This is a genomic window from Microbacterium telephonicum, assembly GCF_003651225.1.
Lineage (GTDB): Bacteria > Actinomycetota > Actinomycetes > Actinomycetales > Microbacteriaceae > Microbacterium > Microbacterium telephonicum.
On record NZ_RCDB01000005.1, the window covers coordinates 1 to 48,989 of the forward strand.

At 65.5% G+C, this 48,989-nt stretch carries 47 protein-coding genes and 1 pseudogene; 35 read left to right on the forward strand and 13 right to left on the reverse strand.

All coding sequences use genetic code 11. The features are described 5' to 3' along the window. The 12 genes from C7474_RS14605 to C7474_RS14660 form a co-directional block, all read left to right on the forward strand. The coding region (locus C7474_RS14605; RefSeq protein WP_147436730.1) for an FHA domain-containing protein at positions 1-512 on the forward strand (512 nt) is incomplete at its 5' end. Between the two features lie 80 nt (positions 513-592). Next, the gene (locus C7474_RS14610; RefSeq protein ID WP_121061248.1) at positions 593-1,024 is read left to right on the forward strand and encodes a helix-turn-helix domain-containing protein; all 432 of its coding nucleotides are present in this window, start codon (positions 593-595) and stop codon (positions 1,022-1,024) included. Positions 1,025-1,083: 59 nt separating this feature from the next. Continuing rightward, positions 1,084-1,326, forward strand: a complete 243-nt coding sequence (locus C7474_RS14615; RefSeq protein ID WP_121061251.1) for a hypothetical protein — start codon at positions 1,084-1,086, stop codon at positions 1,324-1,326. 194 nt (positions 1,327-1,520) lie between these two features. Continuing rightward, positions 1,521-3,467 (forward strand): hypothetical protein, encoded by a 1,947-nt coding sequence (locus C7474_RS14620; RefSeq protein ID WP_121061253.1) that lies wholly within the window; start codon positions 1,521-1,523, stop codon positions 3,465-3,467. 250 nt (positions 3,468-3,717) lie between these two features. After that, entirely contained in the window at positions 3,718-5,094 is a 1,377-nt protein-coding gene (locus tag C7474_RS14625; protein WP_121061255.1) for a ParB/RepB/Spo0J family partition protein, read from the forward strand. Positions 5,095-5,146: 52 nt separating this feature from the next. Then, the gene (locus tag C7474_RS14630; protein ID WP_121061258.1) at positions 5,147-5,356 is read left to right on the forward strand and encodes a hypothetical protein; all 210 of its coding nucleotides are present in this window, start codon (positions 5,147-5,149) and stop codon (positions 5,354-5,356) included. 263 nt (positions 5,357-5,619) lie between these two features. Then, positions 5,620-6,582 carry a DUF3560 domain-containing protein gene (locus C7474_RS14635; protein WP_121061260.1) on the forward strand — a complete coding sequence of 321 codons (963 nt, stop codon included), beginning with the start codon at positions 5,620-5,622 and terminating at the stop codon, positions 6,580-6,582. Further along, complete coding sequence (locus C7474_RS14640) at positions 6,579-6,779, forward strand: hypothetical protein (protein WP_121061262.1); 201 nt, start codon at positions 6,579-6,581, stop codon at positions 6,777-6,779. The genes C7474_RS14635 and C7474_RS14640 overlap by 4 nt, the downstream gene beginning before the upstream one ends. A gap of 240 nt (positions 6,780-7,019) precedes the next feature. Beyond that, complete coding sequence (locus tag C7474_RS14645) at positions 7,020-7,652, forward strand: AAA family ATPase (protein WP_121061264.1); 633 nt, start codon at positions 7,020-7,022, stop codon at positions 7,650-7,652. After that, positions 7,652-7,975 carry a hypothetical protein gene (locus C7474_RS14650; protein ID WP_121061266.1) on the forward strand — a complete coding sequence of 108 codons (324 nt, stop codon included), beginning with the start codon at positions 7,652-7,654 and terminating at the stop codon, positions 7,973-7,975. Before C7474_RS14645 ends, C7474_RS14650 begins: the two co-directional genes overlap by 1 nt. Before the next feature lie 314 nt (positions 7,976-8,289). Further along, positions 8,290-8,532, forward strand: coding sequence for a glutaredoxin domain-containing protein (locus tag C7474_RS14655; protein ID WP_121061268.1), 243 nt, complete (start codon positions 8,290-8,292; stop codon positions 8,530-8,532). A gap of 14 nt (positions 8,533-8,546) precedes the next feature. After that, positions 8,547-8,912 (forward strand): single-stranded DNA-binding protein, encoded by a 366-nt coding sequence (locus C7474_RS14660; protein ID WP_121061270.1) that lies wholly within the window; start codon positions 8,547-8,549, stop codon positions 8,910-8,912. Positions 8,913-9,314: 402 nt separating this feature from the next. On the opposite strand, the gene C7474_RS14665 is transcribed toward C7474_RS14660, so the two are convergent. Both C7474_RS14665 and C7474_RS14670 read right to left on the reverse strand, forming a co-directional pair. Then, positions 9,315-9,638 carry a hypothetical protein gene (locus C7474_RS14665; protein ID WP_121061272.1) on the reverse strand — a complete coding sequence of 108 codons (324 nt, stop codon included), beginning with the start codon at positions 9,636-9,638 and terminating at the stop codon, positions 9,315-9,317. Between the two features lie 47 nt (positions 9,639-9,685). Further along, positions 9,686-11,146 carry an ATP-binding protein gene (locus C7474_RS14670; RefSeq protein WP_121061274.1) on the reverse strand — a complete coding sequence of 487 codons (1,461 nt, stop codon included), beginning with the start codon at positions 11,144-11,146 and terminating at the stop codon, positions 9,686-9,688. Between the two features lie 247 nt (positions 11,147-11,393). Between C7474_RS14670 and C7474_RS14675 the strand changes: the two genes are divergently transcribed. From C7474_RS14675 to C7474_RS14945, 3 genes are all read left to right on the forward strand, one after another. Next, positions 11,394-12,008, forward strand: coding sequence for a recombinase family protein (locus tag C7474_RS14675; RefSeq protein ID WP_121061276.1), 615 nt, complete (start codon positions 11,394-11,396; stop codon positions 12,006-12,008). Positions 12,009-12,028: 20 nt separating this feature from the next. Beyond that, the gene (locus tag C7474_RS14680) at positions 12,029-12,271 is read left to right on the forward strand and encodes a hypothetical protein (RefSeq protein WP_158597358.1); all 243 of its coding nucleotides are present in this window, start codon (positions 12,029-12,031) and stop codon (positions 12,269-12,271) included. A gap of 278 nt (positions 12,272-12,549) precedes the next feature. Beyond that, positions 12,550-13,353: a hypothetical protein gene (locus C7474_RS14945; RefSeq protein ID WP_147436731.1), complete on the forward strand. Its 804-nt coding sequence runs from the start codon at positions 12,550-12,552 to the stop codon at positions 13,351-13,353. Here C7474_RS14945 and C7474_RS15525 read toward each other — a convergent pair. From C7474_RS15525 to C7474_RS14700, 3 genes are all read right to left on the reverse strand, one after another. Continuing rightward, a complete protein-coding gene (locus C7474_RS15525; protein WP_121061282.1) occupies positions 13,350-13,547 on the reverse strand; it encodes a helix-turn-helix domain-containing protein in 198 nt (65 codons plus the stop codon). The genes C7474_RS14945 and C7474_RS15525 overlap by 4 nt on opposite strands. Beyond that, a complete protein-coding gene (gene nrdH, locus C7474_RS14695; RefSeq protein ID WP_121061284.1) occupies positions 13,544-13,792 on the reverse strand; it encodes a glutaredoxin-like protein NrdH in 249 nt (82 codons plus the stop codon). Before nrdH ends, C7474_RS15525 begins: the two co-directional genes overlap by 4 nt. A 251-nt stretch (positions 13,793-14,043) precedes the next feature. Beyond that, positions 14,044-14,349, reverse strand: coding sequence for a hypothetical protein (locus tag C7474_RS14700; RefSeq protein ID WP_121061286.1), 306 nt, complete (start codon positions 14,347-14,349; stop codon positions 14,044-14,046). Between the two features lie 224 nt (positions 14,350-14,573). Here C7474_RS14700 and C7474_RS14705 point away from each other — a divergent pair, with 224 nt between their 5' ends. The 17 genes from C7474_RS14705 (at position 14,574) to C7474_RS14795 (ending at position 37,975) form a co-directional block, all read left to right on the forward strand. Further along, entirely contained in the window at positions 14,574-14,969 is a 396-nt protein-coding gene (locus C7474_RS14705; protein ID WP_147436732.1) for a MobC family plasmid mobilization relaxosome protein, read from the forward strand. A gap of 38 nt (positions 14,970-15,007) precedes the next feature. Continuing rightward, complete coding sequence (locus C7474_RS14710; RefSeq protein ID WP_241965294.1) at positions 15,008-16,633, forward strand: relaxase/mobilization nuclease domain-containing protein; 1,626 nt, start codon at positions 15,008-15,010, stop codon at positions 16,631-16,633. Next, positions 16,623-17,447: a hypothetical protein gene (locus C7474_RS14715; protein ID WP_121061291.1), complete on the forward strand. Its 825-nt coding sequence runs from the start codon at positions 16,623-16,625 to the stop codon at positions 17,445-17,447. Before C7474_RS14710 ends, C7474_RS14715 begins: the two co-directional genes overlap by 11 nt. 102 nt (positions 17,448-17,549) lie before the next feature. Next, positions 17,550-18,155, forward strand: a complete 606-nt coding sequence (locus tag C7474_RS14720; RefSeq protein WP_121061293.1) for a hypothetical protein — start codon at positions 17,550-17,552, stop codon at positions 18,153-18,155. Positions 18,156-18,160: 5 nt separating this feature from the next. Then, a complete protein-coding gene (locus C7474_RS14725) occupies positions 18,161-19,360 on the forward strand; it encodes an XRE family transcriptional regulator (protein ID WP_121061295.1) in 1,200 nt (399 codons plus the stop codon). Between the two features lie 57 nt (positions 19,361-19,417). After that, positions 19,418-20,008, forward strand: a complete 591-nt coding sequence (locus C7474_RS14730) for a hypothetical protein (RefSeq protein ID WP_121061297.1) — start codon at positions 19,418-19,420, stop codon at positions 20,006-20,008. A gap of 367 nt (positions 20,009-20,375) precedes the next feature. After that, on the forward strand, positions 20,376-21,143 hold the full coding sequence (locus C7474_RS14735) for a hypothetical protein (protein ID WP_147436733.1): 768 nt from the start codon (positions 20,376-20,378) through the stop codon (positions 21,141-21,143). A 934-nt stretch (positions 21,144-22,077) separates the two neighbouring features. Further along, complete coding sequence (locus tag C7474_RS14740; RefSeq protein WP_121061301.1) at positions 22,078-23,124, forward strand: LacI family DNA-binding transcriptional regulator; 1,047 nt, start codon at positions 22,078-22,080, stop codon at positions 23,122-23,124. Between the two features lie 123 nt (positions 23,125-23,247). Then, complete coding sequence (locus C7474_RS14745) at positions 23,248-25,479, forward strand: alpha-galactosidase (protein WP_241965295.1); 2,232 nt, start codon at positions 23,248-23,250, stop codon at positions 25,477-25,479. Positions 25,480-25,632: 153 nt separating this feature from the next. Then, positions 25,633-27,318 (forward strand): ABC transporter substrate-binding protein, encoded by a 1,686-nt coding sequence (locus C7474_RS14750; RefSeq protein ID WP_121061335.1) that lies wholly within the window; start codon positions 25,633-25,635, stop codon positions 27,316-27,318. A gap of 37 nt (positions 27,319-27,355) precedes the next feature. Then, positions 27,356-28,345: an ABC transporter permease gene (locus tag C7474_RS14755; protein WP_121061302.1), complete on the forward strand. Its 990-nt coding sequence runs from the start codon at positions 27,356-27,358 to the stop codon at positions 28,343-28,345. A gap of 18 nt (positions 28,346-28,363) precedes the next feature. Further along, the gene (locus C7474_RS14760) at positions 28,364-29,407 is read left to right on the forward strand and encodes an ABC transporter permease (RefSeq protein WP_121061304.1); all 1,044 of its coding nucleotides are present in this window, start codon (positions 28,364-28,366) and stop codon (positions 29,405-29,407) included. Continuing rightward, a complete protein-coding gene (locus C7474_RS14765; RefSeq protein ID WP_121061306.1) occupies positions 29,404-30,342 on the forward strand; it encodes an ABC transporter ATP-binding protein in 939 nt (312 codons plus the stop codon). Before C7474_RS14760 ends, C7474_RS14765 begins: the two co-directional genes overlap by 4 nt. Next, a complete protein-coding gene (locus tag C7474_RS14770; RefSeq protein WP_121061308.1) occupies positions 30,339-31,247 on the forward strand; it encodes an ABC transporter ATP-binding protein in 909 nt (302 codons plus the stop codon). The genes C7474_RS14765 and C7474_RS14770 overlap by 4 nt, the downstream gene beginning before the upstream one ends. A 26-nt stretch (positions 31,248-31,273) precedes the next feature. Beyond that, positions 31,274-33,892 carry a glycoside hydrolase family 2 protein gene (locus C7474_RS15100; RefSeq protein WP_158597359.1) on the forward strand — a complete coding sequence of 873 codons (2,619 nt, stop codon included), beginning with the start codon at positions 31,274-31,276 and terminating at the stop codon, positions 33,890-33,892. Next, positions 33,889-36,777 carry a glycosyl hydrolase gene (locus C7474_RS14790; protein ID WP_121061316.1) on the forward strand — a complete coding sequence of 963 codons (2,889 nt, stop codon included), beginning with the start codon at positions 33,889-33,891 and terminating at the stop codon, positions 36,775-36,777. Before C7474_RS15100 ends, C7474_RS14790 begins: the two co-directional genes overlap by 4 nt. Positions 36,778-37,036: 259 nt before the next feature. Continuing rightward, positions 37,037-37,975: an N-acetylglucosamine kinase gene (locus C7474_RS14795; RefSeq protein ID WP_121061318.1), complete on the forward strand. Its 939-nt coding sequence runs from the start codon at positions 37,037-37,039 to the stop codon at positions 37,973-37,975. 184 nt (positions 37,976-38,159) lie between these two features. Here C7474_RS14795 and C7474_RS14800 read toward each other — a convergent pair whose 3' ends face one another. Genes C7474_RS14800 through C7474_RS14950 form a run of 8 tightly spaced genes read right to left on the reverse strand, consistent with a single transcriptional unit; the run spans position 38,160 to position 46,800 of the window. Then, complete coding sequence (locus tag C7474_RS14800; protein ID WP_121061320.1) at positions 38,160-38,570, reverse strand: DUF4913 domain-containing protein; 411 nt, start codon at positions 38,568-38,570, stop codon at positions 38,160-38,162. After that, positions 38,563-40,341 (reverse strand): type IV secretory system conjugative DNA transfer family protein, encoded by a 1,779-nt coding sequence (locus C7474_RS14805; protein ID WP_121061322.1) that lies wholly within the window; start codon positions 40,339-40,341, stop codon positions 38,563-38,565. The genes C7474_RS14800 and C7474_RS14805 overlap by 8 nt, the downstream gene beginning before the upstream one ends. After that, positions 40,338-41,984, reverse strand: coding sequence for an ATP/GTP-binding protein (locus C7474_RS14810; RefSeq protein ID WP_241965296.1), 1,647 nt, complete (start codon positions 41,982-41,984; stop codon positions 40,338-40,340). The genes C7474_RS14805 and C7474_RS14810 overlap by 4 nt, the downstream gene beginning before the upstream one ends. Further along, the gene (locus C7474_RS14815) at positions 41,984-43,492 is read right to left on the reverse strand and encodes an SCO6880 family protein (protein ID WP_199692486.1); all 1,509 of its coding nucleotides are present in this window, start codon (positions 43,490-43,492) and stop codon (positions 41,984-41,986) included. Before C7474_RS14815 ends, C7474_RS14810 begins: the two co-directional genes overlap by 1 nt. A 21-nt stretch (positions 43,493-43,513) precedes the next feature. Next, positions 43,514-45,142, reverse strand: a complete 1,629-nt coding sequence (locus C7474_RS14820) for a hypothetical protein (protein ID WP_147436734.1) — start codon at positions 45,140-45,142, stop codon at positions 43,514-43,516. Next, complete coding sequence (locus C7474_RS14825; RefSeq protein WP_121061326.1) at positions 45,139-45,864, reverse strand: DUF8175 domain-containg protein; 726 nt, start codon at positions 45,862-45,864, stop codon at positions 45,139-45,141. Before C7474_RS14825 ends, C7474_RS14820 begins: the two co-directional genes overlap by 4 nt. Positions 45,865-45,885: 21 nt before the next feature. Beyond that, complete coding sequence (locus tag C7474_RS14830; protein WP_121061328.1) at positions 45,886-46,176, reverse strand: TrbC/VirB2 family protein; 291 nt, start codon at positions 46,174-46,176, stop codon at positions 45,886-45,888. A gap of 9 nt (positions 46,177-46,185) precedes the next feature. Next, positions 46,186-46,800 (reverse strand): DUF6668 family protein, encoded by a 615-nt coding sequence (locus tag C7474_RS14950; RefSeq protein ID WP_147436735.1) that lies wholly within the window; start codon positions 46,798-46,800, stop codon positions 46,186-46,188. A gap of 143 nt (positions 46,801-46,943) precedes the next feature. On the opposite strand from C7474_RS14950, the gene C7474_RS14835 reads away from it, so the two are divergent. From C7474_RS14835 to C7474_RS14845, 3 genes and pseudogenes are all read left to right on the forward strand, one after another. Further along, positions 46,944-47,489 carry a hypothetical protein gene (locus C7474_RS14835; RefSeq protein WP_147436736.1) on the forward strand — a complete coding sequence of 182 codons (546 nt, stop codon included), beginning with the start codon at positions 46,944-46,946 and terminating at the stop codon, positions 47,487-47,489. Between the two features lies 1 nt (position 47,490). Next, positions 47,491-48,603 carry a M23 family metallopeptidase gene (locus C7474_RS14840; RefSeq protein WP_121061332.1) on the forward strand — a complete coding sequence of 371 codons (1,113 nt, stop codon included), beginning with the start codon at positions 47,491-47,493 and terminating at the stop codon, positions 48,601-48,603. After that, positions 48,603-48,989, forward strand: a pseudogene (locus C7474_RS14845) (hypothetical protein); the annotation flags it as partial. The gene C7474_RS14840 and the pseudogene C7474_RS14845, both read left to right, overlap by 1 nt.

A 48,989-nucleotide genomic window follows, 5' to 3' on the forward strand; every position in this document is an offset into this window, starting at 1 on the left:
CCGCGGCAACACCGACGCAGCAGATCCCGCGAGGACCGGTGCCACCAACCCCGCCTGCGGAGCCGGTGGCATCCGCGTGGGCGGCGCCGAAGGCACCGGACGAATACGACGAGCCGGACCCCTACACGCGACTCTCGGAGCGCAAGCGCCCCGCCGTCCCGACCGCACGCATCCACACCAGCACAGGCGAGTCCGGGGCCTTCACGACCACGGCGCTCATCGGCCGGCGGCCTGCCCCTCAGCCCGGTGAGGCCGTCGAGCTTCTACTCACCACCGACGACGGCACCCGCCAGGTCTCCCGCACTCATCTGCGCCTCGAATGGGATGAGGGCGCACTCTGGGCGACCGACCAGGCAGCCGCGAACGGCACGCTCATCGAACGCACCGGAGCCGTGACCGTGGAGCTCACACCGTGGAAGCCGTACCGGCTGCAGAGCGGCGACGTCGCCGTTCTCGGTGACGTCCGGCTGACGATCACGCTCTCAGGCGCCGAGGACGGAAACCTCGCATGAACGTCGCCGCTTGGAATACTGGTCCCTCAACAGCTCCACCTTCCGAACCCGATCGGAACAACTATGAGGACCACACCCCGTTGAGTGAAGAGGACTACTGGGCGCAGTTCCCCGACACCCTCACCACTGCGGACGTCGCCAAGATCATCCGCACTGGCGCTCCCGCCGTGCGCGCACGCCTGCGCGACGGCATCATCCCCGGCCACCGGATCGCTGATTCGTGGGTCATGTTCAAGGCCGAGATCCGCGCATGGCTGGCCGCGACGAGCAACCGACCCATCCCGGCCGGCGAACCCGTCGACGTCCTGGCGGACTATCCCGACGAGCTCAGCTACCGCGACCTGATGCAGCTGTTCCGCGTCAAGTACAAGGGCACCATCTACATCTGGCTCGAGCAGGGGCACATCCCCGGCTCCTTCGTTGGAAACCGCTGGATCGTGCACAAGTGGCGCCTGCGCGAACTCCTCGACGAGACGAGCAATCAGCGCCCCAGCGGTGAGGACGCCGAATGACTCCGACACGCCGCCCCGCCTCACATTTCGTTAACGCAAACGCGGTTAGCGTTCGAGGCATGGCACGCAACGGCATTGGCCGCCCCAGCAAGGGCGAGCGCGACGCGATCCTGGCGAAGCCTCCCGTCACCTTCGGCGCGATTCTCAAAGAGAACGCCGACAAGGAGGGGCTGAGCTACGGCGACTACCTGCTTCTTCTCGCCGCCGAACAGCTCAACATGCCGCAGTACGCCCCCAAGCCCCCGCGCAACCGCGCGGCCGAACTCGATATCCCCCGGGAGGCCAGTTCCGCCGCCGCATAAACGAAAGAGCCCGCCGTTTCCGGCGGGCCCCTCAAGGATTCGTTGCTCTGAGTCCAGGTCGCCAAACTCACGACTCGAGAGCTTCCACATTCCAAGTCCGGTGAAGCCGGAGGCTTCGTCGTTCCCAGAAGGAGTTGGGGCTGACTATACCAAGCGCGCGCCTCGGCGCCAGCGTTTCCCTCGCACACACTCGCGTGTCGGAGCCTGATCGGGCCTCCGCGTGGGCGACTACCCGCGCCCTCACGCTGCGCGACGTCGTGCGCGCAGCAGCGCAGGACGCCAGCGGCGAGATCCTGAACGACTACAGCCGCGACTGGTCCGTGAACGCGATGCCCCCACGGACCACCTGGGCCATGTACCTCTCGGCCGACAGCCGCACGTACAAGTACCTCTGCTTCGACCTCGACAGTAGCCGCGGAAACGCGCCCTACGACGCCGGCAGACTCTCCCTCTGGCTCGATGAGCTCAATGTCCCGCACCTCGTCTGCGAATCCGGCCCCACCGGCGGCCGTCACGTCTGGGTCGGCCTCGCAGCGGCCGTCGACGGCGCAGCTGTCCGCGACCTCGCCCTGCTCGCCACACAGCTGCTCCCCTCCCTCGACCCCACCCCCCTGCTCAACCCCGCCACAGGATGCGTGCGGCCGCCCGGAGCCCCCCACCGCCTCGGCGGTGTATCCGTGGCCCTAGGGCCGCTCGCACCGTTCACCACGCAGCCCGTCCCGCCCGAAGCGGTCACCGACCTCGCCGCATTCCTCGTCGACGCCGGCGCCGAACTCCCCACCGTGGAGCTCGCAGCCCTGCACGGCATGGCCGTCGACCAGGACGGCCACCCCTACATCGCGGGCCCCAAGCGGGCCCTCAGCCCGCGAGTGGCCGCACTCATCGACGAGACCCCCGCCGCGGATGCGTCCTACACACTGGCATCCGTCCTCGCCGGCTGCGCGCACTCCCGCTGGCGGTACGCCGACGTCCTCGAGCTGGTCGACTCCCCCGCGTTCGAGCACGTCCGCACCATGCGAACCAAGCGAGGCCAGGAACGCACGCCACGCACCGCGACAGGCCGCGCCCGCACGCTCACGAACGCATGGAACAACGCCGTCCGCTACGTCGCCTCACACCCCCTCAACGGTGCCGGCGACGACGCCGACTACCTCGCCCGCTCCAACCGTGCCGTCGCGGCCGTAGAACGCGCCCAGGAGCGCGCAGACGCCATGCCGGGGCTCTGGGGCGCGGACCGCGCCTCATCGGCGGCACGACGCCACACCGGGACGCACAGCACCCGCGCCGTCCTCGACGCCCTCTGCCTCTACATCGCGCAGTCCGCGCAGCTGACCGTCGAGACGGACGTCCGGCGCCTCTCCGCCGACACCGGCTACGGGCGCACCACCGTGCACACCGCCCTGCAGCGGCTCTCACAGCCCGTCACAGACGACCCCGAGTCAGCGTGGATCGTCCGCGTCGGAGATCCCGAAGGACCGCACGGACAGCGCTACCGCCTCTCCCAGAAGTTCTCCACAGAGAACTACCCTCACGACCGGACACAAGTGCCTGCACGCCCCGCCGGTCCCCCTGCCCAACCCACACGCGCCTATTGGCTGAGCCACCTCCACAACCGACTGCGCCCCCTACGCCACGACACCTTCGCTGCACCCCGCAGCCTCGGCCGCACCGCAGGGATCATCTACGCTGCACTGCACCCTGACGCGATCGCCACCGTCGACGAGCTCCGCACGACCACCGGCCTCGACGCCCAGCGGATCAGGAAAGCTCTCGACCGCCTCACCTCTCACGGACTGGCCCACCGTGGACCGGCCGGATGGATTCGAGGCGATCACGATTCCCTCGACCAGGCCGCCGACGCCCTCGACGTCGCCGGCTACCTCGAGCGGCGACGCGCCGCCTACGGCAACGAGCGAGCCCGGTGGGAATGGTGGAACGCCGAACTCACGTGGATGAGGAAACCCAACAAGAAGCGCCGAGGCCGTCGAGCGGCCACCGGTGTCGCATTGTTCGCGCAGAACGATCGTCCCGACTACGCACGGTACCCACGAGGCCCTGACGGTCGAGGCGACCACAAACAGGCCCTCCAGCTCGTGCGAGCCGGCATCCTCTCCCCCGCGGCCACGCTCGACGCGGCCTGACCCTCACCGAGGCGCCCGGAGCTGCGCTCCGAACGGTCGAGCCGCGCCGCGGCCGGTTCTCTCGTTGTCCGTCTGCCTGGCCGCCGAATCGTAGTTCGCTCCCACGGCTGCCGTGCGGGGCTTTCGCGGCATATCCTCCCTCGCTGCGCTCAGTCCGGTATTCCACGACCCCGCACTCTCGCCGCTCCGCTCTCAAACGATCCTCTTGCCAGACAGGCGAACAAAACAGTTGATCGGGAGAGAGAAGATCATGGCTGAGACCACCGCCCACACCGGGACTATCGAGCACATCGACCCGCAGAGCCTCGTCATCGAGGCCAACGTGCGCCCCAGCGCACCCATCACCGCCCCCTTCGTGCAGAGCATCCGGGAGAACGGCGTCCTCACCCCCGTCCTCGCCCGACGCGACGACCACGGCAACGTCCTGGTCCGCGCCGGTCAGCGACGCACCCTCGCCGCCCGCGAGGCGGGACTGAGCACGATCCCCGTCTACGTCGTCGAGGCAGCAGAAGCCACCGCCGAGCGGATCATTCAGCAGATGGTCGAGAACGACCAGCGCGAAGCACTCACCGAAGGCGACCGAGCCGCCGCGTTCCAGCAACTCGCATTCGAGGGCATGAGCGTCACCGCAATCGCCAAGCGCACCGGCACCAAGGCCAAAGAGGTCAAGACTGCCCTCACCGTCGCGGAGAACCCCGTCGCGACAGCGGCGATCACCGAGCACCCGCTCACCCTCGACCAGGCCGCCGTACTCATCGAGTTCGACGACGACGCCGACGCCCGCGCCTCACTGATCGAGGTCGCCACCACCAACCCCAGCCAGTTCGAGCACGCCGTACAGCGCGCCCGCGACGAGCGCGAACGCGCCCAGATCAAGGCCACCGCCGAAGCCGACCTGACCGCACGCGGCTACACCGTGCTCCCCCAGGAACCCGGCTACTACGACACCGAATACACCGCGATCCGCGACCTCGTCACCAGCGACGGCGACCGCGTCACCGCCGAGCACATCGAGAACCTTGAAGAGCGGTTCGCATCCGTGCGCGTCTACTACGGCGGGGAGCCGTCCACGACCTATTACCTCCGCGACTACAAGAGCGCCGGATTCCGCAAGGACAGCGGCGCAGGAGCCAACAGCGGCCCCATGACCGACGAGCAGAAAGCCGAACGCCGGACCCTGATCGCCAACAACAAGGCATGGGCATCCGCCGAAACCGTGCGGCGCGAGTGGCTGACCACATTCCTCGCACGAAAGACGCTCCCCAAGGACACCGCCGCCGTCATCGCCCGAGGACTCACCATCCACCGGAACGCCGTCAGCACCGGCACGCGCGACGGGAACCGGCTCGCACACGAACTCCTCGGCCTGGAACCCTCCGGCTACTTCGAGGCCGACAAACTCGCCACCCTCGTCGAGCAGAACCCCGCCAAGGCCACCCACGTCGCCCTCGCGATCATCCTCGGAGCCGTAGAAAGCATCACCAGCAAGCAGACCTGGCGCTCACCGTCCCACACCGACCGCGACTACTTCACCCAACTCGCCGCATGGGGATACGGGCTCAGCGACGTCGAGCAGATCGTCACCCACGATCCCGCAGACCTCACCGAGACCGACGACCAGGACTGAACCGCGCGGGGGCCGCACAGCGGCCCCCGCCACTCCCCCAGGAGGACGAACCATGCTCACCCTCACTACCGAGACCGGCCACACCCTCACCGCCGATACCGACGTCGAGCTCGCAGCCCTATGGGCCGATCACGACAACGGCGAAGGATGGGACGACGACCTCAGCCCGTTTGATGAGCACACCATCATGGGCGGATACATCGACGCGGTCTACGACGCGAAGGCCGGCGCGATCGCAGGGTGCAGAGTCAGCGAGGGGTGATCCCCTCGCGCTCCCCGATATCTCAGTGATATCAATCGGACCGGCCAAGGCCGGCCTGTGCCCGACCCCTACGGGATCGTTTTTTTGCCGTGAAGCCTTCGGCAGCATCCGGTCGGCCGCCCTCCGCGCAAGTGCTTTCGCGGCATATCCTCCCTCGCTGCGCTCAGTCCGGTATTCCACGGTCACTTGCACTCCGGTTGGCGCTCCCTCGCGGCGACAAGTCGCCTTCACGGCAAAAAAACGAGAGGGAGAGAGAACCCAACATGCTCACGATCACGCACACACACGAGGCCGGAACCATCATCGAAGGAACCGCCAAGGGCGACGGCACGGCCGAAATCCTCAAGGCCAACTGCTGGCGCTGGGGCCGAAGCATCGGCGCGTGGTACGTCCCCAACAGCCGCGACCGGCTCCCCCAGGACCACATCATCACCCGCACCGCCGCCGCGCTCGAGGCGGCAGGATTCCCCCTCGCCCCGCTGCAGATCGACCGCACCAGCCGGAGCACTGCCGAGGTCGAGGCCGGCAAGATCGCACGCCAGGCGGACCGCGTCGACGCGCTCGACGCCAAGGCCGACCGCAAGACAGCCACCGCCGAAACCCTCTGGGACGCGCACATGCGCGACGTGGCACGCCTTCCCGAAGGCGGCGAGCCGATCAAGGTAGGCCACCACTCCGAGCGCCGCCACCGGCACGCGATCGACAAGGCGCACAGCAGCGCCCGACGCGGCATCGACGCCCACCACGAGGCCGAGGAAGCAGTCAGACGCGCCAACGCGGCCGCCGTGACGACCGACGCGCGCTACAACCCCGTGACCGTCGCCAACCGCATCGAGAAGATCGCCGCCGATATCCGGCGCGTCGAGCGGCGCATCGAAGACGACGTCTACGACGCAGAAACCGGATACCGCCCGGCAACCGCGGAGCAGAAGGCGAAGCGAGCAGCGCACTACGCGCCGCAGCTCGACGAGCTGCGCGACCAGCTCGCCTACTGGGAACAGGTACGAGCCGACCAGATCGCAACCGGTAAGGCCACCGGCTACTCCCCCGCCACCGTCCACAAGGGCGACGCCGTGAAGATCCGCGGCCACTGGCGGCGCGTGGCCCGCGTGAACACCAAGACCGTCAGCGTCGAAACCGGCTACAGCTGGACCGACCGCGTCGCCTACGCCGAGATTCAGGACCACCGAACCGCGCACGCTACGGCCGAGGAGGTCGCACGATGAGTCAGCGAATCGTCGTCATCGAGAACCGCGTCAGCAAGACCAGCGACGTCGTCGCGCAGGGACGACAGGTCAGCTACCGCGCCCAGGAGCTCGACTACTACGCCCAGCGCGGCTACACGCTCGCGCACACAGCCACCGTCGACGGCCCCGATCACGTGACCTTCGTGGACACCCTTACGGCCGACGACCCCCAGTGACAGGCGGAGGGGCGACCTCGGTCGCCCCTCCCCACCCAGCTCGCGCCGGCCTCCCTCCGGTCGGCCGGCCTGCGAGGGGCGACCCCCTCGCGCTCCCCCAGTGATATCACTCTGAAAGCGACTTGATAGCGCTTATGTTTGATGCCATAGTGATATCACTAAGGTTTCATTATGAAACCGATAGCACATCGACACCACTTCAATACCGGTGCGATATCAGAGTGAAAGTAGAGTGAAACCATGATCATCCTCATCGGGAGTCAGAAGGGTGGCCCTGGCAAAACGACCATCGCCGTCAATCTCGCCGTCGAGTTCGCCCGACAGGGCAAGGACGTGTGCCTCGTCGACGCCGACCCGCAGCGCTCCGCCGCTCGCTGGCACGCCGACCGCGAGGAACAGCGGCACGCGCCCGCGATCGCGTGCGTCGAGAAGCTCGGCAACATCAATCAGACCCTGCAGGACCTCGCCGGCCGCTACGACGTCGTCGTTGTCGACGTCGCCGGCAAGGACAGTAGGGAGATGCGCACCGGCATGGTCGCCGCAGACACACTCGTCGTCGTCGTCCGCCCCAGCCAGCTCGACCTCGACACCCTCGGCCACATGAGCGAAGTGATCGACCAGGCCGTTGACCTCAACCCGAGCCTCGACGTGCGAGGGCTCATCACGCAGGCGCCGTCGAACCCGAGCATCACCGAACGCCACGACGCGGGGGAGTACCTGGCCGACTACCCGCGCATCCGTCCCCTCGACACCGTCATCTACGAGCGCAAGGCATACCGCGACGTGATCGGGGAAGGTCTCGGCGTCGTCGAGTGGAACAACCCCAAAGCCAAGAACGAGATCCAGGCCCTCGCAGCAGAGTTGGTGTCCTAATGGCGATCAAGAAGCGCACCCCCGTCGATCCCGCCAAGATCGAAGCGTTCGGCGCAGCCGCCGACGCGCCCACACAGGAGGTTGAGGCGCCGGCACCTGCACCCAAGGCGCAGCCGGCATCCCGGCCTGCGCCGCGGGCGACCAGCGCGGGGGAATGGCCCGAGGGCACGTCCAAGACCTTCCTGCTCCGATGGAGCAAGAACCCCGAGCTTCCCGCCCTGCTCGCAGAAGTCGCAGAGCTCGAGGACCGCACCCAGCAGAAGACCGCGCTCCGCGCGCTGCAGCGCGGCCTCGAGGTCATACGGGCCGAGCACAAAGGCTGACGCTCGCCGTGGCTCGCTTTCAGAGTGATATCACCGTGAAAGCACGCCGCCCTGCGGGCTGTTCCCGCCGGCACGGAGACCGACGCTCAAGAGGCGCCGCTACGCGGCCCGCACCATATCCCGCAGTCTTTGACCTGTCCGGCTGTCGAGGATACGTCGGCTCCACGTCGGGCCAACGGCTTTCGCGGCATATCCTCCCTCGCTGCGCTCACTCCGGTATTCCACGTCCGTTGCTCCCTCCCGCTCCGCTCGCCGTAAATCCCTCGATTGCCGGCAGGCAAAGAAAAACGGTTGGTTGAGGGAAGGGCAGAGCAATGGCTGAGCGGATCACGGTCTACACCACAGGCCCCAGCTGCGCACGCTGCACGCTGACCAAGAACGTGCTCACCAGCAAGGGAATCGAGTACGACGAGGTGAACATCCGAGACAACGAGGATGCCCGCGCCTACGTCGTCGATGACCTCGGCTACACCGAAGCACCCGTGGTCGTCGTCACCGACGAGGATCACTGGTCCGGGTTCCGCCCCGACCACATCAACCGCATCGCAACCCACTGAGAAGGAGAACGACCATGTCTATCCGCACCATCACCGGAAACCTGGCAGCCGATCCCGAAGTTGTGCAGGCGGGAACCATCCAGATCACCAAGCTCCGCGTCATCGAGAACACGGGGGAGTACCGACAGGGCAAGTACCAGCCCCACGACACCCCTACCACCCACTTCGTCGAAGCACGGTTCGAGCTCGGACAGAACGCCGCCGCCTCACTCCACCGAGGGGATGCCGTCATCGTCATCGGACGCGAGCACACCACCAGCTGGGGCGACGAGGGCAACAAGCAGTACGGCCGCGTCATCGACGCTGACAGCATCGGCGCCGACCTCACCCGCGCCACCGCCGCGATCACCCGCAACGCGCGCAACGACCAGCAGCCCTAACCCGCTGCGCAGCACGCCCCCGGCCGACCTCTCTCCCCGGCCGGGGGCATCGCTGTGCCGGGAGAATGGACACATGCTGGGAACTCGCACACCGCCCCCGCGACGTCGATGAGGCCACGCGCGTGGAGCTCGAGGCGCCGTCCTCCGGCGTCGCGATCGAGCAGCTGCGATCGAGGATCCCAGCAGAAGAAGTCATCCTCTTCGTGCGCCAGATCGGCTAGAACACGCGCACCAAGCCGCAATCCGGGCAACGCCAGACCGGGGGAGTCGGCGGGTTCCACGACGGCTGCAGCTGCACCAGGCAGCGCTCACACGTGGGGGAGAAGCCCGGCCACTCGTCGTCATCCACGACGCCAGGAAACCAGGATGCCGGCGGCGACGCAGAAACCATCCATAGGGCGCTCAGCGCCCGCCAGGAGAGGCCGGCGTGACCGCCGAGGCCCACACCCACGCCTTCATTTCCGTCTCGCCCACGCGGAACCTGATCGCGCAGGCATCCGCCGTCCACCGGCAGACCTCCGCGTCGACGAGCGCCGGCGTCGCGCCGAACCGCACCCACGCCTTCGCCGGCTTCGGCCGCGGGTCGATCGTCACCGGTTCCATGTCTAACCGCAGTTCAGCGCTCGAGAGCGACTGCAGGGGGCCGGCCTCCGCAGCGATCCGCTCGAGGATGCGCGTATCCATCTGATGATCGACCGCCGCGGCGTACCGCTTGTTCGTGCCCACGGCGAACCCCCTCGAGCCGCCAGGATACCTAGGTTAGAAGCTTTGTTCTAACTTTCGAGATCCTCTTCGGGATCCTCCGGGGCCTCGGGATGCACCTCTTCCGCTAGCCGCACGGACACTTCCTTGTCCGTGTCACTCACGACCAGACCGTTCGCCCAGAACTCGTCCTCGGCGCTCGCGTCCAGGTCAAAGCGCAGGAGAGCGTACGAGTGATAGAGCGGACGGTCATATCGGAACGTGCCCGTGGAGGTCTTGCGGACGAGTGCGGAACGCTCCGGTGTCTGCAGCTTGCGAAGGTAGGTCGTCAGGTTTCCCGGCGGATACAGCGGATGGTCCTTCTTGATCTGAGCGAGGATCGCAGCGTGCGTTGCACCGCTGATTGGGAGTTGAGCCAGCGCCCGCAGAATGATTGCGTAGTTGTGGTACCTGCGGGTGGTTGGCTGCTCGAGGGCGATGTCGAACTTGTCCTTCATGTCGCCACCGCGGGTCCGCACGTAAGCAGCTTTAGCTTCGGTTAGCGCCGCGGGTGTCACCATCACTGTCGTCTCGACTGTGGATCGCACGTCGAGCGCCTGACAGCAAGCGGAAGCAAGAGCGTGCGTGATGCTGGCGATGCCCACTGAATGCCGCGTGATTGGTTCCATCACTTGAGTGAAATCGACGTTCAGGAGGGCGCCACCCTGGCTCAAGATTGCCTTGAGCTGCTTGTCAGTGAGGGGCGGGATGGGGATATCGGCTAGCCGGCCCCCCATGTTTGAGGGTGCTCGAAGTATCTGGCCAGCGGTATCAGATACGCCGAGAACGATGATCCGCAGCTTTGGATAGTCGGGGGACGCGTCGCTAAAGACTTTCATCGCATCCGAGATCTGAACTCGAACATCTGCGGTGACCTTATGGGCGTCCTCGATCACCCAAACCAGTCCTTTTTCGCCCAATCGCACAGCCAATGCCTCGGACGTGACTTGGGCAGCGACGACAGCCTCCCAGTCGTCCTGCTTGCTGGCCTCCCACTCGGCATCCACGTGAACCTCTGCGGGTACCAGAGCGCCGCCGCCCAACTTGGTGCCGCCGCCGACCGTACGTGTGTCCGAGTTAGTCGTCTTTGTCCAAGCCCCTGCTTTGATCGTGTCGAAGGCGGAGGCGAGTATCTGCTCATACGTCGTTGACTGCTCGCAGCGAGTCGTCACGAAGGGTTGATCCGTCTGCTTGAGCACGTTCCGCACGAGAGAACTTTTGCCGGCTCCAGATTCCCCCCAGACAAGGATCTGAGTGCCGCGCTCGTCGAGGGTGTTGAGGAGGTCCCTTTCCTGCGTTGGGCGCTTCACGAAGCCCTTGTCGGCAGGTTGCCCGGGCGTAAATACCTCAGCTAGGTCGTACTTGCGCGGCAGCTTGGTGGTCGTCGCTAGTAGCTCTGTGCTCGAATCGACGACCTCGCCGGAGCCCTCGAGCGACGGCTCAGGCGCCTGAATACCGTTCCGCTTACTGAATAGTCGGCTTAACCACTTCATGTGTTTCCCCCCCTGTCGGTCAGCCTAGCTAGAGCGGCCAGCGCGCCGCGGTGCATTTGCGTCCGCCCAGCCCTCCGCAAACGATCGTTTTTGGTGCGCTCGGCAGGGGGGTGCCCGACGACCCCGACACGCCGAGGATGGATCCACCGAAAACCCCCACCGAAACCCAAACGCACCGAAACCTGTGCGCTACCGTTTTCGGTGAAGCCCGTCGACGAGTGACGGCGGATACCGGGGGGAGTGGCGTGTGAATATCGTCGGCTATGCCCGCGTCTCGACGAGGGATCAGAACCCCGCCGCCCAGGAAGCCGAGCTGCGTGCAGCCGGCGCCGGTCGAGTATTCATCGACCAGGGGGAATCGAGCCGAGTGAGCGATCGCCCGCAGTGGATCGCTTGCCTCGACTATCTCCGACCGGGGGACACCCTTGTCGTTCGCGCTCTCGACCGTGTCGCCGGCAGCGAGGTCATGGCGATCGAGCTCATCCGGGATCTCGCCCGCCGCGGCATCCGCCTGCGCAGCCTTACCGAGCCATTCCTCGACGTCGACACGTCGACGCCGATGGGGGAGGCGATCGTGGGCATCATGGCCGTTCTCGCGCAGTTGCGGGTTTCGACGATCCGAGACAACACTCGCCGCGGCCTCGAGCACGCGCGCAGCCAAGGGCGGGTCGGAGGCCGGCCCTCGGTCATGACTGACGAGCGCACCACGGCCGCGGTGCAGATGCGCGACAACGGTGACAGCGTCGCGAAGATCGGGCGCACGCTAGGCGTCGGCGCATCTAGCGTCGCTCGCGCTCTCGACCGGTACTACCGCGAACAGCTTCAACAGACGACGACGAAAGAGAGTGAGACCACACGATGAACCGTGACGCAGCAGACCAGGTGGTCCAGTCCACAGGCGTCCTCGCCATGGCCTACTACCCGGAGATCCATGCGGACGATGCGGACTACTCGATCGGTGACGACGTCGACTTCGTGCTGTCCGATGCCGGCGAGCTCGAGCCCGCCGACATTGCGGCGCTGCGCGACCTGGTCGCGCGGACGATCATCGACCCGACGAATCACCGCGAAGCACTGATCGAGTACGTGTTCGGACTGGTGCCTGACGGGGGAGAGAACTCCTGAGCTCCGACGACGCTTCCGAGGACGCCGCCGCACGTAAGCGTGCGCAGGACCGGCGTTGGCGCGAGGCGAACAAGGAGCACGTTGCCGCGCTGCGAAGAGCCTGGCGCGCCAACAACCTCGAGCGACACCGCGAACTTAATCGCCTCTCGGAACGCCGGCGGTGGGCTCGCAAGCGAGCGGCTGAGGCGCGGCGGGAGAAAGGCCGACGCTGGTATGCCGAGCATCGAGAGCAGGAGCGGGCGCGTCAGCGCAAGTTCCGGCAGGAGCATCCCGAGAAGGTGCGCGAGTATCAGGCGCGCTACAAGGAACGGCATCCCGAGCGTGTGGCCGAGGGCGCTCGGCGCCGTTCCCAGGCGCACCGTGACCGATACCCGGAGCTGACTCGCGAACGAGAGCGCGCCGACGCTGCGCGCCGTCGCGAAGCGGACCCTGACCAGTTCAGGCGTTGGTACCAGCAGAACCTCGAGCGCGAACGAAAGCGAGGCCGCGAAGCGGCGCAGCTGCGCCGCCGGCTGACAAAGCTCGGACTCCCGCCGCGGAAGATCCATAAGACCTACGCGGCGGACCGTCGCAAGAACGAGGCCGCCGCCGACGCGTTCTTTTCACGTCACAGGCGGATCAACGATCAGATTCGGATTCGGGCTGAGTCCTTCGAGGCTCTACCTGGACACCGCGCGGCCGTCGAGTTCCGCGCCCGGTATCTGGCAGCCAGCGCTATCGAGAAGGCCGACGCACGGGACCGTGAGGCGCGCGCCCGCGCAATCGTAGATTCCGCCCGGCAGAGGCTTCCCGCCAAACAGCTCGAGCAGATCACCGAGGACGTCCGCATGGACTCGGTCGCGCGACAGCTGCGCGGTGCCACACCCTTCAACATCGACGCGGAAGTGCAGCGACGAGTACACGAGCTCGTAGTCGAACGCGCGTTGCGTACGCCGATCGACGCACACGAGCGCGACGAGATGCACCGACTCATCCGAGCCAGCTTTCCCGTCCCGGCGCAGAGTCGGACCGAACGCCCCGCAGCTCAGTCCCGCCCGCGTCGAGCGCGCGAGGGATCACAGGACCGCGGGCACGAGCTCTAAGCGGCAGCGCGCTCAGCAAACGCTTCAACGCTCTCTCGCACGTACCGAATGAGCCCACGGCCCACATCGTGAAAGTCCGGGCCAGAGCCCGTGGCGCGCATCGTCCGAAGTTCGGACACGTCGACTCGCAGCGCCTCCGCAGCCTCCGCCGGCGTCAGCAGCAGCGGAGTGTCGACGACCGTGCCCGCGCTCATCGTGCAGCTCGCTTCTTGGCGACGTCGTCGATCTTGTCGGGACGGAAACCCGACCACGACTGATCGACCGTTTCCACGACCGGCGCCTGCAGGAACCCGGCCGCCTTGAGCCTCGCCAGAGCCTCGGGATCCGTCGACAGGTCGACGACTTCGAACTCGATCCCGGCGGCTTCGAGTGCGCGCATCGTGGCCGTGCACTGCACACACCCCTCGTTCGAGTACACGGTGAGCGGTTCATTCTTCATCGCAGTTCTCCCTTTCACACCTCATTGCCTTTCGGCGAAAGTCGAAACACTGCGGTGGGGGAGTGCAGGCAAGGGTCCGTGGAATACCGGACTGAGCGCAGCGAGGGAGGATATGCCGCGAAAGCCCTTGCCGGAGCGAGGACAGCGCGTACCATCCAACGGCCGAAAGGCAACGAAGTTGCCCCATGCAAACGGTCCCCGTCGCGCAAAGCGCGGAGGGGACCGTTTGGAGGTACTGCGGCCGAAGGCTGCTACTCAGAAGAACCGAAGTCAGCGACGACCGTGCGCCGCTTCGAGCGAGGTTTGCGCGAGGCCTGACCGGGTGCGCGCGCACCCGTAGCGCGCAGATCCTTCTCGCTCCATCCGGCGGCAAGAGCCGCTTTCCAGGCGCGGTCATGGGCGGCTGTCGCGTCGTTCAGGCGCGCCTCCGCGGCATCTGCCTCGTTCACCGCAGCGACCAGCTCGCGCACGGCGTCAACCTTCGCGGTGACGTCTGCTTCGATCAGCTCGCGTGCGCGTTGTGCGGCTTCATCTGGATTCAAGTTCACGTCGCTCATGCGACCGACTCTATCGAGCAGATCAAGAGTCGATCCACGGGCAGTTTGCCCTCTAGCGGGATCACCGACGCTCCACTACGTTCTGCGCGCGGCGGAGCCGCTGGCAGAGCAAGCTATAGAGTTAGGTAACCTAACTCTGGATTCCCGGCGGCGCGGTCGGCATACTGGTCGTATGGTCCCCGCTATTTGGCGGGTTCGCTGCGCTGGGCCGAGAGGACGTGATCATGCCGGAGCAGAACGAGCGGAAGCTGTTCGGCCGGCAGCGTCGTGCGAACTCCGCGACGCCGCGTGACGCGGGTCGCTACGTGGTCAAGACCAACGCCGACGAGGACGCGAAGCTGCGCGCTCGCGCCGTTGTCGCCGGTGTCACCGTGCCGCGTTTCCTGGTCGAGGCGGGCATGAACGCGAACGTTCAGACCAGCACCGACCAGAAGCAGCTCATCGCGGAGTTGTTCGCCTTGTCGCGGACGATGGGAACCGTCGCGAACAACGTGAACCAGCTCGCCCGGTACGCCAACACCGAGGGCGGTTTCCCTGCCGAAGCAGAGAGTGTCGTGGCGGAGTACCGGGCGCTTAGCGCCCGGATCGACGACACCATCCGGAAGCTCGCGGGCGCATGATTCCGAACATCACTCGCGGATCCCGCATCGTCGGTCTGATGACCTACCTTGCGGGGGAGGGGCGCGCCAACGAGCACACGGAGCAGCACCTTGTGGCGGGCGATCACGCGATCATGGCGCGCCACGGGTACGCGGTTCTCGACGCCGCGGCGGCGCGCGAGATCGGTGTCGCTCTCGACACACCGCGCGTCGCTTACGGCGTCGAAGTGACCCGTCAGGTGCGCGTCGCTGACCCTGGGACGGGCGAGCTGCATAGCGAGCGCGTGGCCGCAGATGTGTGGCACTGCTCACTGTCGCTGCGCGCCGAAGAAGGTCAGCTCAGCGACGAGCAGTGGGGCACGATCGCGCAGCAGTTCGTGGACCGCATGGGCTTCACGGAGGCATCCGGGAAGGCTCCGTGCCGGTGGGTTGCGGTTCGTCACGGTCTCTCCAAGAACGGCAACGACCACGTTCACATCGCCGTTTCACTCGTGCGTGAGGACGGCACGAAAGCGACGACGCACAACGACTACAAGCGCGCTCAGGAGTTGTGTCGGACGCTCGAGGTCGAGCACGGTCTGATGCCCGTCGACTCTCGCGAGCGAGGCATGGGAGAGCGTGGCGTGAAGCCCGCCGAAACCGCGCGGGCGGCACGCACCGGTGCGGTCGAGGTCGACGCGCACCGGCTCGAGCGGACCGTCAGGGCCGCAGCGACGGCATCCGTCGACGAAGGCGAGTTCGTGCGTCGAGTGCGACGTGCCGGTGTCCTCATCCGCCCGCGGTTCGCAGCCGGCCGCGACGATGTCGTTGCCGGCTACTCCGTCGCTTTGCGACCCGCCGGAGACGAGCGGCCGGTCTGGTTCGGTGGAGGGCGACTTGCCCGCGACCTCACCCTTCCGCGCCTGCGCGAGGGCTGGCCGGACAGCCCACAGACGGCGCAGGGAGCTGTCGACGAGTGGCGTGCCACGAGCAAGAACCCGTGGCAGTACCGTCCAGTCGCTCCTGGCCGCGAAGAGCACGCTCCCGACCCGAAGCTGTGGGAACAGTACGGGCGGGAGTTGCGCGAGCTCAGGGCGCAGCTGCGAGAGGTACCGGCGACGGACCGAGCCACGTGGGCGCACGTCGCGCGAGAGACCGCCGGCGCATTCGCCGCGTGGTCGCAGCGCGTCGAGGCAACGCCGGGGCCGCTCGCGGAGACGGCCCGAGAGTTGTCGCGCAGCGCTCACATCCGCGCCCACCAGTCCAAGCCCAAGCCCATCCGTATGGGCTCAGCGTCGGGCGCCGCAATGGTACTGATGCAAGCCGCAGTCGGCGGCGAAGGCCCCGCCGCCGAAGCGATCTTGTTCCGTCAACTCGGTCGTCTGTCGGTCGCGCTGATCGACGCACACAAGGCGGCGGGCGATGCCCGACGCGCAGAGCAGATGAGTGAGTCCCTGCGACGCACTCTCGAAGCGATCGGTGAGCGGATGCCCGCCGACGCGCGCACAGCCGCGGCGTCTGCGACCACGGCGATGCTCTCCCCGGAAGAGGAAGCGGTGCGTCGCGCTCAGCGCGGACTCGCCGCGCCCGGCACCCGTTCACCGCTGCCGAACACACTGACCCCCCGGCCTCGAACCACGTCCGACACGTCGCGTCAGCGCGACGGCCTCAACGGAAGAGAAGGAGACCACGATCATGGTCGATGACACAGACGGCGTAGGCGAGACGTTCGACAACTCCCTGCGGATCGCGCTGACGGTCGCCTCCCAATTCGGGGAGCGGTTCGCTCGCCTGCGCGAGGAATGGAACCGTCAGCGGGAAGCCGCAGCCACCCAGGAAGCACGGGAGCTTCAGAGCCGGCTCGACGCCGAGCGGGCGGCCGTGCGCGGACAGCTCGCCGTCGTCGACCAGCCGTCCTGGTGGGACCGTGCGGACGTTCGCGACATTGCCGACGCCCGAGAAGCCGCCGTCGCGTGGCGTGACCACGACGACGTCGCCGCACGCGCCAACGAGACCATCCGCCGCGAAGTGCAGGACCGATACGGCATCGACGTCGACGCCGCCGGCGCCGACCCCGCAGCGGTGGCCGACGCGCTCCGTCGAGCCGAAGCCGACCGCGCCCAGGCGCGCGAAGAGCAGCGCCGGTCCGATGAAGAGTTCACCGCCAGCCAGGTCCTTCTTTCATCCGCCGAGGCGCGCGACCGCGACGCGGACGCAGCCGCCGAACGCGCTCACGAGAGCGAGCATCCGACTGCCGCGGCAGAGTCGGCCAGTCATAAGCGGGAGGCCGCAGCGGAACGTTCACAGGAGGCAGGCTTCTACGACAGCGCCGAGCGCCGTGCCGAGTTCGCGCGTTCGCTTGAGGGAACCGCGTCGGCCGAGGAGGTGCGCGGCCGTGTGCTCGCAGACACCGGCAATGCGAAGAGCCCGAGGGAAGCGGTTGGGGCGTCCGCCTCCGCGCCAAAAGCTCGGAAGACTCGGACCTCAGGGCAGCAGCGCAGCCGCGGCCTAGCTCAGTGATATCACTGCGCTATCGCGATCTGTGTGGCGAAAGGATCGTCACCGAGCTGCCGGCATGAGTCCAGCTCGTACTTGCGGTGTGACAAACGTTCTAATATCCTCATGCTTATGGTCGCACTTTCAGATGAACTCGTAGACGCTCTTGGCGATCTCGCTGTGGAAGTCCGCGAGGGCTTCGAATCTGGCGCGTGGTCAATCGGCGAAGCGCTCTCGCTCCACCCGGCATTCGAGGACACGAACCTTCCTCGCTCGGCTCTTACGCGCGCCATCATCGCGAGCGAGTTCAGGAAAGCTGCAGATCGTCGCGGCTTGACAGTCCGCTCGGGGATGGGTGGAGCAACGGAGCTCTACGAGCTGAGCCGAAACGAGTACGCCGTGATCCGGCTTCGCGGCGCTTCGATGATGGGGGAGGAGCTCCGGGTTATTGCGAATAGCGGTTCCACCTGGGGTGGGCTGTCAGACGACGGATTCTGGCGCGAGGTTCCTTACGTTTTCGGTTTCATGGTCACCGACAACGACTCTGTCAACTTCTTCGTGGCGGAAGTCCTTGGGCAATCTGCTGGAGCCGTTCCGCATCTCGAGTTTGGCTGGACGCACTACTTCGGTCCTCCCGCGCCCACGGGCGACTCTGTGTTCTTGCCGGACGATGACGACAGCCTGGATGGCTGGGATGCACCCGATTCGGGTGAGATCGACAAGCAGGCCTGATCACCATGTCGAATCAGTTGCCGCTGCCCGCGGCGATCGGAGGCGCGCGCGTTCGACAACTCCGACTTGCCCTCGGCCTGACCCAGAGCGAGCTCGCTCATCGCGCGTCGATCGCTTCTGGGACGATCTCGATGATCGAGAATGGCCATCAGGAGGCGGAGGCCGGTGTGGTGCGATCGCTGGCTGAGGTGCTCGATTGCGAGCCCTCGTACCTCACGGGCGGCACGCTGGCGCTCAGATTCGACCGGCCTAAGCTCCGCGCGTATGCCGACGCATCGCAACGAGCCGTCGATCGCACGCTTCACGATTCGATCAGCGCAGTTGAGACCGTCCGCAGTATCGGCCTTCGTACGTTGCCCGTGAAGGTACCGAACTACGACGGCGACCTGAACGACGACGACGGCATCGACCGAGTCGCTGCTGACGTCCGAACCGCAGCCGGTCTCGAGGCGGACGAGGTAATCCCAAACGTCATTCGAGCAGCTGAACGGCTAGGGTGCGTGGTTCTCCCTCTTGAAAGTGAGCTGGGGCGTCACTGGGGGATGTCGCTCACGATTGACACTCTCCCTGTGATCCGCATCGCCAAAGCCTCTGAGGATCCAGACGCCGATATCCCCGGGGATCGTCAGCGCTTCACGGTTGCACACGAGCTCGGTCATCTGGTCCTTCACGCGGGTTTGCCGCAGCCGGCAACCCCATCAGATGCGGCGCAGATGGAGCAGCAGGCCAATCGGTTCGCTGCATCCTTCTTGGTTCCTGGGGATGTGGCGCTGCATGATTTGGAGCAGCTGGGCGGGCGAGTAACGCTCCGCACCCTCGCCGCCCTCAAGCAGAAGTGGGGCTACTCCATCAAGGCGTTCGTCTTCCGGTTCCGCGAGCTGGGGGTGATTGATGAGGCTCACGCGCGGTCGCTCTACAAGCAGATCTCCGCCAGGCGGTGGAATAAGGAGGAGCCGCACCGGCCGGGCAACGAGTCAGCCGTGTGGCTGGGGAAAGCGCTCCACGAAAAGTTCTCCAACGATCCCGTCCGCCGAGCTGCGAGAGAGGTGGGACTGGGAGAACGATTCATTCTCCGCTGGTTGGACTGGACGCCATCAGCGCCCGCTGCGGCGCCCGCACCAATTGCGACGCTGAAGCCCCGCGATGGGCACAAACAATCGACGCATACTGCCGCATCCATCAAGCGGCTTCCAACGCGCCCGTGACCTACGGCCGGCCCCTGGCGGTCATCAGCTGTCGAGCCAGAACCGTACGGTTGAAGCGTGTCTTCTGAGTCTTTCCGAGCATTTGTAGACGAGTCATCGGCTGCTCGCTCGGTGGACCGCCAGGAGTACCTGATCGGAGCAGCCCTGGTACCGGTTACTGCCTGCGACGAAGTCCGGGCGCAGGTCCGCGCGCTCGCTCTACCCGGCCAGATCAAGCTCCACTGGACCGACGAGCAGGAGTCCCGTAGGCGAACGATCGTGAAGCGCTTGGCCGAGATCGCGCCCATGACTGTGGTCGTGACCCACCTGAGTGAGAGGGTCAAGAAGAACGAGCGCTGCCGTCGTAAATGCTTAGAGGCCCTGTATCACGAGATGGTCGGTATGGAGATCTACGACCTCACGCTCGAGCACAGGTCCGACAAGCAGAACGCTGCGGACCGTGCGCACATCGTGTCGCTGCAGGGCCAGGGCCTCGAGCGAGGGATTCGCATTCGCCATCTCCGTGGTGGCGACGAGCCTCTGCTCTGGATAGCTGACATCCTCCTTGGCGCGGTGAACGCCGCAGCAATGGGAGAACCCCGCTATCTCGAGGCGTTGCAGGAGACGATTGTCGTCCAGCATCGCACGGCTGATTCGCTCATGCCGTGAAAACGAAGGGCCCCAGATCCAGTCGTCCGGCTGGGGTTCTGAGGCCTTCTTCCGCGCCCGTCGTAACGGGGGGCTCATTCATTATCTCCCATATTTGGCCAGTCGTCCACTGCGGCGGGGGTAGGGCCAACCAGGAACGGGTAAGAGGGTACGGACTTCTCCCGCCGTGCGAGCGAGACGCGCTCCGCTGGGAGTGTTCGCCCTCGCCCGCAGGTGATTGGGGTTACTCGGAATTCTGACTGGCCTTTGCACTTGGAACTTGTACGCGGTACTCGCAACGGTTCTTCTATATACATGCCGCTGGCAGGGTCTCTGTGCGGACAGCATCAGCAACACAAGGCGTCACTGAAGCGTCATCATTGATCTCGTGGAACGCACTCTAGGATTCGGCGAAAACGAGACAATCGCCGCCATGCTCGCCGCCTCCAAGCGACCGAGCCGCACTGTCGCGGTCCGGAACTCATTCGTGCAGGGCGGTACGAAGGGTAGTCCGGCCCCCGGGCCGATCGCAGCAATGGTGAAGGCTCACGATCGTCAGGGCCTAGACCTGTTCCTGCTTCATCGCCTCATGGCGAGTGCCGAGCCCTGGGACGCAGGGAAGGACGCCGGCGTTTGGTCCCGCGCGCTGGGTCTCGCCGAGTCAGATCAGCTGATGCACGCCGAGCGCGTGTCGCGAATCTTTCGCCGCCTCGACGAGAGCTACCACCTGGTGACTCGCGACAAGGCACGAAGGAACGGCAAGGTGACATCGCTCTGCGAAGACGGGGAGGGGAAGCCCTATACCTCTCCCACCAAGCACTACTTCCGCGTTCCGTTCGAGTACTGGGAGGAGGAGTGGCACCGGAAGCTTTCTATGCCCGGCAAGGTCGTGCTTCTAATCGCCCTTACGCAGAAGCCCGGTTTCGTTATTCCCTCGACACAGGTCAAGAGCTGGTACGGGATCTCGGACGATACGTGGGCAAACGGCATCGGCGAGTTGATGCGTGCGCAGTTGCTCACCGGCAACCGCGGCAAGGAACGCAACTGGATGAAGGGCCGCGCCTTCAACTACGACATCGAGTACTCGCTGGTCTCGCGCATAGACACAAGGTCTCGTCCTGGATTCCAAGGAAGGAGGAAGCCCGCAACACCCTGAACGTCGACTCTCCGAGAGCCGCCTCCCCGCGCGAGGCGTTCGTCAAAACGGCGAACGCCCGGTGCTACCAACACCGAGCGCTCAACACCAACTGTCCCCGAAGGAGACATGAATGAAGTCTACCGCCGTCGCCACGCCGACAACAGGCGTGCCCTCCGATCACGGCGTCACCGTGACCGTAAACGTCAACACCGGTCCGCCTGAGCCACCCCCTAGGGCGGCACCGAGCTGGGGCACGCTTCGCGTCCTCGGCTACGTCGGAATCGGACTCATTATGGCGGGCTTCATCATCGGAGTCACCCTGATGGGTGGGACGGTTTCGATCGTCCCCCCGTAGCTCGTCCCTCCCGCCGTCGCTGGCGGCGGGAGGACGGATCTCGCGCAACGCGGGGGCGGCCGGTCGTTCCGCCCTAGGCCGGCGTATCGCGTGGGCGAGGGGTGGAACGGCGCGCATGCTGACATAACGGTGATTATCGGGCACTCATTTCGAGAAGGGGATCAGGCGGGTACCAGTGATCCTCAGCATTGAACCGCCAGGCCCTGGCAGGTCGGAATCGGCTACCTGGGTGCCGACGTGGTCACCGATGAAGCGTGCCGTACCAATGTTGAGGTCGCCGTCGCTTCTTGTCGCGTCAGGCAAGGCAACGGCTGACCCCGGATCACCCTCTAGATCCGAGTACGACGGCTCAAACATCGAGCAGTCCCCGAGGGAGAACGTCATCTACTGCAATCGCAGCTAGAACGCTTGGCGTCAACGATGGCGACATTTCGTAGCATTCCACTTCCTCTGGCGGCTCATGTGATCGGTCAGCCGCGGCGGTCAAGACCGGTTCCTACCCCCGACCAAGGCGCTCAGGAACCTGGTACATACCCCGATGAGACGTTCGCGCCTGAGTAGGCTCGGACGATAACCCCGACTACTTGAAGGAGACCGGTGTCGCGGATCACCATCGCAGATATCGCCCGCGATGCGGGCGTGTCGACGGGCGCGGTGTCTTACGCTCTCAACGGGCGCCCCGGCGTGTCCGAATCGACCCGTCGACGAATCCTGACGATCGCTGAGAATCTGGGCTGGGAGCCAAGCCAAGCCGCCCGTGCCCTCACCGGAGCGGGAGCCGAGGCAGTTGGCCTGATCCTGGCCAGGTCGCCGGAAACACTTGGGTTCGAATCGTTCTACATGCAGTTCATTGCTGGGATCGAACAAGTCCTGACAGTGCGGTCATTTGCCCTGCTTCTACAAGTCGTGCCCGACCTCAACGCTGAAATGCTCACATACCGACGCTGGCGAGCTGCCGGCCGAGTAGACGGGGTGGTGGTCGTTGACCCCCGAGAGAACGACCCTCGGCTGTCCATGCTCACCGCTTCCGACGCACTGCCTGCAGTGGTGGTAGGAAACCCAGAACTTGCGCCGGATGTGACCACAGTCTGGACCGATGACGCCGCGGCCGTTCGCGAATCGGTGCGCTACCTGTTTACTTTGGGTCATCGCACGATCGCACGGGTTTCAGGAGTTGCTTCTTACGGACACGTGCACATCCGCGACGTCGCCTTCCACGATGAAGTAGCTGCTCGTGGTGGCCAGAGCATAATTTCCCGGGCGGACTTCACACCGGAGCAGGGCGCTGCCGCGACTCGAACCCTACTCACAGCCGAAGAACCGCCTACAGCGATCCTCTTCGACAACGATGTAATGGCCTTGACCGGACTGAGCGTCGCGCACGAGTTGGGCCTGCGAGTACCCCAAGACGTTTCGATCATCGCTTGGGACGACTCACCCTTGTGCAAGGCGGCGTTCCCCCAGCTGACCGCACTGAGCCACGATGTCACCGCATACGGGGCGCATGTTGCCCGCCGTCTGTTCGAGCGCATTGGTGGCGCGGCCGCGGAGTCATTTGTGGACGCAACGCCCGTATTACGTGTGCGCGGATCGACCGGACCCGCACCGCGAATGACGCCTGTCCCCTTCCCTCCCAAGCACTAACGGTGAGACGTTTGGCCCTGGAACGGCATGGAGACCCAGCTTGACGATCAGGCACTTAAGCGATTAAGGTGACTTTCGGCTCGGGCCCAGATCTTTCTGCGCTCGTTGCCACTACTGCCCCTCATGGACGACCGGGACAAAATGGCAACGGAGCATCGAATGATCCACCTGAGCGCTGGCGGCGTGAGCCTGGTGCTGGCTTTCGACGGAGACCGCCTCCCCCGGGTCGTTCACTGGGGCGCTGACCTCGGCATCGTCTCCGAGGACGAGCTCATCCAGCTCGATAGAGCGCGCACAGTTCAACCCTTTGGTACCCCAGTCGACGGCGGAATGGCCGTCTCCGTACTCCCGGAGGCGTCTGCCGGGTGGCCGGGCGTCCGGGGAGTTGAAGGTCACCGGGCCGGCGCCAGCCCCTCGGTACGATTCGTCGTTACTGCGACACAGCTCGATGATCGGCCAACGCCGTGGGCTCAGGGTGTTGTCGTATCGGGTCAAGACGTCGCGGCTGGACTGGATCTGAGGTTGGAGATCGAACAGAGCGAATCCGGCCTGATCAGGATCCGCGCTGCCGTGACCGCTAGCCCGGGAACGTCGGCTGAGATTTCGACTCGGGCGGTCGACATAGACGTGTCTGCCGTCTACGACATCGCTGGTGTCTTGCCCGTTCTGCCAGTCCCGGCGCACGCGACTGAGTTGCTCGACTTCACTGGGCACCAGCTCCGAGAGCGGTCTCCGCAACGACTCCCCTTCGTTCATGGAACGCACGAACGGACCGGGCATCGTGGTCGCCCCGGGTTCGACACGGGCTACCTGCTCTGTGCCGGCGAGTCGGGATTCGGTGCCCGGAGCGGTGAGGTGTGGGCCGTGCATTCGGCTTGGTCTGGCAATCAGAGAATGCTGGCGGAGCGCAATTATCACGGCATAGCGCTACTCGGCGCTGGCGAAGCGCTAGAGCCCGGCGAGGTGAGACTCAAGCCGGGCGAAACGTACACGTCGCCCTGGATGTACGCCACATATGGGAACGGCCTCGACGCCGCCACCGCACGGATCCACGAGTGGCTTCGTGCACGAGCTCATCACCCCGGCACACCCCGACCCGTGATCGTAAATACTTGGGAAGCGGTCACCTTTGACCACTCCCTGGATCGGCTGCTCACACTCGCAGACGCGGCTGCCGAGGTCGGTGCGGAGCGGTTCGTTCTAGACGACGGCTGGTTCGGCGCGCGACGGGGAAGCACAGCCGGGCTGGGAGACTGGGTGGTTTCGCCCGAGGTCTATCCGAAGGGGTTGTGGCCTCTTGTTGATCACGTCCGAGAGCGCGGCATGGAATTCGGCTTGTGGGTCGAGCCGGAGATGGTCAACCTCGACTCCGACCTTGCCCGTGCCCATCCCGAATGGATCCTGACCGCCGGTGGCGGCCGAATGTTGGGCGCTGCGCGAAACCAGCAACTGTTGAACCTCAGCGATCCGGGCGCATATGCACATGTGCTCAACCAACTTGATGCGCTCCTGAACGAGTACCCCATCGGGTACCTCAAGTGGGACCATAACCGTGAACTCGGCGAGGGCGGTCTGCCGCCGTCTGGACGGTCGGCGGCGCGCGCCCAAACCGAGGCGGTGTACCGGCTGATCGATGCTCTTCGCCTCCGCCATCCAGGCCTCGAGATCGAGACCTGCGCCTCTGGTGGTGGGCGGGTGGACCTGGAGATTCTGGAGAGAACGGACCGCGTCTGGGGATCCGATTCCACCGACGCCCACGAACGGTTGGATTTGCAGCGGTGGACCAACCTGCTCGTCCCGTACGAGATGCTCGGCGCGCACATCTCCTCACCGGTCGCACCAACTTCAGGACGAGCACTTCCGCTTGACTTCCGATGCGCGATCGCCCTCTTCGGCCACATGGGTATCGAATGGGACCTGACGGAAGCCTCTAGCTCAGAGCGGGCGCGTCTGGCCGAGTGGGTTGCCTACTACAAGCGCCGCCGCCGCTTGCTGCACAGCGGGACGGTGGTGCACGCTGACGTTCCGGACCCGTCGTATCGCCTGCACGGCGTCGTGGATGAGGAACAGAACGAAGCGCTCTACGCCTGGGTTTGCACTGCTTCGTCGACAGTGTGGCCACCGCCGCCCGTCGCACTGCCGGGGATCGACCCTGACCGCCACTATCGCGTGGCTCTAGACGGCCCGATAACAGCGGTCGACGGTATCGCCACCCATTGGGGAGCGCCGCTGGAATGGCTGATGTCCGGAGGTGTGGAACTCCCCGGACGCATGCTGACAAGCGCCGGTATCGCGCTGCCGGAGCTTTTCGCTGACCGGGCAGTGATTATCCGAGCTATCGCAATCGATTACTGAAACGCATCAGTGGCGGGATATTGCCCCCGCCCGGGGAAGATGCGAAATCGTAACTTGACCGCTTAAGTACCGCGCGGCATGCTGTAGTCAGACGCCGGAGGCGGCGCTCGAAAACGTCGGGTCGGAGTGGACCCGCGAATGAAAGGACTGAAGATGTTCCTCAAGTCAAACTCTCCGCGGCGCATGGCCGTTGTGGCGGGTGCTGCGACGCTGGGCGTACTGCTCGCCGCGTGCAGCGCGTCGCCGAACGGCAGCTCGAAAGGCGAAACCGACGGCTCCACCTTGGTCGCGTACACGGGGCAGGCCGGCGACTACCAGATCAACTTCAACCCGTTCTCCCCCTCCCGGATCGGTGGTCTGGGAACGATCTACGAGCCGCTGTTCTTCTACAACAAGGCCGAGGTAAGCGAGCCGGTCCCTTTGCTTGGGACCGAGCAGGTTTGGAACGCTGACGGCACTGAACTCACCGTTTCCCTGCGCGACGACGTCACGTGGAGCGATGGAGAGCCGTTCACCGCCGCGGATGTTGTGTTCACGTTCGAGCTGCTCAAGTCCACGCCGGGCATCAACAGCTCCGGGTTCGATGGAACCGTCGAGGCGGTCGATGACACGCAGGTGAAGTTCACTTTCGACGCGCCCGTGTTCGTGAAGGGCCCCGACTTCATGGCCACACCCATCGTTCCGGAGCACATCTGGAAAGACGTCAACCCCGAGCAGGATGTCATCGAGAAGCCGGTCGGCACCGGCGCGTACGTCCTCGGCGACTACAAGCCGCAAGCGTTCACCTACACAGCCAATCCCGACTACTGGGGTGGTGTGCCGGCGCTCGAAAACATCCGGTACGTCGCCCTCTCCGGGAACCAGGCCGGCGCCGACGGTATCGCCGCCGGCACTATCGACTGGCAGACCGGCCCGATCCCCGACATTCAGAACACCAACAAGAACTTCCCCAGCTACGACCACTTCACGCAGTGGCAGAGCCAGATGGTCCTCGCCTCTTGCTCCAGCGCGGAGCAGGGATGTGAAGGCCCGCAGACCGACCCCGCCGTGCGGAAGGCCATCTACTACGCGATCGACCGCACTCAGTTGAACAACTTGGCGTTCGAAGACACTGCAGGTGAGGTGTCCCCGACGTTCGCGTTGACGCCCAGTCAGGACACCTTCGTCTCGGACGAGGTACAGGAAAAGGTTGCACCGATGTCGGCAGATGTCGATGCTTCCAGCGAGATTCTGGAAGAAGCTGGCTGGGTCAAGGGTGAGGACGGCATCTACGCCAAGGATGGCGAGCGACTTTCGCTGACTATCGAGGTGGTCACCGGCTGGACTGACTACATCACAGCGCTGGACGTCCTCGCCTCGCAGGCGAAGGCAGCCGGCATCGAGCTCACCGCTGCCCAGTCCTCGTGGAACGAATGGACCGACAAGCGAGTCAACGGCAACTTCGAACTGGCTATCGACTCCCTGTGGCAGGGCCCTGTCTCTGATCCGTACTACGTCTACAACTACTTCTTCGCATCCAGCAGCGGCGCAAAGGTAGGCGAAGCAGCCGGGAACAACTACTCCCGCTTCTCCAGCCCGACGGTGGACAGCGCACTCGAGCAGCTCGCCACGCTGCCGCTTGACGACGCGGCGGCTCGCCAGCCGTTGTTCGACACCATCCAGACCGAGATCGTCGACGCCATGCCGTACATCCCGATCCTCACCGGCGGCACCACCAGCATCTGGAACACCGCCGACTTCAGCGGCTGGCCCTCTGACGACGATCTCTACGCCTTCCCGGCGGTGTGGTCGTCCTTCGATGCCGCCGAGATCTTCAAGCGGCTCGAGCCGCAGGGCTGACGAGCACTGAGTCGTCGCCCTTCATAAGGAGAGTTCAATGAGCTATTTCGCGCGCAAACTCGGCTTTTACGTCGTCGCACTCTGGGCGGCGCTGACGCTGAACTTCGCGATCCCCCGTCTGATGCCCGGCAACCCGGTCGACATTCTGTTGGCCAAGCTGCAGCAGCGCGGTGGAACGGTGTCGCCGGAGACGCGCGAGGCTTATGCACTCCTTCTGGGGGGCGACGACTCACAGCCGCTGTGGTCGCAGTACACGAACTACCTCGCCAACCTCGTCCAGGGCGACCTAGGGGTCTCGGTCAGCTACTACCCGGCGACGGTCTCAGAGGTCATCATGCAGTCACTGCCATGGACAATCGTGCTCGTCGGGGTGGCGACCATCATGGCCGCCACCCTGGGCGTGGTTCTCGGCGCCCTGGTCGGTTGGCGCCCGGGAAGCTGGCTGGATTCGTTGATCCCCTCAACCACCCTCCTCGCAGCCGTGCCCTACTTCTGGCTCGCCCTTCTGCTCACCTACCTGCTATCACGGGTATTGGGTTGGTTCCCGATGCAGGGCGGATACGACGTCACGTTGACCCCCGGCTGGGATTGGGAATTCATCTCCTCCGCCATCCATTACGGCTTTCTCCCCGCGCTGACCATCGTGCTGGCCTCCATCGGAGGATGGCTGCTGGGCATGCGCAACATGATGGTCTCCACCCTCTCTGAGGACTACATCCTGACCGCCGAGGCAAAAGGACTAACGCCGCGCACGATTCTCCGCACATACGCATCTCGGAATGCGGTGCTTCCCTCGGTTGCCGGATTCGCGATCTCCCTCGGATTCATCGTGTCCGGGTCAGTGATCACAGAACAGGTGTTCTCATACCCCGGCATTGGCAGTCGCCTGCTGGGTGCCGTCACTAACAACGACTACGCACTCATGCAGGGTGTGTTCCTCTTCATCACGCTTGGCGTGCTGGGAGCCAATCTCGTGGTCGACCTTCTGTATGGCGTGATCGACCCCCGCACCCGTGCACGATCCTGACTCGGAGACACGATCGAGATGACGAACTTCACTCCTGACAACAATCCGGTTCCGGTCGACGCCCTCGCCGCAGAGAACGAACAGCGCGACCGTGCCGGCCGCCGGGTGCGATCCGGCTGGCGGATGCTGCTTCCGACCATGACGCCATGGCTGGCGCTCGGGCTGTTCCTGGTGGCAGGGATCATCGTGTTCGCGATAGTGGGTCCCTGGCTTCTCGGTGACCCCACCACGGTGCGCAACATCGGCATGACCGGCCCCTCGGCAGAATTCCTCTTGGGAACAACGAATACGGGGCAGGACGTGCTGGCTCAGTTGGCCGTCGCAACCCGCGGCTCGCTGGTGATCGGATTCACGGTAGGCATTTTGGCCACCGCTTTGTCAGCGTTCTTCGGGATCTACGGCGCCTACGTGGGTGGATTCGCGGACGACCTTTTCTCGCTGCTCTCCAACGTGTTCCTTGTGATTCCGGGTCTTCCGCTCGTGATCGTCATCGCGGGCTTCGTGCCGCGCGAGAGTCGGGGACTATGGACGATCGCCGTGGTGCTCGCCCTGACCAGCTGGGCGGCTGGCGCGCGCGTTCTCCGGGCGCAGACGCTCTCAGTGAGGAATCGCGACTACGTTGCCGCGTCTAAGATCTCCGGCGAAGCTTCGTGGCGCGTCATCATCGTCGAAATTCTGCCGAACCTTCTGCCGGTTCTCGCCTCGGGGTTCGTCTTCGCGGTGATCGCTGCCATCCTCGGAGAGGCCGGTCTGGCCTTCATCGGATTGGGTGCGTCGAATTCGTCGACGTTGGGAACAATGCTGTACTTCGCGCAGAACGCGTTCGCACTTTCCGTCGGCGCGTGGTGGTGGTTCCTCCCGCCTGGGCTCATCATCGCGTTGCTTGGGATGGGATTGTCCCTCATCAACTTCTCGATTGACGAGATCATCAACCCGAAGCTCAAGCACCTGCGTCAGCACCGTAAGCGGGCCCGGAAAGCGGCCAAGCTCGAGCGCGAGATGGCCCGTGAACAGCATCGTGCACAAGACCACGAATCAGCCATCGAGGTGGCAGCGCGATGACAATCTCGACGCAGAGAAAAGAGGACCCGCAGGTGTCGACGGGCAACGCTAGCGAGCGCGAGGCAGTCCTCACCGTCACTGACCTCACCGTTGTGTACGAGGTGGAAAACCCGGTGACAGCTGTGAAGAGCGCCAGCCTGACATTGCATCGCGGGGAGATCCTCGGCCTGGCAGGCGAGTCCGGCTGCGGTAAGACGACTCTCGCGTACGCCATCAACCGGTTGCACCGCCCCCCCGCACGGGTCGCTTCAGGATCGATCGTTTTCCACGACGCGACCGGTCAGGACATTGATGTGCTGGCACTGGAGGACAACGCGCTTCGGGCATTCCGGTGGGACAAGCTGTCGATGGTGTTTCAGGGTGCCATGAACGCCCTCAACCCTGTCATCTCCATCCGAGCACAACTGCGTGACACCTTGAGGACCCATCGGCCCAAGATGTCTAACCGGGAGATCCGGCGCCGCTCTGAAGAGGTTCTTGCGCGCGTCGGGGTGGATCCCAAACGCATCGGGTCGTATCCGCACGAGCTGTCCGGAGGCATGCGTCAACGCGTGATGATCGCGATGGCGATGCTGCTCGAGCCACAGGTCATGATCATGGACGAGCCCACCACCGCTCTAGATGTGGTGGTGCAACGCGACATCCTCCGGGAGATCCTCCGACTGCGGGACGAGTTGAACTTCGCTGTCGTCTTCATCACCCATGATCTGCCGCTCCTGCTCGAGATCAGCGACCGCATCGCAGTGATGCTCGAGGGCGAAATCGTCGAGCTTGGCACATCCGACGAGCTCTACACCCACGCGCGGCATCCATATACGCGCCGTCTGTTGAGCTCCTTCCCCAGTCTTGCTGGAGACCGCGGCAGTTTCATTCGCACCGGTGAGGACCACACCGCCACGTTGCCGCTCAAACGCACCGAGGAGAACCAGTCATGACCCGCGTTCACGTCACCGACCTGGTCAAGGATTACACCGTGCGGACAGGCGCGAAACGATCGCAGCTGCGCGCCGTCGACCACGTCAGCCTCGACCTCGTGCCCGGCCGTACCGTGGCGCTGGTCGGTGAGTCGGGGTCAGGCAAGTCGACGATCGCCAAGATCCTCACCCGGATGGAGAAACCCACCTCTGGCACTGTCGATGTTCGCCTCGACGACGACACGCCCGTAGAAGGCTCGCTGTACCGGCGTCAAGTTCAGATGGTGTTCCAAGATCCCTTCGCCTCCCTCAATCCTTTCCACACGATCGAGCATCACATCGCTCGGCCACTGCGTATCCACGGGCGCACGCGCACCGCTACCGAGACCCAACAACGCGTCTTGGAGATGCTCGAGCGAGTTAACCTCACCCCGGCTGAGGACATCGCCCCGCGGCGCCCCCACGAACTGTCCGGTGGACAGCGTCAGCGGGTGGCGATCGCCCGAGCTCTCGCCCCTGGAGCGCAAGTGATCATTGCGGACGAGCCGGTTTCAATGCTTGACGTCTCGATCCGGCTGGGAGTGCTCAATCTCCTCGCCCGCCTCCAACGCGAGGAGCGCCTCGCCGTGCTCTACATCACGCATGATCTCGCCACCGCACGGCATTTCTCCGATGAGATCGTGGTGCTCTACCGGGGGCGGGTGGTCGAACGCGGACCCTCCGACGCCGTGATTCTGGACGCCCGTCACGACTACACCAAATTGCTCAAGATGGCGGCGCCCGACCCCGAGCGTCCCGCCGGCGCCACGATCTTGGCGGGCGGGGATCGGAAGGCCATCGACAACTCCGTCTGCTACGACCATTTCGCCGGTGAATGGCAGGACGCAGGGGTTGCGACAGCTCGGCACGCCAAGTCCATCTCCTGACCTACATCGACGCACTCGAGGATCTGATGACACACGTACCCCCGACTTTCCAGTCCATGCCCCAAAGATGGACCCTGACCGCTGCGCGCCTCGCCGATGACGCTCCGGAGACCGTCGTCGCATCGCTGACGAACGGCATCGCCGCGGCCGTGCCGGGCGAGGCACACCTCGATCTGCACCGTGCCCGGCTTATTGAAGACCCCTTCGATGGGGATAACGAGTCTGTGCAGCAGTGGATTGGTGACACGGACTGGCGTTACTCCACCACCTTCACGTGGGAACCAAGCTCTTCCGTCCGCACTGATCTTGTTGCGTTTGGCTTGGACACCGTTTCGACGCTGGAGTTGAACGGCGTCGAGGTCGGGCGTACCCAAAACATGCACCGCTCATACCGGTGGGACGTGCGCGACACGTTGCGCGAAGGAGAAAACACGATCGTCGTGACATTCGCAGCGCCCGTCCCGGAGACGGATGCCCGCGCCGCGCGCGACGGAGCCTTGCCGCGAGTGAATCACCACGAGTTCAATCAACTCCGGAAGATGGCGGCATCCTTCGGCTGGGACTGGGGAATCGACGTCGCGGGCGCCGGGATATGGAAGCCGCTCGGTTTGGACTCTTGGTCGGGAGTGCGCATTGCCTCCGTTCGCCCGTTGGTCGAGGTAGCTCCCACCGAGACGGGCGAGTTTGACGGTATCCTGCGGGCACACGTTGAGATTGAACGTGACGGCTCACGTCCCGCTGACGATGTTCGCGTTCACGTGCGCGTCACCGGTCCAGGCGGGGAACCCGTAGATGCTACGGGGGTGATCCCGGCGGGCGCCGTCGAAGGCGTCGTGAGTGTGCTCGTCCCCCGCGTGCAGCGCTGGTGGCCCGTCGGATACGGGGACCAACCACTGTATGACGTTGAGGTCACCGCGAGCGGTGCTGACCAGGGCGCAAGCTGGAACGGACGAGTTGGATTCCGCACCGTCGAGCTCGACACCACGCCCGATGAAGGTGGCGCGCCGTTCCTGATCCGCATCAACGGTGAGATCGTGCTTGTCCGGGGAGCCAACTGGATTCCGGACCACGCATTCCTCACGCAGATCGACCGGGATCGATATGCCCGCCGTGTCGACGACGCACGTGAGGCCAATATCAATCTGTTGCGTATCTGGGGCGGCGGCATCTACGAATCCGACGACCTATACGATCTCGCAGATGAGCATGGCCTGCTCATCTGGCAGGACTTCCCCTTTGCATGCGCCGCCTACAGCGAGAGCGATCCGATGCGCGCAGAGGTGGAGGCCGAGGCGAGGCAGAACGTTACCCGGCTCAGCCCGCATCCCTCGCTCGTCCTATGGAACGGCAACAACGAGAACACCTGGGGTTCGGTGGACTGGGGCTGGGCCGGCGACTTGAACGGTCGCGGATGGGGAGACCTTTACTACCGCGAGCTCCTTCCGACCATTCTCGCCGAGCTGGACCCGACACGACCGTACTCGCCCGCAAGCCCATACTCATTCGGCGAGTACCGGCATCCCAACGACGAGCGCTACGGAACCATGCACATCTGGGACGTGTGGAACCGAGAGGACTACACGACCTATGCGCAGTACAAGCCGCGGTTCCTTTCGGAGTTCGGATTCCAAGGCCCGCCCGCGTGGTCGACGCTGACGAAGGTTGTGCATGACGAGCCGCTTGACCCCTTCGGTCGGCAGATGCTCGTGCATCAGAAGGCTCATCAGGGAAACGTCAAGCTTGAGCGGGGTTGGCGAGGACATCTACCGGACCCGGTCAACTTCGAGGACTGGCACTGGACAACCCAGCTCAACCAGGCCCACGCGGTGCGGTTCGGTATCGAGCACGCGCGATCGCTGACACCACACAACACGGGAACGATTGTCTGGCAGCTGAACGACAACTGGCCGGTCGTCTCCTGGGCTGCCGTCGATCACGATGAGCACCGCAAACCCCTTTGGTATGCGTTGCGGGCTGCATATGCTCCGCGGCTCGCGACGATCCAGCCGCGCGCATCTGCCCAGGCGCAGGCCGCAGCGTGGGAGGGGGTGGCCCCCGAAAACGACACCCTTGCCCTTGTAGTGGTCAATGACACATCCGAACGGTTGACCGGCACCTGGACTGTTACACGCGAAACGCTCGATGGGTCAGTGGTAGCCAAAACCACCCTCGCCGTCGATGCACCCGCACGTGGCGCGGCGACAGTGACCATCCCGTCCGAGATCTCGACCTTCGGAGATGCCGCAGGAGAGGTGCTGGTCGCGTCGGCGGACCGCCCCGACCTAGGAGTCGCGCCGGCATTTCGGCATGGGGCCGAGGTGGTCGATCAGCGCCTCGCCTCGAGCCCTCTGCAGGTCGAAGGAAGGACTACCGCGGAGGGGTACGAGCTAACGGTGACTGCACTCTCGCTCGCGCGGGACATTTTCTGCCACGTGGACAAGGTCGACCCGTCCGCGCGAGTCGATGAGGGCATGGTGACGCTGCGCACTGGGCAAAGCGTCACCTTCCGGATCACCACATCGGCGCTTGGCGACCCCCAGGCCTTCGCAGCTGCCCTGCGTTGCGCTAACGACCTTGTCCAGCCTGGCCTAACCATCCCTGCGATCCCGACCGGGACCGTTCGAAACAAAGTGGAGGTTCGATGAAGAGCACCCTGAAGCACCGGATGACCGTCGCCATAGCGGCCGTCATCGCGGCAACGATATGCGTCCCGGCAACAGCCGGAGTCGCTACCGCTAACGAACAGGCGAATACCGCGGCAGAGCCAGCGGCGGTGGACTTGGTCGATGCCGAGGCCACACCGGAAACAAGATCTCTGTTCGCATATCTGCGTGATCTGGGCGGCCAAGGTGTGCTGTTCGGCCACCAGGAGGATCTGTATTTTGGTTCCTCTTTCGGTCAACAAGACGGTTGGTCATCGGACGTTTTGGCCGCGACAGGAGATCACCCAGCAGTCATCGGGTTCGACACCCTGGAGACAGCTGGAATGGCGCTGGCCGAGCGTGAGGCCAAGGCCCTCGTCCTGGCGGAAAACATCCAGCAGGCGCACGCCGTTGGGGCCGTCAGCACCATGACCGTCCACCTGGAAAACCTGGCCACCGGCGGCGACTTCTACGACACGACGGGCGACCCTCTGCGTGCCGTGCTGCCCGGGGGCTCGCACCACGACGAGTTGCGAGCGTACCTGGACCGCTTCGCAGTCACTGCTCAGAACGCCGTGGACGAGGACGGCAACCCAATCCCCATCATCTTCCGCCCCTGGCATGAAAACGCCGGCTCCTGGTTCTGGTGGGGCGCAGCCTTCGGCACACCTGGTGAGTACGCCGAACTCTTCCGCTTCACGGTCGAGTACTTGAGGGACGTCAAAGGCGTCCACAATCTGCTGTACGCCTTCTCTCCCGGTGGTGGCTTTGGCGGAGACGCCGCGACCTACCTTCGCACCTACCCAGGCGACGACTTCGTCGACGTTCTCGGGTATGACACGTATGACGACACCGGCGCGTCGCAAAGTTTCCTCGACTCGTTGGTCGCCGACCTGGCGATGCTCGGCGACCTTGCTGCCGAACGAGGCAAGATCAGCGCATTTACGGAGTTCGGGATCTCAGGCGGTGTTCGCCCTGACGGCGACAACAAGAACATCAATTGGTATACCGATGTGCTGAACGCCATCCGAGCAAACCCATCGGCCGCCAACACGGCATACATGCTGACCTGGGCCAACTACGGTGGCACGGCGGCGCCGTACACGCCCGTGGCCGGTGAGATGCTCCCCGACTTCCTTGACTACCACGCGAACCCCTCCACACTGTTCGCCGACGATCTGACGGGTATCTACGACCGCCGGACTACCGCAACTGCGTCCGCTGTCACGCACCTGGCAAGTCCCGCCGACGCCGCTCGGGTTGTCTCAGGACCAGTGGAGCTTCGTGCATCCGTCACCGGCTTCAGCGCCGACCGGGTAACTGTCACGGTGGATGACGCCGATGGAGAGATCGAACTCGCGGCCCCGGGCGATGGCGAGTTGTGGTGGACCGGCGTGTGGAACCCGGCCGCGGAAGAATTCAACAACTCGACACGACTGCTGACGGTGCACGTTTACTCCGGCGGATCCGAAGTGGACACGGTGCAGTCGAGCGTGGTGCTGGGCCCGGAGCCCACTCTCGCGCCGGGCGTCGTGGACGACTTCGAGACCTATTCCGACGAGGCTGCGCTGAGCCGTAACTGGGTTCCGCAGAACGTGAATACCCTGGCGCTCGTGCGGTCAGACAGCGGTGGTGTGGTCGGCGGCGGCGATTCCGCGATGCGGATGAGCTACTCATTCGCGAGCCAGTCCTACACCGGCATCGGCCGACGGCTGCAGGGCGACTGGTCCACCTTCGGTGACTTCACAGCATGGATCGACCCAGACGCTTCAGGCAACAAGCTCGTCCTCCAACTCGTGGCCGATGGTGTCGCCTTCGAGGCTTATCCCTCCCTGTCCGGCGAGGAACCGTACCAGGCGACTATTCCGTTCGCAGACTGGCGCCCCGCACCGTGGGACACCGCTAATGCGGAGCGCCGCCTCGACGCGGCAACCCTACGCAATGTCACCCAATTCAGCGTGTTCATCAACGCTGTCGACGGCGCGGCCACTGAAGGATCTGTCGTCCTCGACGAGTTGCGCGCCGTACCCGGGCCGCCGCCGGCACCGGTATATCCCGACGTGCCACTGGAAGATCCGGATCACGAAGCCGTGAAGTGGCTTCACGATGAGGTCGTCGACCTCGCCGGATCCCAAGGGCGGTTCCAGCCGCATCGCAAGATCGACACGGACGATCTCGCGAAGGTGCTCGAGGCATATCGTGCAGGTGGGCAGGAATCGATCGGCTCAGTGCGAGGCAAAGTCTCGCGGCTCGAGTTTGCGGGGATCCTGTGGAACCTCGCGGGAGAGCCGACTCCAGCTGCCGACGGGTCCTTCAAAGACGTCAAAGCCTCACACCCGAATGCCGCAGCGGTGGCGTGGGTGACCGAATCCGGTGTGGTGGAGCCCGCGAAGGAAGAGCGATTCGGCGCTTCCCTTCTGGTCACTCGCGCGGAACTGGCTCGATGGCTGTTCCGGTTCGATCAGCTGCCCGGACTGGAACCACCAGTTGTCCTCTTCGATTTCGAGGACGGCGTGCAAGGCTGGCACACCAACGGTGCCGGCACGGTCAGCGCTGCTGAAGGCTCTCTCCTCATTGATCTGCCCAGTGCCGACTGGGTCGGCAGCTTCGGAGGCTGGAACCTTGCAGGGCGAACCACCCTGAGTATCGACATTCCGAACACGACGGGCACCGAGATTCGAACCGCACTTCAGCTGGGATCTAGCTGGAGTTGGTGCGAACCTGCGCCCGTCGCGAGGATCGACGGTCCTCGGACCGGTGATGATGCAGTGGTGATCGACCTGTCCACGCTGTCGGAGGAGTGCCAAAACCTGCTCGGCGACGTACGAGGCGTAAACCTGTATCTCGACGCTGGACAGCACCAGATTGAGGCCGTCACCGCACGTTGACAGCCACCAGCCGTGTGTGGCCCCGGGACGCGCAGACCTCCCGGGGCCACACTCCACCGCGCCCCGTCTTTGACTGAGCGTTCGCACCAACGCATCGCGCGCAGCCAGCGCCGACTACAAATCATCGAGTGCGCAGCACTCCGAGAAAAGGAGATGACTCGGTGGCACCGCGATCGTCCTCCCCGCAAACGCATTACCGACACGTGACACCGGCCGGCGACGCACTCCCGAAGGCGTTCGCGGTCCTGAAGGGTGTGAGATGACCGCGACAAACGGCGTGCTGGCAATCGACGCTGGACAAACCGGGATCAAGGTTCGGTTCCCGAGCAGCACTGGCAGCCACGACGAGGTTTTCCCCGGTATTCGCACACATGAGCCGCTTCTGCCACAACTAGCAGCCGTCGCCCAGGCTGTGCTCGCCCGGACCGACGCCACTGTGTCCTCGGTTATGGCAGGGGTCTCCGGCCTTACCTCTCGTGAAGCCGATGCCGCGGCACTGCTCGCTGGCATCAACGATCCCCGAGTCAATGAGGTCCGGTTGGCGCACGACTCCACGACATCGTTCCTCGGGGCCTTAGGCATAGGCCGCGGGGCAGTCGTCGCGTCCGGTACGGGCGTGGTGACCCTCGCGGTCGGACGAACCCGTGTCGCTCGCGTAGACGGGTGGGGCAACGTCATGGGCGATGCCGGCAGCGGCTACTGGATCGGCCGGGAGGCGCTGGATGCGGTGATGCGCGCGTATGACGGTCGAGCACCCGCCACTGCCTTGCGAGCCGTCGTCGAGGATCGCTGGCCGGACCTCAGCGAGGCCTACATCAGCCTGCAATCCGCAGGGGATCGCGTTCAGATCGTCGCCTCCCTCGCGAAGCATGTGGCACGCTTAGCGTCCGAGGGCGACGGCGTGTCACAACTCATCACGGCGCGGGCAGGTCGCGAGCTCGCACATAGCGTCGAGACCGCGCTACGCCGGGTACAGGAGTACGGGGAAACGTTCGCGGTATGCGCAATCGGTGGCATCTTTCAATCACCGCTTCTCCACAAGACATTCACCGACCATGTCGCGGCGAGCGAATTGGACGTCTCCTTCCGCGAGCCCCTCGGCCATGGGATCGATGGCGCAGCGGCACTTGCCGACCTGGCGTCGGAGCATCCCCTGACCGCCGACGTTTCCATCGCACGAGGGAGTTCCGTCAGATAGCTGACCTACTTCTATCTCTTGGCGGAGTGAGCGTCCCCGTTGCAATTGCCGATGAATCGAAGGTCTACGAAGACCGATGGCGGGCTGGAACCGGGCGATGAGGAGTTGCGAGGTCGCCGACGCACAGTGGCCGGCATAGCGTTCGTGGTTACGATCTGGCTCGTCCAACCGCCGGTGAAGAGAATCAACCGCTGGGGAGCCGCACATCTGGGAACCACATCGCGGGGGGGTCGGCGTACGGCAGTGGCTCGCCAGGTTCGCACGCGTCCTTCGACTTCGCGAAGGGGCCGTCGGGGCTAAGCAGCAGGTTCATGTGATGGTCTGCGTGGTCGCGCCACCATACGCTTGCGCCCGTCGCGGGGTCGAGTCGAAGGTGCTCCCAGGACCGCCACAGACCCTCAAGGCGGGCAACAGCTTCCGGGTAGCGCCACCAGTCCGCCGCCCACCGGTAGCGGGCGTTTCCCGGGCCGACAGGGCGCGTGTACATGTGGCGCAGGTACTCGCGAACGAACTCGTCGACGGAGCCGTAGACCAGCTCAGGGGTCGGCTCGTCGACGTCATCATCGTCGCGGAAGTCATCGAGCAGGTCACTCATCGCGCGGCTCGCTTTCGTCGATCACGGCAGCTCTCACAGCAGGGGCGACCGAGGCGGGCGTGCTGTGAGAGGGATCGTGCGCGGCGATCGACGCGCGCAACGCGGCCGCGTGCGGCCCGTTCATCCACGGGACCGTCTCAACGAGGGTCGCGGGAGCACCAGAGGCGAACACCACCGCGCGGCCACGCGGCAACGCGCCGAGGTCAGCGACGTCCAAGGTGCGTTGACGCTGCACCCCGTGAGAGGTCGATAGGGTGCCGCGGCCGACACTCGTCGAGGTCGTGCGCCGGTCGTAGTCACCGATCATCTGCGAGAGCTCGTTCAGGAACTCCGGCTCCTTCACTCCCCCGCCGTAGACGGCAACATTCGAGGCGCTCCACAGCTTGCGCATCCCGTCACGTCCCCACACCTGCACCCCCTGAGACCAGGACTGCAGAATCGTCATCAGGACGATGCCGCGAGACCCGTAGTGGCTGTAAAGGTCGGGGAGGTCGTGCCAACGGCACACGTTCGCGGCCTCGTCGAGAACACCGAGCATCGGCACCTGCAGGCGCCCGCCCGGTTGCGTGGTCGCGTACTCCTCGGCCGCTTCAACGGTTGCGGCCGTCAGTGCGGTCACCAGCGGGCCGGCGGTGCCGCGGCCCTCCTTGGAGAGGCTGTAGAGGGTGTCGTTGGAGCGCACGAAAGCGTGCGGGTCGAACTGCGGCCGCGAATCGAGACCGCCCTGGGGGGTCACCCACTGAGCGATCGCGCGCACCTTGAGGCACGACGCCATTTGGGCGGCGGTGCCGTAGACACTGTCGCGGCGGCGGGACTCGCCGTTGACCTGCCCGGAGACGGCATCCGCCATTTGCTCGTACCCGTGTCGGCGGAGGATCCGCACCGGCTCATCATCGCCGGGCGTGGTCGTCCAGGTGAAGGCGGTCGTGATCGCCAGGTTCTCGAGCGCTGCGGCGAGCAGGAAGCCGGCGAGGAGATCCTGACCGGCGTTGTCGAAGTACGCATCCCCGCGGCTGTCGCCCGAGCGTGAGCCCGAGGCGAAGTGCGCGGCCAGTTTCGCGGCCTTCACGTCGTCGGTCACGTAGCTGAGGGGGTTCCACCACCAGGTGGGAGATTCGAGGGCGATGCTCTGCGGGTCGAAGGCCCACACCTGCCCTTTGGTCGCACGGAGCTCGCGAGTGGCGTCCAGGACGTCGCGCTTGTTCGACGTCGTCAGCACAGCACCAGGCGCATCCGCGATCGCCGGGATGACGTATGCGGTGGACTTACCGATTCGCGGGCCGGCAATCAGCGTGATCATGTCCTCGGGAGACGCGTAGATGCGTTGCCTGCCGGCGACGGTGATACCGATGAGGACACCGACCCAGTCGCGGACGCCGAGACGCTGCGCGGTCTGGCGGGCGCCCGAGGCGGAGAGGGACTGCAGCTGCCGGCCCTTGCCCATGTGCGTCGCGGCGGCGTCGACAGACGACCGGCGCCCCTGTGCTCGAGCGGCCGCGACAGCGATGAGGATGCCGAGAGCGAGTACGGCGCCGCCGAGCACCGCCACGATCCAGGTGGCGGATGCCGGCCAGACGACCTTGCCGCGCAGGACCCCGAAGAACACCTCAAAGGGGTCGGAATTCTGCCCCTCGTTCACCCCGTCGAGCTGCGAGCCAAGTGCGACAGCGCCCCACACCACTCCCAGCACCAGGAACACGCTCACCACCGTGATGAGGAGGGCGATCGTCGATCCGTCGACGCCCTGAGACCGCTTGTTGGTCGCGCTCACGCGGCGCCCTCTTCCAGCTCATCGGGAACCTCTTGCGCCGCGTGAGCGGCGTCGTCGAGACCGATCATCGGGTTCGACTCGTCCGGTTCGGGGAACGCGGTCGTCGCGTGCCATAGCTTGTTGGTGTCGTTGATCGAGCGCTCCGCCTCGACGAGTTCTACCTTGATCGGGATGCCGGGGTGCCCGCCGACCTTGATGAGGAACTTCCCTCGCCCGGGAGGTTCCGAACCAGGGCCGGACTCCCACGTGCCGGGGTCCTGCCAGGACGTCAGGAGTTCTTGCTCCGCGTGAGACAGCGGTACCGCTGTCGTCAGCTGCGGCATCTCAGCCACGGGGAGCCCACCGCAGACCACCATCCCGGAGCGCTCGACGAAGCCGCGAGCCTTCATCCGGTCGTCCTCGCTAGGCAATGCCAGAAGATCACTCATGGTGTGCGAAATCATTGCCAAACCGACGCCGCGCTGCCGGTTCAGGCGGGTGAGGGCGTCGACGCGGTCGACCATGCCCCGCCCGGCGCGCAGGGCGCGCCAGAGCTCGTCGAGGATGACGAAGTAGTGCCGGCGGGGCTCGAGTCCGGCGTCTGCGAGAGCGTTCGCGACGTTGACGGTGCCGAATCCTGCGGACCAGCAGGCGAGCAGGATCGCCGCCTGCATGTCGGTGTCGGAGTCGTCGATCGACGAGACGTCGTAGACGACGGGACGGTCACGCAGCATCGGAACGTCGGTTGCGTGGGCGAAGGTCTCACCGAGGCGACCGCCCGAGGTGAGACTGATGAGGGACGCCTCAAGGTTTTCCGTGATCGCCTTGTAGCGACCGAGGTCGCCACGGTCGAGGGCGACGTCACGGACCTCTTGCGGTGCCTCCTGGATGACTCGCAGCAGATCGCCCAGAACAGGGACGCCGTCGTGGTGCTCGTCGAGCACCCGGAGCGCGCGGTCGATGATCGACTCCTCGCGATCGGTGGGCGGTTCCTTGCGAAGGATTGTCAGCAGCGCCGACACCATCGTGTGCCGGCGGCCGTGAGCGTCCGCGAGGACCTGCGCTCGCTCCTTCTCCTTGCCAGCTTCACGGAGGCGTTCGGCGGCGTCGAACGCCTCCCCCGGGTCGAGGATGTTCAGGTGCCCGCGACCGCGGCCGAGGGTGATGACCTGCCCACCCAGAGCGCGGATCATGTCGACGTAGTCCGGCTTCAAATCCCCCAGGACGAGCGGAAGCGTGCCGAGACCCGCGAGACCGGCCGCGGTGCGGCGCGTGTACGTCGACTTGCCGAGACCGGGAAGGCCGAGGACGAACATCGACGGGTTGTTGATGAGATCCGCGTCCTGGAACCACGAAATCGGATCCGCGCAGACCGTGGCACCCGTAAACAGCTGCAGGCCCATCGGCACACCGATCATCGGTGTGCCGCTCCCGACCGAGAACGGGTGGAGGCCACACACCTGCACGGTCGTTCCGCGCCACTCATCGACCGGCGCCACGACGTTAACCTCACCGCGGCCGCGTCCCAGCCACCCACGGGGGCCGGGGCGCTTGATGGCCGGCTTCTTCTCCTTGTCCGTGCGGATGCTCTTCGCGGGCGGAGTGAGCTCCTGCGGCTTGCGCTTCTGAGGCCGGCGGCGGCGCTGGTCGTCAAGTGCGGGCATTACAGCTGCTCCCTGACTTCGTTGGGCACCTGCAGGTGCTTGGGCAGCACGAGACCGAGGGGCAGGGCCGCCGCGAAAGCGGAGTCCTGCGAGCCATGCACCAGGCGCAGGCGGAGCCGCGCTGTGGCAGAGAGGTTGTCGATCGCCGCCTTCGCGTCGGCCTCCTGCGAGGCGTCGAGCACGGTCGCCGTCACGAGCATCCCGAACTGGACAAGGCCCGCGCCTGCGGCCTCCTCAGCCGCCGTCGCCACAGCCGCACGCGCACTGGTCAGATTCCGAGCCGTGGGCTTGTCAGAGCTGGCGAGGTTGAAAGAAGAAGCGCGCACGTCCGCTTCCACGATCGCAGCGGCTTTGGCGGCGTCGATCGGCCGGTACAGCAGGGTGACCCGCTTCCGCGCGATATCGCGGTGCGGGGCGAGTAGACGGGACAGGATGCTCGACGGCACGTTGCCGCGCGGGGCGCCGCTCATCATCCACGTCACCGACAGCGCGGAATCGTGACGGTAGGTGTCCCACCCCGCCTGATGCGCCGTAGGCCCAATTTCCGGCCAGTAAAGCTCGGGCGGTTCGCCGGCCGCGTTTGCCTCGTCGATGAGACGTGCCGCCGCGGGGTCGTAGGCCACGCGGATCACTTCGCACAGTTGCTGAGCCGTGAGAGGGCGCGCCGTGCCCGCGCCGGTCGCTGTCAGCCCCTGCGTGAGGCCGGGCAGGCGGGATGCGAGTTCGCGCCCCATATCCTCAGCGCTGCGCTTGCGCCCACCCACGCGAGAAGCCGCGTTGAAGGTGAGCGCCACATAGGCGCGAATCGTCGCGGAACCCGCAGGATACTGATCCACCAGGTTCTCGAGCAGCTGCTTCGCGAACGCGGGCGCGTCGTCGTCGATGCGGCTAGCGACCTCGCGTCGTAGCCGAGTGCCAGAGTCCGGGGCCGTCTCAATGGTCACCGAGACAGCTTCGATGCCGGGCTCGTTCCCGAGACCGGCAAGCCACATGCCCCACTCCGCAACCCACGCGTCGACCTGCTCCCGGTCGACGAGAGCGGCGCCGTCAGGCTCCGTGCCGATGACGACCGTGTAGTGCGACGTCGACGGGACGTGAACCAGGGCGAATGGGCGGTTGTAGGAGTCGCGCCATTCGGTGAGGCGCGATCCGGCCGCGAGGCCGGGTAGCTGCGCGGTTCCCCATTCGGCTCGACCAAGAGGGCCTGAGCGGTAGAGGTGTGCGCCCTTCGACTTCGTGAACATCCATCCTGCCCTTGTTGCGGCCCGCGATAGCAGGCTCCGTCCGTGCTTGTCCTTCGCCGCCACCGTTAGGAGGAACAGCCCGAAGATCAGTCCTGTGATGACGCCGTTGCCGATGTTGGAGACCATCGTCACGACGACGGCGAAACCGGCGCCGGTGAAGAGGATCCCCGTGCCGAGAGCGCTCAGCCCGAGGAGCCCTGCGGTGGTCGGCTTCGTCCAGTTGCCGTAGCTGCGCGGGGCGCCCGTCGCCGTCTCGCTCGTCATGGTCATGTCCGATCGCCTCGCTTACTGCGACCCTGACGGGCCGTTGGTGGAATCGTCTGTGGCGGTCTGAGCAGCCTGCTTGGTGGCCGCGGCGGCACCCTTCGCCGCCTTCACGCCGGCCTCGGCCACGAGCACGGCAGCGCCAGCGGGGCCGGCACCAGCAGCGGCACCGCCACCGGCTGCGGCACCCCCGCCCGACGTGGCGCCTGGGGCGGCTTTCCCTCCGCCTGCAGCGGCGCCACTAGTCCCGCCGCCCGATCCAGCCGTAGGTACAGGCCGCGGCGCCGAGCCGCCTCCGGCGCCGGTCGCCGGAGAGCCGGGGCTGTTGGCGGGCGCTCCGCCGCCGCCTCCGCCGGCCGGGAATCCGGCCGAGCTGGAGATACGGCGGATCGCACCGGTAGCGACGTCTCCGCCGATCGCGCCGGCGGCGCCTGCCAGTGCCATGCCCGCGCCCCCGCCGCCCGCAACGGCGCTGGTCATGGGAGCGACGAAACGCAGTAGTGCCGGCAGAGCGACGAGCGCCATGAGCATCAGTGCCATGCCGGTCAGAATCGACCAGAGTCCTCCACCGTCGTCGAGGAAGGCGTCAGTTCCGACGAGTTGGAATGCCGCGGCGTAGATGAGCGCTGCGGCGGGCTTGTAGAGAACGAAAGCGAGCGTCCAGCCGATGACGCGGCCGAACCACTGACGCCCCATCTGTGTGTTGGTGAAGCTCGCTGTGAGTGGAAGCGCACCGGCGAGAATGACGAGCAGCCCACCGCGCACCACCATGAGTGCGACCTGCACAAAGACCATCAGCATCGCGATCGCTGCGAGAACGAGGACGCCGATGATGCCGATGGGTGAGGAAGCAGTGAGCGCGAGCATCGCCGCAACGTTGGTCCCGAAGCACTGGGACGCCCCGCCGGCAGAGACGTCGCAATCTGTGGCGTTATTCAACACCCAGACGGAGAACGCGTCAGCTGCCGTCACCGCCAAAGTGAGGATCGCCAGGCCCGCACCCGAGACTGCCAAGAGCGTGAGGAGCGACTGGATCAGGTCCTTACCCGGCTGTGCGCGCTGCTCCCACGCCATGCGGATGCCGCCGACGATGACCGACAGAACGGCCAGGCCGCCGACGTAGAACCAGAGGGAGTTCTGCAGGAAACCGACCGCAGACGAGGAACCGTCCGGGGCGGAAGAGCGCATGAGGCCGCCGACGAGTGCAGATGCCCCCGAAATGAGCATCACGGCGATGAAGATGATTCCCAGCGCCCCGACACTGCGAATGCCCTCACCGCGACGGACGCGCACCGTGACGAGCGCGCCGAGCGCGATGAGAGAGAGCACGGCAACCGTCAGACCGATGTACGTGACGTAGTTGAGGATCGTGCCGAACGCTTCACTCCCCGGCGGCGTGCCGCCCCCGGTCGTCGAGCCGTCGCCGGCCGTCAGCACCGGAGTGGGAACCTGCACCCACATGCTGCCCATGCTCGCAACCGCGGCGCCGAAGCCCTCAAGAGTGCGATTCATGAGTTCTTGGATCGCATCGTTCGATGCATTGGACACGATGTCGGAAGCGCCCTGAGCGATGCACTCGCCTGAGTGTGTAGCGAAGTAGATCGGGTTGCTGCAGTCGCCGCCTGAGGTGGCGGCTCCAGCGAGGGTCACACCCCTGCCCATGGGATGTAACCGCCGAGGTTCTCCAGCGGAGACGGAGCGAAGGCTGGCCCCTGAGTGCCAATCTCAACTTTCCAGTCGCCGTCCTGCCATTTCAGGACCGTGGGGAGGCTGACTAGTGCTCCGCCTTGCGACGTGACCGACCATGCGATGTCGATGACCGCTTCTTCGGCGTTGTAGGAGTTGATCTTGAAGCCCGCGACCTGGAGGCGGTCGGCACCCGCTTCCGCAGGCGCCGGTGTCGCCTCGAGCTGGTCCTTCACCTCGCCGTCAGCGAGAAGTTCGTACAGACGGTTCGTGTTCCGCGTGTCCGAGGCGACTGCAACGTACCCGATCGCAGCGAACAGCGCGCCCTCTGGTGTGTGCGCGTAGCAAGAGCGAAAACCGTTCGACTCCAACTTGCCGGGACCCGCTCCGTCGGGGTCGGTCGGCGCCGCTACCGTCCCGACAAGCTCCCACTCTGTCTCCGGAGGAGAGTCGATAGCGCCGGAATCGGAGTAGCCAGGAAGCCCGCAAACGCTGGCGGCACCTTCTGCCACCGACTCAGTCGACTCTGCAGGCGTGGAGGTGGGTGTCGGCGGTGTCGCGTCGTCATCGCCGTTGAACAGGCCGGCGATGAGAGCGACCACCCCAATCACCGCGATCAGGCCCACCACGGCAGCCGCGACGATGAAGCCGCGGCTGCGGAACGGCCTAGGTGTGTCCGTGCTCACTTGGATCTCCCCCGAGGGTGCTTATGCGCCAGAGATGAAGCCGACGAGCGCCGTTGCGGCGCCGATGATCATGACGCCGATGAGGATCGAGACGAAGGTCTTGATGTGCTCCCCGCCTTCGCCGCGGCGGGAGTTAAACATGAAGAGGACGGCCACGAAGATCAGCGCGAGAACTGCGGCGATCAGACCCACCCACTTTGCCCAGCCGAGGATCGTGCTCACGGCCTCGAATCCGGGAGGGGCGACAGGTTCCGGGTCAGGGAGCGCGAGCGCGTAGTAGACGACGTCGTGTCCGAGCTGCGAGAGCGACATGGGGTCCTTTCAGTTGTGAGCAGGGCTGCTCGAGATCACATGCAGTTCCGCAAACAGCTCGCGGAATGCCTTGGGTAGAGGGATCGAAGGGTCTGCAGGGCCGAGCCGCCAGGCGTCGACCCACGGCAGCGTCCATACGTGGGGCAGGCCACCGCCGACGACCTGGCGCAGGTCGCGCAGAGGCTTTGGGAGTCGACCGGGCGCGTCTGCGATGAGCACCAGGCCCGTGAGGGTCACCGAGTTACCAAGGGCGCCGGATGCCCATTCGGTCGCGGCGCGCTGCGCGGCCGTCAGGCCCTGATAGTTAGAGCGTGCGACGAGGACGACGTTCGTTGCGATGTTGGGCGGGTCTGCGATCGGCCACCCGTGTTGAGCAGCCCGAGTGTCCTGCGCAAGGGCGGCCAGAGTCGACTCGCCGGCCCCGCCGTGTACGCCGAGCCACCACACCTTCGCGGGCCACGCCTGAGACCAGCGTGGCAGCCTGTCCGCCGTGTCGGGAACGGGGATACCGGCCTGCGGTGTCAGCGGTCCCCCCGGGCGACGAGATCGCGGGGTATCGGGTACCTCCGGCTGTTCGGTTGCTGCGTGGTCAGCCTTCGTGATCCATGGATTGACGTTCGACATCCCTCTCCCCCGTTGCGTCTCTTTCATCCTGAATCGCACATCGATCGCTGACCGCTTCAATCCAGCAGATGGGAAAACTTTAACGACGCAAACCTACCTAGAACACCTCGAAATAGTCGATACGACGTCATTACAGCCTTCTCATGAGTACCTTAGAGAAGGTGACGGACAGGCCGGGACGATGGAATCCGCTCGTAGCGGCAACGGTGAGTTTGCTTCTCGCAGCGTTGCTCGCGGGCTGCAGTGGTAATGCCACGCCCCCTGATGGCATGGCGTCGGGGACGCCGAACCCCACCAGCACAAACCCCATCAACCCCACTCCCCCGAGTGACACGGGCGCTACCGTCGCTCCCGTCCCGGAGGCTGAGAGCGACAGCCAAGCCGCCGCAGTCGACGCCGCCACGGCCGCTCTGACCGCCTACGCGCAGCCCGAGCTCCCCTATCAGGAGTGGATCAACGGCCTATACCCGTACCTCACTCAGACCGGCGCAGCCGCATATGAGGACACCGACCCCGCTCGCATTCCCGTCCGGAAAGTCACGGGACCGGGCGTCATCCTCCCCGCCTCCACGGAGGTCGCGCTGATCGTCCAGCTTCCAACCGACGCCGGCAACTACAACGTGAGTCTCAGCCGCCCGAACGCCGACGCGGCGTGGCTGGCAGACCGGATTCGACCAGCAGACGGCTGACATGGCACAAGGGACGAAGAACCTCACCGGCGCGCTGATCATCGGCACGCCGATCATCGTCGTGGTGAGCATCTTCGCTCTTGTCCTGCTGTTCATGACCGGCGGTAGCGCGTCCGCCGCCTGTAGCGGCGGTGTCGGCACCGCCGACCCTGACAACGTGCCCGAGGAACCTGTCGCCGGCTACTCCGGGGAGCAGCTACAGAACGCTGCGCTCATCATGAACGCCGCCGTTCCGCTCGGCCTGGATCGGCAGGCTCAGGTGATCGCCGTGATGACCGCAATGGGCGAGAGCTCGTTGCGCAACATCGACTTCGGTGACGACGTCAACGGCGTCACCAATCCGGACGGGACACCCACGTGCTCCCTCGGGCTGTTCCAGCAGCAGTGGTGCATCGGCAGCTGGGGAACCAAAGAGCAGGTGATGGACCCCACCTACGCCGCCACCCAGTTCCTCACCCGGCTCGCCGCCGTCGACGACTGGACGTCACTCGAGCCGAGCATCGCCGCGCACAAAGTGCAGCGCAACGCCGACCCGTTCCACTACGAGAAGTTCTTCGACCCTGCCAACCAGGTCGTCACCGCCCTCGCCGGAGGCGGCGGGTGCACAGGCACCGGAGCCATCCAGTTCCCCCTCTCCGAGGGCTACAACATGACCTCCGGCTTCGGCCCTCGCAGCATCAGCGTCCCCGGCGCACCTTCCTGGCACGCCGCCGTCGACCTGCAGCACTGGCCCAGCCCCTGCGGCGACCAGATCTACTCCATCAGCGCCGGCACCGTCACCTACAAAGCCGGATACCAACTCACGGTCAAAGCGCCCGAGGGATGGAGCGTGTCGTACCTCCACATGAGGATGGATCAGGTCTCCGTCGACGTCGGGGACACCGTCACCGCAGGGCAGCCGATCGCCCTCGTCGGCAATGAGGGACCATCCAGCGGATGCCACCTCGACTTCCGCATCAACCAGATCGGCAGCGCCGACCAAGCAGTGCTCTCCCTGCCCGACGCCGTTTCGCTCGGGTCACCTGCCCGCTACGCCGGCTTCGTCCACCCTGAAGAGTTCTACGAGCTGTTCGGCATGGAGCTTTGCCCGCCCTCATCGTGTGAGAGGCAGTGATGACCGCAGTCCCGCCCTACCCCGTCATCCACGTCACCGTCGCCGCTGACGGAAGCGCCCACGCAAACATCGCCGGTCGTCACGACGACTTCCCCTCCGCGGAGCTCACCGACACCCGCCAGGCGGTCATCAGCTACGCGACGAAAATCGCCGCCGAGCTACGCCGACCCGTCCGCATGAAGATCGTCGACCCCGACGGCGAGTGGAACGTCGCCGTCGAACCGGCCGGCAACGTCATCGAGGATCCACACGCCGCCGCCCGCCGCGCGCGCCCTAGGAAGGCGCCCACCACCGCGGCAACACCGACGCAGCAGATCCCGCGAGGACCGGTGCCACCAACCCCGCCTGCGGAGCCGGTGGCATCCGCGTGGGCGGCGCCGAAGGCA

Excerpts from the sequence above, each read along its gene's own strand:
- C7474_RS14615 (WP_121061251.1), top strand. The coding sequence starts at position 1,084 with ATGGCACGCAACGGCATTGGCCGCCCCAGCAAGGGCGAGCGCGACGCG.
- C7474_RS14625 (WP_121061255.1), top strand. The coding sequence starts at position 3,718 with ATGGCTGAGACCACCGCCCACACCGGGACTATCGAGCACATCGACCCG.
- C7474_RS14630 (WP_121061258.1), top strand. The coding sequence starts at position 5,147 with ATGCTCACCCTCACTACCGAGACCGGCCACACCCTCACCGCCGATACC.
- C7474_RS14635 (WP_121061260.1), top strand. The coding sequence starts at position 5,620 with ATGCTCACGATCACGCACACACACGAGGCCGGAACCATCATCGAAGGA.
- C7474_RS14640 (WP_121061262.1), top strand. The coding sequence starts at position 6,579 with ATGAGTCAGCGAATCGTCGTCATCGAGAACCGCGTCAGCAAGACCAGC.
- C7474_RS14645 (WP_121061264.1), top strand. The coding sequence starts at position 7,020 with ATGATCATCCTCATCGGGAGTCAGAAGGGTGGCCCTGGCAAAACGACC.
- C7474_RS14650 (WP_121061266.1), top strand. The coding sequence starts at position 7,652 with ATGGCGATCAAGAAGCGCACCCCCGTCGATCCCGCCAAGATCGAAGCG.
- C7474_RS14655 (WP_121061268.1), top strand. The coding sequence starts at position 8,290 with ATGGCTGAGCGGATCACGGTCTACACCACAGGCCCCAGCTGCGCACGC.
- C7474_RS14660 (WP_121061270.1), top strand. The coding sequence starts at position 8,547 with ATGTCTATCCGCACCATCACCGGAAACCTGGCAGCCGATCCCGAAGTT.
- C7474_RS14670 (WP_121061274.1), bottom strand. The coding sequence starts at position 11,146 with ATGAAGTGGTTAAGCCGACTATTCAGTAAGCGGAACGGTATTCAGGCG.
- C7474_RS15525 (WP_121061282.1), bottom strand. The coding sequence starts at position 13,547 with ATGAGCGCGGGCACGGTCGTCGACACTCCGCTGCTGCTGACGCCGGCG.
- nrdH (WP_121061284.1), bottom strand. The coding sequence starts at position 13,792 with ATGAAGAATGAACCGCTCACCGTGTACTCGAACGAGGGGTGTGTGCAG.
- C7474_RS14700 (WP_121061286.1), bottom strand. The coding sequence starts at position 14,349 with ATGAGCGACGTGAACTTGAATCCAGATGAAGCCGCACAACGCGCACGC.
- C7474_RS14705 (WP_147436732.1), top strand. The coding sequence starts at position 14,574 with ATGCCGGAGCAGAACGAGCGGAAGCTGTTCGGCCGGCAGCGTCGTGCG.
- C7474_RS14710 (WP_241965294.1), top strand. The coding sequence starts at position 15,008 with ATGACCTACCTTGCGGGGGAGGGGCGCGCCAACGAGCACACGGAGCAG.
- C7474_RS14715 (WP_121061291.1), top strand. The coding sequence starts at position 16,623 with ATGGTCGATGACACAGACGGCGTAGGCGAGACGTTCGACAACTCCCTG.
- C7474_RS14720 (WP_121061293.1), top strand. The coding sequence starts at position 17,550 with ATGCTTATGGTCGCACTTTCAGATGAACTCGTAGACGCTCTTGGCGAT.
- C7474_RS14725 (WP_121061295.1), top strand. The coding sequence starts at position 18,161 with ATGTCGAATCAGTTGCCGCTGCCCGCGGCGATCGGAGGCGCGCGCGTT.
- C7474_RS14745 (WP_241965295.1), top strand. The coding sequence starts at position 23,248 with ATGGACGACCGGGACAAAATGGCAACGGAGCATCGAATGATCCACCTG.
- C7474_RS14750 (WP_121061335.1), top strand. The coding sequence starts at position 25,633 with ATGTTCCTCAAGTCAAACTCTCCGCGGCGCATGGCCGTTGTGGCGGGT.
- C7474_RS14755 (WP_121061302.1), top strand. The coding sequence starts at position 27,356 with ATGAGCTATTTCGCGCGCAAACTCGGCTTTTACGTCGTCGCACTCTGG.
- C7474_RS14760 (WP_121061304.1), top strand. The coding sequence starts at position 28,364 with ATGACGAACTTCACTCCTGACAACAATCCGGTTCCGGTCGACGCCCTC.
- C7474_RS14765 (WP_121061306.1), top strand. The coding sequence starts at position 29,404 with ATGACAATCTCGACGCAGAGAAAAGAGGACCCGCAGGTGTCGACGGGC.
- C7474_RS14770 (WP_121061308.1), top strand. The coding sequence starts at position 30,339 with ATGACCCGCGTTCACGTCACCGACCTGGTCAAGGATTACACCGTGCGG.
- C7474_RS15100 (WP_158597359.1), top strand. The coding sequence starts at position 31,274 with ATGACACACGTACCCCCGACTTTCCAGTCCATGCCCCAAAGATGGACC.
- C7474_RS14790 (WP_121061316.1), top strand. The coding sequence starts at position 33,889 with ATGAAGAGCACCCTGAAGCACCGGATGACCGTCGCCATAGCGGCCGTC.
- C7474_RS14795 (WP_121061318.1), top strand. The coding sequence starts at position 37,037 with ATGACCGCGACAAACGGCGTGCTGGCAATCGACGCTGGACAAACCGGG.
- C7474_RS14800 (WP_121061320.1), bottom strand. The coding sequence starts at position 38,570 with ATGAGTGACCTGCTCGATGACTTCCGCGACGATGATGACGTCGACGAG.
- C7474_RS14810 (WP_241965296.1), bottom strand. The coding sequence starts at position 41,984 with ATGCCCGCACTTGACGACCAGCGCCGCCGCCGGCCTCAGAAGCGCAAG.
- C7474_RS14815 (WP_199692486.1), bottom strand. The coding sequence starts at position 43,492 with ATGACGAGCGAGACGGCGACGGGCGCCCCGCGCAGCTACGGCAACTGG.
- C7474_RS14830 (WP_121061328.1), bottom strand. The coding sequence starts at position 46,176 with ATGTCGCTCTCGCAGCTCGGACACGACGTCGTCTACTACGCGCTCGCG.
- C7474_RS14950 (WP_147436735.1), bottom strand. The coding sequence starts at position 46,800 with ATGTCGAACGTCAATCCATGGATCACGAAGGCTGACCACGCAGCAACC.
- C7474_RS14835 (WP_147436736.1), top strand. The coding sequence starts at position 46,944 with ATGAGTACCTTAGAGAAGGTGACGGACAGGCCGGGACGATGGAATCCG.
- C7474_RS14840 (WP_121061332.1), top strand. The coding sequence starts at position 47,491 with ATGGCACAAGGGACGAAGAACCTCACCGGCGCGCTGATCATCGGCACG.